The sequence below is a fragment of the Marinobacter salsuginis genome (assembly GCF_009617755.1).
GTDB lineage: Bacteria > Pseudomonadota > Gammaproteobacteria > Pseudomonadales > Oleiphilaceae > Marinobacter > Marinobacter salsuginis.
In genome coordinates this window covers 571,784-612,249 of sequence record NZ_BGZH01000002.1, presented here as the reverse complement: position 1 = coordinate 612,249, position 40,466 = coordinate 571,784, and the positions used below count along the sequence as shown (strand labels likewise).

Below are 40,466 nucleotides of genomic sequence, written 5' to 3'. Positions count from 1 at the left end.
AAAATCACGCCCTCACTCACCACAACCCGGTGATATACTTTCTCCACAAAGAACAAACTCTGACAATGGAGTCAGCCAATGCCTGCCACTGATCATCTGGTCATCTTTGATACAACGCTCCGCGATGGTGAGCAAAGCCCCGGTGCCACCATGAATAAAGCGGAGAAGCTCCGCATTGCGAAAGCGCTGGAAAAGCTCCGGGTCGACGTTATCGAGGCAGGATTCGCGATTGCGAGCCAGGGTGATTTCGAGGCGGTGAAAGGGATAGCAGAAACCATTAAGGATTCCACGATCTGCAGTCTTGCCAGGGCGCTTGATAAGGATATCGACCGCGCAGCGGAAGCTATCCGGCCGGCACACCGCGGTCGCATTCATACGTTCATCGCCACGTCGCCTATTCACATGAAGCACAAGTTGCAGATGCAGCCGGATGAAGTGATTGAGCAGGCGGTTCGCTCGGTCAAACGTGCTAGAAGCCATGTGGATGACGTTGAGTTTTCCTGTGAGGACGCCGGGCGCTCGGAGTTGGACTTCCTGTGCCGGATCATTGAGGCAGCCATTGATGCCGGCGCCACCACGATCAACATTCCCGATACCGTGGGCTACGCGATCCCAGAGCAGTTCGGTGAAACCATCCGTCAGCTCATGAACCGGATCCCCAACGCCGATAAAGCCATTTTTTCGGTACATTGCCATAACGATCTGGGTCTGGCTGTCTCAAATTCACTAGCGGCGGTCTCCCAGGGCGCTCGCCAGGTTGAGTGCACCATCAATGGGTTAGGTGAGCGAGCCGGTAATGCGGCGCTTGAGGAAATCGTGATGGCGGTCCGTACCCGCCAGGACCTGTTCAACATCGACACTCGCATTGATACCCAGCACATCGTGCCCGCGTCGCGGCTGGTTTCCACCATCACCGGGTTTCCTGTTCAGCCCAACAAGGCTATCGTGGGTGCCAATGCCTTCGCCCATGAATCGGGCATTCACCAGGATGGGGTGCTGAAGCACCGGGAAACCTACGAGATCATGCGTGCGCAGGATGTCGGCTGGCACACCAACAGTCTGGTGTTGGGTAAACATTCGGGGCGTAACGCGTTCCGTACCCGTTTGCTGGAACTCGGGATCCAGTTTGAGACCGAAACCGAACTGAATGAAGCGTTCACACGGTTCAAGGCACTCGCTGATCTCAAGCACGAAATTTTCGACGAGGATCTGCAGGCGATTGCCAGCGATACCCGCCAGAAAGAGGAAGACGGTCGGTATGGGCTGGTCTGCATGCAAGTATGCTCTGAGACCGGCGTCGTGCCCAAGGCCAATCTGACCCTGACAGTGGACGGCAAAGAACATAAGGTCGAGGCGGAAGGTAGCGGTCCGGTCGATGCGACCTTCAAGGCAATCGAATCTCTGGTGGATTCAGGCTGCAATCTCCAACTGTATTCCGTAAACAACATCACCAGCGGCACCGATGCCCAGGGCGAAGTGACTGTGCGCCTGGAACGCGGTGGTCGGATCGTTAACGGCGTGGGTGCGGATACTGATATCATCATTGCGTCCGCCAAAGCCTACATAGAGGCCCTGAACCTGATCAGCAAGGGCGGAATTCGACAGCATCCCCAGGTTGCTGATGTGTGAGCGTTTGAATTCGGTGAGTTCCGACAGGCGAAGTGAATGATTGGATCGGAAGCAGAGCGTCAGTTTTACCTGGGAGCGGCGGGGATACGGATGTGGTATGCCCGGCAGCCGCTCCCGGGTGCGGCGCCCAGTCCAGAGTTTGTGTATCCAGAGGAGGACGCAGCTCCTGAGACAGTTGCAAGGCACTCTGAGCCGGTAGCCCGTCGGGCAAGTGGTTCGGGCCAAGTTGGTACGGTGAAGCCGATTGCTCCGGATCGCACCGAAGGTGTTGCCCGAATAGCCGATCTGCAGGCATTGATGGGTGGTAAGGCTGGCGTTCCGGAAAAGGCGCCGCCTACGTCCCCCGCAACGCCCTCTTTGCCAGAGGTGCCAACCGAAGCTCCGAATTCAGGGTTTTCTGAGGAAGTGTCGGTGCGACCGTCCCGAATCCCAACCGTGAGTGCCAATCTCATGATCTGGGCGGGGAGCAATGTGGTTCTTATCGGAGGCATGTCCGAGGATGCCAGCGGTCGTCTGCAGGAGACCCTTGCGATGAATATTCTCAAGAGCTTGGGAGAGCATAAGCCCCGGGTTCTGGGCCGTGTGGTCTGGCCCATCTTCAACAATCTGCTGGTCCCCGGGAACTCCGGTCATGACCTTGTTGAGGTGATTCGCCACATTCTGTCGGGTCTGGAGCGTAAGCCTGTTGTTGTTCTGCAGGCCGGAGAAGATTCGGAGCAGGGCTGGGTGGAAGCAGCTCTCGGCCGTGATGCGGCAGTTCGGTTTCCGCACACCCTCGCGGAGATTGCCGGTAACCCGACGCTCAAGCGATCCCTGTGGCAACAAATACGGCCTATGGTCGCCCGTTAATGCCCTATCCGGAAGCCTACCAAAAAGTTCTCAACGCCGATCTGCTCATACGTCCTCTGGTGCCTGAGGATGTGCCGGCAGTGCTTGATGTAGAGCGCCAGGGGTATTCCCATCCCTGGAGTGAATCGGTGTTTCTGGATTGTTTCAAGGACAACTATCGGGTCTGGGGTGCCTGCCATGGCGGCGATCTTGTTGGCTACGCTGTCCTGGCTTACATCGTTGATGAAGCGCATTTGCTGAATATCTGCGTGCACCCGAGAGCCCGCGGCGAAGGCGTGGGACGCTATCTCCTGAGGTACGTTCTGGCAACCGCAGCCCATGAGGGTATGTCCCAGCTGTTGCTCGAGGTCAGGGTCAGCAATCATGCCGCTATCGGGTTGTACCAGGATGAGGGTTTTCGCGAAATCGGTCTGCGCCCCGGGTATTATCCGGCTGCCAATGGACGGGAGGATGCACGCGTTATGATGCGTGCTCTCGGCGAGTGAGTGCTCAAGTGCGAGTTAGCGTCACAGCGGCATAGGGCCTATAATGGCCGCCTTTTCCAGAACATCAGATTCAGGTTGCTTTTCGATTATGTCTAACCTTTCCAAGGAAGTGGCCAAGCGCCGCACCTTTGCCATTATTTCGCACCCGGATGCCGGTAAGACTACGATTACCGAGAAGGTGCTGTTATTCGGCCAGGCCATTCAGAAGGCTGGTACCGTCAAGGGAAAGAAATCCGGTCAGCACGCCAAGTCTGACTGGATGGAAATGGAAAAAGAGCGGGGTATCTCGGTTACCACCTCCGTAATGCAGTTCCCCTATGGTGGCAAGCTGGTGAACCTGCTGGATACGCCGGGCCACGAGGATTTCTCCGAGGATACCTACCGGACCCTGACAGCGGTCGACTCCTGCCTGATGGTGATTGACAGCGCCAAGGGTGTCGAGGAGCGAACCATCAAGCTGATGGAAGTTACCCGCTTGCGGGATACCCCCATTCTCACCTTCATGAACAAGCTGGACCGGGATACCCGGGATCCGGTGGAGCTGATGGATGAGGTTGAAGAGGTCCTGAAGATCGCCTGCGCGCCGATCACCTGGCCTATTGGTATGGGCAAGAGCTTCAAGGGTGTGTATCACCTGCTGCGGGATGAAGTCATCCTCTATCAGTCCGGTCAGGGACACATGATTCAGGACAAGCGAATTATCTCGGGGCTCGATAACCCGGAGCTGGATGAGGCGATTGGCGCCTATGCTGACGACCTGCGCGATGAGATTGAGCTTGTAAAGGGCGCTTCCCACGAATTCGATCAGGAAGCCTTTCTTGCTGGCGAGTTGACGCCGGTATTCTTTGGTACCGCACTGGGCAATTTCGGTGTCGACCACATGCTGGATGGCCTGGTGGAGTGGGCTCCGGCGCCACAGCCCCGAGAAACCGACCAGAGACTGGTCCAGCCTGCAGAGGACGCCTTTTCGGGTTTCGTCTTCAAGATCCAGGCAAACATGGACCCGCAACACCGCGATCGCGTTGCGTTCCTCCGGATCGTCTCCGGCAGTTACAACCAGGGCATGAAGGCCCGTCATGTTCGTATTGGCAAAGAGGTCCGCTTTTCAGACGCACTGACCTTTATGGCCGGGGACCGTGAGCACGCCGAGCAGGCCTTTGCTGGCGATATTATTGGCTTGCACAACCACGGGACCATTCAGTTGGGGGATACCTTCACTGCGGGTGAGGATATGAAATTCACCGGCATCCCTAACTTCGCTCCGGAACTCTTCCGCCGGATTCGCCTGAAAGACCCGCTTAAGGCCAAGCAGCTTCAGAAAGGCCTGATCCAGTTGTCAGAGGAAGGGGCTGTTCAGGTGTTCAGGCCTCTGCGTAACAACGACCTGATTGTCGGGGCCGTGGGTGTTCTGCAGTTCGACGTGGTGGTCAGTCGCCTGAAAAGTGAGTACAAGGTAGAGGCGATTTATGAGCCGATCAACGTAGCCACAGCTCGCTGGGTGACCTGCAGCGATGAGCGCAAGTTGGACGAGTTCCAGCGCAAGAACAACGACAACCTGGCTCTTGATGGCAGTGACCGGCTCGCCTACATCGCTCCGACCATGGTAAACCTGAATCTGGCTCAGGAAAGGTATCCGGACATCCAGTTCCACAAGACCCGGGAGCATTAAACGTTCCGGGCGGAGGTGACCGTGCAGCTGATCGACGCCCATTGCCATTTTGATTTCCCTCAGTTCGATGGCCGGCGCGAAGCGGAGCTCGAGCAGGCCCGATCGCTCGGACTCCGCCGACTGGTCATACCCGGTGTCCGGCGGCCAGACTGGGACAGGGTCCGTGACACAGCGCTTGCCCATAATGGCCTGTTCTACTGTCTCGGGATTCATCCCTGGTTTGTTGACGAGCATTCCGAAGAGGATCTGTCGGAGCTTCGCAGGCGACTTGCGGCTCGGCCCGAGCGCTGCGTCGCCATAGGGGAGTGTGGGCTCGATCGCCTCAAGGGCAGCCTTGAAGTGCAGTGGCCCTGGTTCAACAGCCAGGTGGCACTAGCCGACGAGTTCGACATGCCGCTGGTGATCCATTCCGTTAAGACTCATGACGAAGTACACAGCCTGCTCAACCGTCGGCAGTGGGCGGGACGGGCCCTGATTCACGGCTTCAGTGGCAGTTTTCAGCAGGCCGTAAAGCTGGTCGATCTGGGGTGCTTCATCGGCGTGGGAGGCGTGATCACTCACCCCCGGGCACGAAAGACCCGTGATGCAATCGCAAGGTTGCCACTGGAAGCGCTGGTGCTTGAAACGGATGCGCCGGACATGGCGCCGGAGGGTGTACCGCAGGGGCAGAATTCTCCCCGGTATTTGCCGGATATTCTGAAGGTGCTTGCAGAGATTCGTGGCGACACGCCAGAGCAGCTGGCGCCGGTGTTGCTGGATAATGTGTTCCGGCTTTACGGTTGGTCCGGCGCGGATATAGGGGAATAACGAAACGAGCCGACACAGGGTTGGCTTTCCCGGGTGGTTCGAGTATACTTCGCGCCCTGGCTTTTCAAGGCGATGTCATTATCTCAGCCCCGAATGATGGCAGCGCAACACAGGTATGGAACCTCCTCCGGATGCCTTGCATTTACCGGTGGTGGTTTTTAACGTTTCTTATATAGCGTTCAAGGCGGAATCAATGAAGACTCTGAGTGCGAAACCAGAAACAGTAAAACGTGACTGGTACGTTGTAGACGCAGCCGGCAAGACGCTGGGTCGTCTGTCAACCGAAATCGCCCTACGTCTGCGGGGCAAGCATAAGCCTGAGTACACCCCTCACGTAGACACTGGCGATTACATTGTTGTGATCAACGCGAGCCAGGTGCGGGTTACCGGCAAGAAGGCATCTGACAAGATGTACTACAGTCATACCGGCTTTCCGGGTGGAATCAAGTCCATCAACTTCGAGAAGCTGGTCGACAAGGCTCCCGAGCAAATCATTCAGAAGTCTGTCAAAGGCATGCTTCCGAAAGGCCCGCTCGGTCGCGCCATGTTCAAGAAGCTGAAAATCTATGCCGGCGCTGAGCATCCTCACGCAGCCCAGCAGCCCAAAGAACTCGACATTTAACGGAAGGCGGATATGTCTGTAGCACAAAATTACGGTACTGGTCGCCGCAAGACATCCACGGCTCGGGTTTTTATCAAGCCGGGAAGCGGTAACATCTCTATCAATGGTCGCTCAATCGAAGATTTCTTCGGTCGTGACACCCTGCGCATGATCGTTCGTCAGCCGCTGGTTGTTGCCGAGTCTACCGATCGTTTTGATATCCAAATCACCGTGAAGGGTGGTGGTATCAGTGGTCAGGCCGGCGCTATTCGCCACGGTCTGACTCGCGCCCTGATGGATTACGACGAAACTCTGCGTCCGGCGCTGCGTAAAGCGGGTTACGTTACCCGTGACGCGCGTGAAGTCGAGCGTAAGAAAGTGGGTCTGCGTAAGGCGCGTAAGCGTCCTCAGTACTCCAAGCGTTAATTTCGCTGGAACAGATCCTGGAAAACCCGGCCCTTTTTGGTCGGGTTTTTTTATGTTCGGACGATTTGTCAGCAAATTGATCTGGAACAGTGATGAGGCGCCAGCGCCGGCTTTCCGACTTGTAAGGCCAAGGTAATTTCATTACCATTTGGGCGCTTATATTTTTGGGTTGTGAAGTCCTTTAAGATGCACATCGCCGGCGGTTTTGCGGGCTGTGACATCGCCTGATGGGAGAAAACCATAATGAGTAATGGCGACGTGAGCCAAGGCCGGCGCCGGTTTCTGATCGGTGCCACGTCTGTGGTGGGTGGAGTCGGCGTCGTCGGTGCGGCCGTTCCTTTCGTGGCATCCTGGAATCCCAGTGCCAAAGCGGAAGCAGCGGGTGCACCGGTAACCGTCAATGTCAGCAAGATTGAACCGGGTCAGCAGATTACGGTCGAGTGGCGAGGTAAGCCGGTCTGGATCATTCGCCGTACCGAAGAGATGCAGGCGAATATCGAGAAGCTCAACGACCGGGTGAAAGATCCCCAGTCAGAAGCGCCTCAGCAGCCACCGTATATTGATGGCATCCTGCGTTCCCTGAAGCCGGAGTTTGCCGTGCTTGTAGGGTTGTGTACCCATCTTGGCTGTGTTCCGTCCTACCGTCCGGAAGTTGCGCCGGCGGATCTCGGTGATGAGTGGCTGGGTGGTCTTTTCTGCCCGTGTCACGGTTCCCGATATGACATGGCCGGAAGGGTCTATGAGGCGCAGCCTGCTCCCCTGAACCTTGAGGTGCCGCCTTATCGTTTTGACGACGATTCGACCCTCACGATTGGTCTTGATCCGGAGGCAGCGTAATGCAAAAGCTGATTAACTGGGTAGACGAGCGTCTGCCAATCGTAGATGCCTGGAACAAGCATCTTGGAAAGTATTACGCGCCGAAGAACTTCAACGTGTGGTACTTCTTTGGTTCCCTTGCCATGCTGGTCCTCGTGAACCAGCTGGTTACCGGGATCTGGCTGACCATGAGCTACAACCCGTCCGGCGAAGGCGCGTTTGCGTCTGTCGAGTACATCATGCGTGATGTCGAGTGGGGCTGGTTGCTCCGTTATCTGCATTCTACCGGTGCTTCGGCATTCTTTGTTGTGGTCTATCTCCACATGTTCCGGGGGCTGATGTATGGCTCCTATCAGAAGCCGCGTGAACTCATCTGGATCTTCGGTATGTTGATCTACCTGATCCTGATGGCTGAGGCGTTCATGGGTTATCTCCTGCCTTGGGGCCAGATGTCCTACTGGGGTGCCCAGGTTATCGTAAACCTCTTCGGTGCTATTCCGGTCATCGGTGAAGATCTGTCACTGTGGATCCGTGGCGATTACCTGATTTCCGGCATTACCCTGAACCGCTTCTTTGCGTTGCATGTGGTAGCCCTGCCGATCGTTCTCCTTGGTCTGGTTGTGCTTCACATTCTCGCACTGCACGAAGTGGGCTCAAACAACCCTGACGGCATCGATATCAAGAAGAACAAGGACGAAAACGGTATTCCGAAAGATGGTATCCCGTTCCACCCTTATTACACTGTGCATGACCTTCTGGGCGTCGGTGTATTCTTCTTTATCTTCTTTATCGTCGTGTTCTTCTTCCCGGAAGGCGGCGGGCTGTTCATTGAAAAGCCGAACTTCGAGCCAGCTAACCCGCTCAAGACGCCCGATCACATCGCGCCGGTCTGGTACTTCACGCCTTTCTACGCAATGCTGCGTGCGGTAACGATTGACCTGTTCGGTCTGGATGCCAAGTTCTGGGGTGTTGTCGTGATGGGCGCAGCGATCGCCATTCTGTTTGTGCTGCCATGGCTCGACAAGAGCCCCGTACGCTCAATGCGGTACAAGGGCTGGCTGAGTCGCATTGCCCTGGCCATTTTCGCAGTCAGTTTCGTGGTGCTTGGCTATCTCGGCCTGGTACCGGCGACTGAAGGCCGCACCATGGTTGCCCAGGTTCTGACGGTGCTGTACTTCCTCTACTTCATCCTTATGCCGTTCTATACGCGTATGGAGAAAACCAAGCCAGTTCCAGAGAGGGTGACAGGATAATGAGAAAGCTGATTTTTGGTCTTTTCATCGCGGTCCTGCCGGCACTCGGGCTGGCAGCGGGTTCAACCGTGCCGCTGGACAGCTTCGAGTCAGATCACTCTGACAAAGCCTCTCTGCAGCGTGGTGCAGCTCTGTTTACCAACTACTGCATGGGTTGCCATTCCATGGAGTACGCTCGATACAAGCGCGTGGCTGATGATCTGGAGATTCCCGATGAGCTGTACGAGGAAAACCTGATCTTCACTGGCGCCAAGATTGGCGAGTTGATGAAGAACTCCATGAGCAAGGACATGGCTGCCGATTGGTTTGGTGCGCCGCCACCGGACCTCACGCTGGAAACGCGTTTGCGGGGCGAAGCGTGGGTGTATTCCTACCTGCGTGGCTTCTACAAGGATGAGTCCCGACCTCTGGGCGTGAACAACGTGGTGTTCCCGGCCGTGGGTATGCCTCACGTTCTGGTGGGGATGCAGGGGCTGTGTGCCGTTGAGCCCAACATCGGGACTCCGGCCAGCGTTGAGCCCTTGAGTGGCAACATCAACAACGCCGACGTATGCCCGGAGTACGCCATCGAAGGCAGCATGTCTGGACCGGAATTCGACCAGGCCATGTACGATCTGACCAACTTCATGTCTTACATGGGGGATCCGGTCAAGCTTGAGCGTGAGCGTCTGGGGATCTTTGTCCTGATCTTCGTGGCCATCTTCTTCGTGTTCGCCTACATGCTCAATCGTGAGTACTGGAAGGACGTACACTGAGAAATAGGGTATAATCCCGTCCCCTGAGTTCCAGCGGGCATAACCGGCCCGCTGGATTTTTGCGTTTTTCAGGATCATTTCGGTTTGTTTACTCGTGAGGTAGTTCTATGGGCGTTGTGACCAAGCGGTCATCAATGACGTTTTTCTCGGATCCGGCCAGCCATTACAGCCACAGGGTGCGCATTGTTCTGGCAGAGAAGGGTGTTACCGTCGATATCGTTGATGTGGATCCGGACAATCCGCCGGCTGAACTGGCCGACCTGAATCCGTACAACGCCCTGCCGACACTGGTGGATCGTGATCTGGTTCTTTATGAGCCCAATATCATGATGGAGTACCTGGACGAGCGTTTCCCGCACCCGCCCTTGTTGCCGGTGTATCCGGTTGCCCGTGCCAATAGTCGCCTGATGATTCATCGGATTCAGAAGGACTGGTGTGGCCTGGTGGACCAGATCCTGGCGCAGCCGAACGCCAAAGCGTCTGAAACGGCGCGCAAAGAGCTGAAAGAAAGCCTGTTGGCGACGGCGCCGCTATTCGGGGAGATGCCATTCTTCCTGTCTGAAGAGTTCACCATCGTGGACTGCTGTATTGCTCCGATCCTGTGGCGCCTTCCGGCCCTGGGTATCGAGCTGAACGAAAAGCAGGCCAAGCCACTGCAGAAGTACATGGAGAGCATCTTCAGTCGGGAAGGGTTCAAGGCAAGCCTGTCCGATCTGGAAGAAGACATTCGCAGCTGATTTGGTAACGTTCCGCTGGCCGGAGCAGGAGAGTGGCAGTGGCTGAGAGTAAAAACACTATGACGTCCAGCCGCCCGTACCTGGTACGAGCATTCAATGAATGGATTCTGGACAATGACTGCACTCCATACATCGTGGTGGATGCAGGCATTCAGGGTGTACAGGTGCCGACCGAGCATGTCGCCAATGGGCAGATTGTTCTGAATATCAGTCCGGGAGCGGTCCGTGGTCTGGTTATCGGTAACGGTGCACTCGAGTTCAGTGCCCGTTTCGGTGGCGTCCCCATGCAGGTTTTCATTCCGCTGCAGGCGGTTATGGCAATCTACGCCAAGGAGAACGGTGAGGGCATGGTGTTCGGCAGTGAGCCAGGCTCTCCGGATCCGGATGGCACTTCCCGTGAGCGTGAGGGCGAGCAGTCTGCATCCGGGCAGGAGGATCGCCCTTCGGGCAGGCCAACCCTCAAAGTGGTGAAATAGACCGCACCCCGTAGTCTTGAAAAAGCCAGCTTATGCTGGCTTTTTTTATCCGCCAAAAATCTTGGCGTCGATCAGCCCGCAGAGGGCAGTGATGATGAGGAGAAGTAACGGCGTTGCCTCTGTGGGGCTGAGGTTATTCAGCGCAATTTCGTGATCTTCCGGATGCAGGAGCGATGTTATGTCGGATTTCTCCCTGGCGCTAAGGACCACAACGCTCATCTCCCGGTCATGGGCGACCTGGATCGCCTGGATCAGGTTTGCCTTGTGGCCATCGTCCACGATTACGAAAAGAAGATCTCCGGGTTTGCCAATGGCCCTGACCTGGCGGGAAAAAGTGTCGTTGAAGCGATTATCCCGGCAGATCGCGGAATAGGTTGTCGCATCGGCGCCAAGATTGATGGCCGGTAGTGCAGGGCGGTCCTGGTCGAACCGGTTAAGAAGGGCGGTGCAGAAGTACTGGGCCAGAATATTGGCATTGCCGTTGGCGCAGGTAATGATTTTCCCATCCTGGAGCAGCGTTCCCACAAAGGCATTGGCAGCCTCTTCAATGTCGGGGCCAACGGTGCTAGCGGTCTGTGCGGTATGCTCCATATGGCTCGCGAACCACTGATTGATCTGGTGTTCGGTATCGGTCATTTTCAGTATCACTATCCTGCCAGAATTGCGTTCCTGATCCATTGTACCCGGTATTTTTTAACGGTACCCGGGCTGATGGCAACCACATCAATCCGCGAGACGCTGTTCCAGAGCCCATGGCGGTGCAAATAAAAGGAAACGGCACGGATCAGACGTTTCTGTTTGGGGTAATTGATCGAACTTGCTGGGTCAACAAGACTGCCCGTCCCCCGATACCGGACCTCAAAGAACACGAGGGTCTCGCCATCCTGGCCGACGATGTCGATTTCGCCGCCTCGATTGTAGACATTGCGCTCTAGAATCCGGACGCCTCGACTGGCGAGGTATCGGGCTGCGACGCCTTCAAAATGGTTGCCCGTGGTTTTGGTGCCATCCATGGCAGCTGGTCTGCTCCTGTGGTGTTACTCGCTAATGGGGGCCGTTTCCTGGTTCGTGGCTTCTGGCTCGCTCTCTTCAGTCACCGGGTCGGGGATGAGCTCAGGAACCCCATTGCGGAACTGCGCCCAGAGCTGTTCCCGGTGGATGCTGCCTTCGGCTGTCATGGTCAGGATGCCCGTCTGCCCGGAGATCGAGGCGCTTTCAACCTGTTTCAACAGGGGCAGGCGTTTGCTCAGGTGCCACGCATCGGCGCCCATGGCGAACAGGCGCCCGGGTTGGCCACGGGTACCGGAAAGGTTCTCTGTAGCACGGGTTCGAAGTTCGTTGTCGTCTCCCAGCACCCAGGGAATGTCGGTGAAAATAACCCCGTTCAGGTCACGGTCCCGGGAGGGTGCGGGGGTGCCCTCGTAGATAATGGATGGCGAATAAACGGGGAGGTCACCACCGAAATAAAAGGCGAACAGAGGCTTGAACTGCCGCGCAACGGTGGGCTCTGCCACCATGACGATGGCGTCGGCGTCCTGCCGGCGCCTCGGCTCGAACTCGACATCCATGCCGATGGTCCGCTCAACCTGAATGGCCCTGTCCCGGGAAACGGTGATGCCCAGAAGGTCGGCCGTTACCGACCGAAGATTGTCCTCCCGGTAGAAGCGCTCGATATCCAGTGCAACTCCTTCGTTGGAGGCCATTCGCTTCAGCAACGCGGCCTCGACCCGATCGCCCCATTCGCCACCGGGGATAAGGACCAGAACCTGGCGCAGTTGTTCTGCGGCGAGTCGGTCGGCAATCTGTCGGGCCTCATCTTCGGCGGAAAGCCCGAATTGATACAGCCCGTCCGCAGGCCGGGTATCGGCTGGCAGATAGTTTAGCCCGAGCGCAGACACCGGCAGCGTATTCATTGAGCCAAGCCCCGCAAGCGCTTCTTTTTCGAGGGGGCCGACAATCAGGTCGATATCCTGTTCGGACAGCTGCTTGTAAAGATCGGCGAACGCTGTGCCGGCGGTGTTGAAAATGCGAATGTCTGTTTCGCCCCGGTCGGCAGAGTCATCAAGGTAGTAGGCCGCCAGAAAGCCGTCGCGGATTGCCTTGCCAGCCGTTGCCAGCGGCCCCTCGAGTGGAAGGGCAAGTGCGATTTTTTCGGGGCGACTTTCGGCCAGTGTCGCGACCAGCCGCAATTCCGCAGGCAGAACCTGAGCGGCCGGATGACCCGGCCAATTGTTTTGCCAGTTGCGGATAATTCGTCCCTGCTCGTCAATGCCGGCGTCCGGTGTTCTGACAAGGCTGGCCAATTCCAGCCAGCCCTGGGCTTCATAGCCGATGGCCTCGGCAGAAGCCGAGCTCAGGTCGCTCTCAGATACCTGTTCCAACAGGGACCAGATCCGGTTGTGGATCTGCTGCGCGTCGGCCGTGTTATCCGTTTGCGCCAGCAGAATCAGGGTCATTGCCGCAGGTATGGGCTCGCCGGCGAGGCTGTATGTGTCCGTCTGCAGGTTGGCCGCCCGGGTGATCAGGTCAGCCGGGTAGTCGATAAAGGTAGAAGGAGCGAGTTCGCCGGCGATTGCTTTTGCCCAGGACTCATCCCTAAGGGCGGTGGCGCTCGCCATGGCCAGCAGCAGTTTTTGATTGCCAAGCCCGGAGGCGGGTTGCGCGAGCTGCCGACTTTGCAGTAGCGTTCTGGCCGCTTCGTGATTGCCCTGATCCTGGAACCTGCTGGCGATCCGAAGCAGATAGGCCTGTGCGGTTTCGGTGTTGTCCTCGTTGCTCGCCAGTTCCAGGGCCTGGTCGGCAGTTTGTGCAACGTGGGTTTCGAGGTTCACGGTGGCGCAACCAGCCGACAAAAGGGCGGCAGTAAATACGCTGGCCAGGGCTCGTTGATGAATGCGGATCTTTATCATGGCAGGCTCGACATACTCCGGATGATTGGGCTTGTAGCGCCAGATTAACGGTGGCAAGTTTAACAGCTCCGGGGTTAATTCACATGACGTAACTGTCACGGTCCCGGGCTCCCCATGAGAGAGGCAAAAGCTTTGAAAGATGAAGTTAGCGATTTCACATCGTCAGACAGCCGCAAGGGTGAATTGAAAGGAACGCTCTATGTTGTTGCCACACCCATCGGCAATCTCGACGATCTGTCTCCGCGGGCGGCCCGGACACTGGCCAGTGTGGATGTGGTGGCAGCAGAGGATACGCGCCACAGCGGGCGGTTGTTGAGCCATTTGGGTATCCAGAAGCGCATGGTCGCGTTGCACGATCATAATGAAAAGGATCGCGCCGCCGGGATCCTGACTGAGCTGCAGGCCGGACGTGATGTGGCTCTGATCTCCGATGCGGGTACGCCGCTGATTTCAGATCCCGGTTATGTGTTGGTGCGCGAGGCCCGGGCTGCAGGCCATCGAGTCAGCCCGATCCCCGGGCCCTGTGCTCTGGTGGCGGCATTGAGTGTCGCCGGTCTGCCGACGGATCGATTCCTGTACGTGGGATTTTTACCTGCAAAGCGCTCTGGCCGCAGGGCCAGTCTCGAGGTGCTGAGCAGTGAAGTGGCGACTCTGGTCTTCTATGAGTCGCCCCATCGGATTATGGAATCGGTACGCGATATTGCCGACGTGCTGGGGTCGGATCGTGAGATTGTGTTGGGTCGCGAAATAACCAAGACCTTCGAAACCTTCTACTCTGGCTCGGTGGCCGACGTTCTGGCTGAGTTGGAGCGGGACCCTCATGGAAACCGCGGTGAGTTCGTAGTGATGGTTCGCGGCGCAGCGGCTCAGGCCGGTAGTGAAGAGGCCGCTACCATGGATGTAGACCGTATGCTTCGTGTTTTGCTGGCGGAGCTGCCGGTCAAAAAGGTCGCCAAAATGGCTTCAGAGCTGACCGGGCTATCGAAAAACGAGCTTTATCAAAGGGCCTTGGCATTAAAGGATGGTTGAATTCAGGGGCAGTTTCTCTTGCAAGGCCATAGGTGCAGGAGTATTGTCTCGCCCGAGCTCGCCAGACAGTCGCCGCCGGTTTTCCGGGGGAGGAAAGTCCGGGCTCCACAGGGCAAGGTGCCAGGTAACGCCTGGGCGGCGCGAGCCGACGGAAAGTGCAACAGAAAGTATACCGCCTAAGCGCCTTCGGGCGCCGGTAAGGGTGAAATGGTGCGGTAAGAGCGCACCGCGTGGCTGGCAACAGTCCACGGCGATGGTAAACCCCACCTGGAGCAAGACCAAATAGGAATCCAATGGCGTGGCCCGCGCTGGATTCGGGTAGGTTGCTTGAGACCTGTGGTGACGCAGGCCCTAGATGAATGACTGTCCAAGACAGAACCCGGCTTATCGGCGAGCTCGTTTTTTTCCCTTCGTGTGACGTCTGTCATTCTCAGCAGGCGTTCTTTATAGCCAAAAAATCTTAAACCTCACTTGCAGTCTTCAGACTTTTTTGCAGGTATTTGATTTTACTTCTTTTCTTTTCCGTAATCTCACGATTTCATCGAATCCAGCCCTGTAACCTCCTGTCGTTAAAGGAAGTTTTCCAAGAGTGGCGCTGTTTGCGGCGCTTGCATTGTGTATTGCGTGTTTCTATAGTGTGCAGAAGTGGGAAAAAGTGGATTCTAGTGGTTTTTTGTGGATATCAGGCACCCAGAGACAGCGTAAATGAGCAATTTTCTTGGCAGTCATGCCATCAATATGGATGCGAAGGGTCGCCTGGCGATCCCCGCCAAGGTGCGCGAAGAGCTCGCGCAGGCCTGTGGTGGGCGCATTGTATTGACGGCAAACGCTGACGAGGAGCGGTGCCTGTTGCTTTATCCCGAGCCCGAATGGGAGGTTTTACGGCCCAAAATCGAGGCGCTCCCGAACATGAACAAAGCGGCCCGGCGTCTCCAGCGCCTGATCCTGGGTAACGCTGCGCCCATGGAGCTGGACTCTGCCGGCCGCATACTGATTCCGCCAACGCTGAGAAGCTATGCCCATCTGGAGAAGAAGCTGATGTTGATCGGGCAAGGCAAGAAACTTGAGCTCTGGAGCGAGGAGCGCTGGTTCGCCTGGCTGGATGAGTCCTCTGATGACGAAGAGATGCCGCCCGAGATGGAGGCGCTGTCCTTATGACCTCCGATCGCAATCAGGAGGCCGGGGCGGTGTACTCGCATCGCTCGGTACTCCTGGATTCGGCGGTCGACTATCTGGTTAACGACCCCGATGGCTATTACGTGGATGGCACCTTCGGACGGGGTGGCCACAGTCGCCTGATTCTGGGCCGTCTCGGAGAGTCGGGTCAGCTGCTTGGCATTGATAAGGATCCGGAAGCAATTCGCGCGGCGCGGGAGCTGGAAGCCCAGGATAGCCGCTTCCACTGTTTTCATGGTTCCTTTGCAGAGCTTGGCGCCGCGCTGGCCGGTCAGGGTTGGCAGACAGTCAATGGCGTTTTGCTGGATCTGGGCGTGTCATCGCCGCAGCTTGATGATGCCTCACGTGGCTTCAGTTTCATGCGGGATGGTCCGCTGGACATGCGCATGAACACCGAGCAATCGCCCAGTGCGGCGGAGTGGCTGGCAACGGCGGAAGAATCGGATATAGCGAATGTGATCTTCCGCTATGGCGAGGAACGGTTCTCCAGGCGCATTGCGCGGCTCCTGGTCGAGCGTCGGCAAGAGGCGCCGGTCGAGACTACTCGTCAGTTGGCGGAGCTGGTCAGCGAGGCCGTGCCCAAGAAAGAAAAGCACAAGCATCCGGCCACCCGGACGTTTCAGGCTATCCGGATTTTTATCAACCGGGAACTGGAGGATCTGGAAATCGGCCTTCAGTCTGCTGTTGACCACCTGGCACCCGGCGGGCGCCTGGTGGTGATCAGTTTTCATTCGCTGGAAGACCGGCTGGTCAAGCGATTCATGAGGGATCTGGCCCGGGGGCCGCAGCTGCCCAAGGGTGTTCCGGTAACCGCGGAACAGGAAGCGTCGGACTTCCGGCTTGTTGGCAAGGCCAGCAAGGCTGGCGCTGACGAAGTAAGTGACAACGTACGTGCCCGCAGCGCAGTCATGCGGGTTCTGGAACGCACAGATACCAGAAAAAACTCGCAGGGGAGCGCGTGACCATGGGCGCGGTAGCCATTGAAGAGCCGGTAAAAACGGCAAAACTGAACAAACAGAAGGTCCGGGACGGCGTTGCAACTGCAGTCCGGATTTCAAGGCAGGTGTTTGCTGCGACGAAGCAAGGCAGAGTGCTGGTCTCGCTCGGGCTGGTCGCCGTGTTGCTGGCCTCCTCCATCGGCGTGGTGGTCAGTGCTCACGAGAACCGGGAGCTCTTTAATACCCTGTCCCAGCTTCAGTCCGAGCGCGATCGCTACCAGAGCGAGTGGAGCCAGTTGCTGCTGGAGCAAAGCGCACTGAGCGCCCACGGGCGAGTGGAGAAACTGGCGGCCGAGCGTTTCGGCATGGTGGTGCCGGGGCGTCAGGACATTGTTCTGGTACCGCTGATGTCGCCGGTTGCTGACCGATAGTCAACGAAAACAACAACGATTCAGGGTGATCGACGTGTCCGATCAGGGAAAGAAGACAACATGGGGGCAGCGTCTGGCGTCCGGGCTGGCAGCCTGGCGTTTTGGCTCCGTCGTGGGCGTCTTTCTCCTGGTCGTAGGTGTGCTTGGCTGGCGCCTGGTTGACCTTCATGTAGTCGACAACGAGTTTCTGCGCAAGCAGGGAGATGTCCGGACCATCCGGGTTGAGAGTATTGATGCCCATCGCGGTGTGATCACTGATCGTTACGACGAACCGCTGGCCGTCAGCACCCCGGTGCAGACCATCTGGGCCAATCCTTCGGAGGCCGATCCCGCCGAGGCGCGACTGACTAACCTCGCGCGGCTTCTGGACATTAATGAGGCTTCCCTCCGGCAGCGTCTCGAAGAGTACTCCGGACGGGAGTTTATCTACCTGCGCCGAAAGGTTCAGCCGGATCTGGCCAAGAAGGTCCTGGATCTGGAGGTTGATGGTATCTACGCCCGCCAGGAGTACCGCCGCTATTACCCTGCGGGCGAAGTGACCGCTCACGTCGTCGGCTTCACAGATATTGATGAGCGTGGCCAGGAAGGGATCGAACTTGCCTACAACCAGTGGTTGTCCGGCGAAACCGGCCGCAAGCGTGTTCTGAAAGACAACCGGGGTCGAGTCATCAAGGATCTGACCCTGATTCGCGATGCCAGTCCGGGCCAGAATCTCGCGCTCAGCATTGATCTGCGCCTCCAGTACCTGGCTTACCGGGAACTCAAGGCGGTAGTGGCTGCTCATAATGCCAGAGGGGGCACGCTGGTCATGCTCGACGTGGATACCGGTGAGGTCCTGGCAATGGTCAACCAGGGGTCCTACAACCCCAACGATCGCAGCCAGCTTGCCGCCGAGAATCTCCGGAACAAGGCCATCACCGATCTGTTCGAGCCCGGCTCAACCATGAAGCCGATTACCATGGCGGCCGCCCTGGAGTCCGGCACTTACTCGGTTAACAGCACCATTGATACCAATCCGGGCTTTCGCCGGTTTGGCCGTTTTACCATTCGGGACCACCGCAACTATGGCGTGATGGATATGGCCGAGATCATCGTCAAATCCAGCAACGTTGGAATCAGCCGGATTGCCACCGATCTTGGTGGTGATGTGATTCGCGATCTTTACGCCAGGCTTGGGCTTGGCCAGCCAACGGGTATCGGTTTTCCGGGCGAAGCGGTGGGGGTCTTGCCATCGCCGCCCAAGTGGCGTCCAGTGGAAGAAGCAACGCTGTCTTATGGTTATGGCATGAGTGTGAATGCTCTTCAGCTGGCCCAGGCCTATATGGTGATTGCCAACGGTGGTGTGCGGTATCCACTGAGCCTGGTTCGGCAGGATAAAAAGCCGGAGGGGCAACGGGTGCTGTCGGAGCAGGTAACCCATCAGGTTCGCGCTATGTTGCGCGAGGCAGTGTCGAGGGGAACAGGTAAACGTGCACAGCCGGGATTCTACTCGGCCGGCGGCAAGACCGGGACGGTTCATCTTGTTGGTGCCCAGGGATACGAAGACAGCCAGTACAAGGCGATTTTTGCCGGTATGGCGCCCATTGATAATCCAAGACTGGTTACGGTTGTGGCCGTTGATGCGCCGCAGTCCGGAGAGTACTACGGTGGCGAAGTGGCGGCGCCGGTATTCTCACGGGTAATGAGTGACGCACTGCGACTGTTGAATGTGAAGCCTGAACTGGAAGTGGGAGAGGCCGAAATCGGTTCTTCTGCTACCGGAGAGCGAGGGTAAGCCTATGTGCATCACATCTCTCAGCACGTTATTGCAAGGTATTGTGGCGGTTCCATCGGTCTTCGACGTGACCATTCACGGTCTGAAAACCGACAGCCGGGAAGTCGCCTCCGGCGATGCGTTTATAGCTCTGGCGGGTGCCAAAACGCCCGCTGATTTTTACGTGGACAAGGCGATCACCGCTGGCGCGACGGTCATCCTTTTGGAAACCGAACAGGCCGGCGAGTGCGCAGAGCACCACGGCGCCCTGATCGTGCCTGTTGCCGGCCTGCGCGGTTTGGTGGGTCGAATTGCAGATCGGTTCTTTGAGCACCCCTCCCAACGTCTTCGCCTGATCGGTGTAACCGGAACCAATGGCAAGACGTCGGTCTGCCAGTATGTGGCGCAGTTGCTCAGGGAAACTGGTACCCCGTGCGGCATCCTCGGCACTCTGGGCTACGGCATGCCTGGCTCGCTTCAACCAGCAACTCACACCACGCCGGATGCGGTTCAGGTCAATCGTGTCCTGTCCCGGATCGTGAAGCAGGAAGGTCGCGCTGCCGTGATGGAGGTGTCCTCCCACGCGCTGGATCAGGGTCGGGTGGACAACATCTCCATGACCGGGGCCGTGTTTACCAATCTCACCCGGGATCATCTCGATTATCACGGTTCCATGGAAGCCTATGGTGCGGCCAAGGCGCGCCTCTTCGAACGAGAGGAGCTGCACTTTTCGGTGATCAACTTTGACGATCCTTTCGGTCGGCAGCTGTTTGAACAGCTTGAAGGCAAATGTGATCGCGTGCGCTACAGCCTTCACGAGGCCCAGACAGAGCTATGGTTGCGCGAGTTCCGGCCAACCGACGACGGTTTTGAAGCGGAAGTGGATGGCGAGTGGGGACGGTTTGTTATCGCGGTTCCCCTGATGGGCAGCTTCAACGCAAGTAATGTCCTGGCGGCGATGGCGACAGTCCTCACGCTCGGGGTTCCGGTCGATCGTGTACAGCAGGCCGTCGGCCGACTCGCGCCGCCCCCTGGCAGGCTTGAGAGATTCGATGGTGCCAATGGGGTCAGAGTGGTGGTTGATTACGCCCACACTGCCGATGCCTTGGCCAATGCCCTGGCTGCACTGCGACCTCATGTGGACGGCGAACTGATTTGTGTTTTCGGTTGCGGCGGTGACCGTGATACCGGCAAACGTCCGGACATGGCCCGGGAAGCCGAGAAGCTGGCGGACCGTGTAGTGGTAACGGACGACAATCCCCGTAGTGAACATCCTGAAGCAATTGCGCGGGATATCCTTGCCGGATTCTCGGATTCAGCACAGGTGACTGTCATTCATGACCGGGCCGAGGCCATCCAGTCGGCGATCCGTTCTGCTACTCCGAACGACCTCGTTTTGATCGCAGGAAAAGGGCATGAGGCTTACCAGGAAATCGCCGGCCAGAAATACCCATTCAGCGATGCTGAGCAGGTTCGCCACAACTTGAAACTCAATGGGGGTGTGGCATGATGCGCGCCTTTTCGCTGGCCGAAGCCAAGGGCTGGCTCGACGCCGGGTGCGCCTCGGGCGACCTCGAGTCAGTGGCGTTCACTGGGGTTTCTACCGACACTCGTACCCTGGAACAAGGGCAGCTGTTCGTGGCGCTTCGCGGCGAAAACTTTGATGGCCACCGGTTCCTGCAACAGGCGTTGGCCAAGGGCGCGGTTGGGCTGGTAGTCGATACGCCGGACAACAGTGTCGAACTGCCCCAGTTAGTGGTAGACGACACGTTGGATGCCCTGGCCAGGCTTGCTTTGGGCAACCGCGGAGAAAGCAAAGCCAGCATTCTTGCCATCACCGGTAGCAGCGGCAAGACCACGGTCAAGGAGATGTGTGCCGCCATTCTCTCGCAGATGGGCAAGACGCTTTCCACAAAAGGCAACCTGAATAATCACATCGGTGTTCCGCTTACCCTGTTTGGTCTTTCGCCAGAACATCAGTATGGCGTGATCGAGCTGGGTGCCAGCGGGCTGGGTGAAATTGCCCATACGGTTGCCCTTGCGAAGCCCCGCGTTGCCATCCTCACCAATGCGGGCGAGGCCCATCTGGAAGGGTTTGGCAGCTACGAGAATATTGTGCTGGCCAAGGGTGAAATCATTGATGGCGTGGCGGCAGACGGGCTGATGGTGCTGAACCGCGACGATCCGGCTTTCGAGCAGTGGCGAACGCGTGCTGGAGCCCGTCGTGTTGCCGGAGTGAGCCGTCTCGGTGCCGAAGCCGACTATCACGCGGTCCTCGTGAGCCAGGACGCTGGAACCAGAATCCTTCAGGTGAGCGGTCCGGACGGCTGGCAGTGCCGGGTCACCCTGGGACTTGAGGGTGACCACAACATCACCAATATGCTGCTTGCCATCGCAGCCACCCGCGAGCTGGGCGCCAGTGATCGGGCGATTGTAGAAGGGCTGGCCAGTGTTGCTCCGGTAAAGGGGCGGCTCCAGGTTCTGATGCTGTCACCGGAGCTGACGCTGATTGACGACAGTTACAACGCCAACCCGTCCTCCATGAAGGCCGCGCTTGGAGTTCTGGCCGGGCGCGAGGGTCGGAAAGTGGCTGTGCTTGGTGCCATGGCAGAGCTTGGCGCCGAGGCCAGGACCCTGCACCGTGAGGTTGGGGAATGCGCCCGGGAGCGCGGTATTGATCGACTGATTACCGTGGGGCCGGGTTGCGAGGGTTATGCCGACGGGTTTGGAGAGTCCACGGAACTTGGGCTGAGCCACGAGCAGGCCGTCGAATCGGCCATTGGGGACAAAAACACACCATTGACAGTGCTGGTCAAGGGTTCTCGCAGTTCCGCCATGGAGCGTGTGGTGGAGGGGATTAAAGAAAAGGTGAATAACTCATGCTGCTCTGGCTGACAGAGGTTCTATCACAGTATTTCTCGGCACTGACGGTGTTTCAGTATCTGACCCTGCGGGGAATTCTGGGCACACTCACGGCGCTGCTGATTTCGCTGATCATCGGCCCGGTGATGATCCGCAAGCTGAGCCAGTACCAGATTGGCCAGGCGGTGAGGGATGACGGTCCCCAGACCCACCTCAGCAAAGCCGGCACGCCGACCATGGGGGGCGCGTTGATCCTGGTGGCCATTGGCATCAGCACGCTGCTTTGGGCCGATCTTGGTAATCGCTATGTCTGGGTTACGCTCCTGGTGACGCTTCTGTTCGGCGCCATCGGCTGGGTTGATGACTATCGCAAGGTGGTGGAGCGCAATCCGAGAGGTCTGCCGGGTCGCTGGAAATACTTCTGGCAGTCGGTCATTGGTGCCACGGCGGCCGTGGTTCTGTTCTTCAGCTCGGCGTTGCCGCAGGAGACCTCTCTGTACGTGCCGTTCGTCAAACAGGTGTCCCTCACTCTTGGTCCGGTATTGTTCATCCTGCTGAGCTACTTCGTCATTGTCGGCAGCAGCAACGCGGTCAACCTGACTGACGGTCTGGACGGGCTGGCCATTATGCCAACGGTCATGGTCGCAGGCGCTCTCGGCATCTTCGCCTACCTGTCCGGGCACGCCCAGTTCGCCAACTACCTGCTGATCCCGCACCTTCCGGGCACTGGTGAGCTTATCGTTTTCTGTGGCGCCCTGGTCGGAGCCGGGCTTGGTTTCCTCTGGTTCAACACCTATCCGGCCCAGGTATTCATGGGTGATGTGGGCGCTCTCGCGCTTGGGGCAGCCCTGGGTGTGGTTGCGGTTATTGTTCGCCAGGAAATCGTCCTGTTCATCATGGGCGGTGTGTTCGTGATGGAGACCATATCGGTGATCCTGCAGGTTGCGTCGTTCCGTCTGACCGGCCGGCGGATCTTCCGCATGGCGCCGCTGCATCACCATTTTGAATTGAAAGGCTGGCCGGAGCCGAGGGTGATTGTCCGGTTCTGGGTAATCACCGTTGTTCTGGTCCTGATTGGCATTGCCAGTCTGAAACTGAGATAGGAAAGCACTGCAACTATGAGTGTCATTGTTTCGGATCGTCGCACACTGGTCGTAGGGCTCGGTAAAACCGGGCTTTCCTGCGTGCGCTATCTGTCCGAACAGGGACGGGACGTCACTGTGGCCGACAGCCGTGAGGCCCCGCCCGGTCTTGAGCAGCTGAGAGCAGGCTGGCCGGATGTTCCTGTGCACCTGGGGACCTTTGACAAAGAACTGTTTGCCGGCTTCAACGAGCTGGTGGTAAGCCCGGGCATCGCCATTTCGGAGCCTGCCATTGCCGCTGCTGCGGGCCAGGGCGCCAGAATCCGCGGCGACATTGATCTGTTTGCCGAGGCTGCCGATGCGCCCATTGTGGCCATTACCGGTTCCAATGGTAAAACCACGGTCACCACCCTGGTGGGTGAAATGGCAAAGGCTGCGGGCCGGAAGGTCGCTGTCGGCGGTAACATTGGCACCCCGGCCCTCGATCTACTGGGGCAGGGCGCAGACCTGTACGTACTCGAGCTGTCGAGTTTCCAGCTCGAGACTACGGACGAACTGAACGCCCTGGCGGCGACGGTATTGAACGTCAGCGACGATCACATGGATCGTTACCCGAACAAGATGGCTTATTTTCAGGCCAAACAGCGGATTTTCCGGGGCTGCAAGAACGCCGTTGTCAATCTGGACGATGCGCTGAGCACTCCCATGGCGAGGGACAACCTCAGGTTCCTGTGTTTCGGCTTCCACCGGGTGAATCCCGAGACCTTCAGTACCCGGGATGATGACCAGGGTACCTGGATTACCTTTGGTTTCGACAACCTTCTGTTGGCCAGCGAGCTGAAGCTGATGGGGCATCACAATATAAGCAATGTGATGGCTGCGCTGGCGTTGGGCCATGCCGCTGGTCTGCCCATGGATGTCATGCTGAAGGTTGCCCGGGAATTCCCGGGCCTGCCGCATCGATGCGAGTTTGTGCGCCGTGTGAACGATGTGGATTTCATCAACGATTCCAAGGGCACCAATGTCGGCGCCACGGTAGCCGCCATTGAAAGCCTTGCACCCGCCAATGGCAAAGTCGTTTTGATTGCTGGCGGTGATGGCAAAGGGGCCGATTTCACTGCACTGGAAGCCCCCATTGCGCTCTATTGTCGGGCGGTGCTGCTGATTGGTCGTGATGCATCGGCGATCGCCGATGTGCTGGGAAGCGGCATTCCGGTTCATCGGATAGACAGCCTCGCCGAGGCGGTCTCTCGCTCCGCGGAGCTGGCGGCGCCCGGGGATCGGGTCCTGCTTTCGCCGGCCTGCGCGAGCTTTGATATGTTCCGTGATTATCTTGATCGCGGTGACCAGTTCCGATCTCTGGTGGAGGGCCTGTGATGCACGCAGATCTTTCCCTGCAGAACCGGAATCAATGGCTGGGCGAGGTCCAACCGCTGCCGATGCTGGTGATCAGTTCGGTCGCTTTGCTGGTGCTCGGGGTTGTCATGATTTCCTCGGCGTCCATGGATATGGCCGCTGAGACCATGGGCAACAGTTACCACTATGTAATTCGCCAACTGATGTTTGCCGGTCTTGGCTGCCTGCTGGCGCTGGTCGCCGTGAACGTTCCGGTGGCCTGGTGGGAGCGCAGTGGCTGGTTGCTCTTGGGTATCGGTCTGCTGGCCCTTGTTCTGGTCCTTACGCCGCTGGGGCGTACCGTTAACGGCTCCACTCGCTGGATTCCGTTTGGGCTGTTTAATGTCCAGGTTTCGGAAGTGGCGAAGCTCTGCCTGATTGCCTATCTGGCCGGCTACGTGGTCCGTCGCCGGGATGAATTGCTCAATACCTGGCCTGGCTTCCTCAAACCGCTGGTGGTTCTTGGTCTGGCATCGGTGCTGCTGGTTATTCAGCCGGATTTCGGTGCCACGGTGGTGTTGGTGACGGCCGCGGCGGGCATGATTTTCCTGAGCGGCGTGCGGCTTAGCCGGTTTGTACCTCTGATCGGTACGCTGGTGGTTCTGGGTGCCATTCTGATTGTTACCCAGCCCTATCGGCTGAAACGGGTGGTCAGTTATCTCGACCCCTGGAAAGACCAGTTCGACAGCGGATACCAGTTGACCCAGTCGCTGATTGCCTTCGGTCGGGGAGACTGGGGCGGTGTCGGCCTCGGCAATTCCATCCAGAAGCTGTTCTACCTGCCAGAGGCACACACCGACTTCATCTTTGCCATTATCGCGGAAGAGTTCGGACTCCTCGGATCGCTGCTGGTACTCGGCCTGTTCACCCTGCTGGTAGTGACCGGTTTTGTCATTGCCCGCCGGGCAGAGAAAGCGGATATGCCGTTCGGCGCCTGTTTTGCCTATGGTCTGACCCTGCTGATCGGCCTGCAGGCGGGCATCAACATGGCGGTCAGTACCGGCCTGTTGCCGACGAAGGGACTGACTCTTCCGCTGGTCAGTTACGGCGGATCCAGCCTGATGATCACCTGTATCTGCATTGGCATTCTGGCCCGGGTGGAAATGGAACGGCTTGATCAGGAAAAACTGGCCCGGGAAAAGACCGGCCCGAAGACGCGGGGAGGTGCGGTGTATGACTGAGCAGCGCCGCTTCCTGATGATGGCCGGTGGCACCGGAGGCCATGTGTTCCCGGCCCTCGCAACGGCGAGGGCACTTGAAGCCCGTGGTCACCAGGTGTACTGGCTCGGTGCCAGTGGTGGCATGGAACAGAGGCTGATCGGCGAAACCGATATTCCGCTGTCACTGATTCACATTTCCGGTTTGCGCGGCAAGGGCAAATTGGCCCTGGTGCTGGCCCCGTTCCGCCTGATGCGCGCACTCGGTGAGGCCTTCACCATCTTGCGCCGGATTCGCCCGGACTGTGTCGTCGGTATGGGAGGGTTTGTCACCGGGCCAGGTGGTGTGGCCGCCTGGTTGAACCGCACACCCCTGGTGATTCATGAACAGAACGCCATTGCCGGCATGACCAACCGGATTCTGGTGCGATTTGCTGAAACCGTCCTGGAAGCGTTTCCCGGCAGCTTTGGGCCAAAAGTCGTTACCCGCTGTACCGGCAATCCCGTCCGGGAGGATCTCGCGAACCTGCCGGTACCCGAGCAGCGGATGGCAGGGCGGGAAGGTGCCCTCAGGTTGCTGGTGGTTGGTGGCAGCCTGGGCGCCCAGGTGTTCAACGAGCAACTGCCCGAAGCCCTGGCCATGTTGCCGGAGGCCGATCGGCCGGTGGTTCGTCACCAATGTGGTGAGCGCCATGCAGATGCAGCCCGGCAGACCTATGAGCAACACGGGGTTGAGGCCAGTGTGGAGCCGTTTATCAAGGATATGGCAGAGGCCTATCAATGGGCCGACCTGGTACTTTGCCGGGCCGGCGCACTCACGGTTTCCGAACTGTGTGCTGCCGGTATCGGCGCAGTACTGGTGCCATTTCCCCACGCGGTGGATGACCACCAGACGAAAAATGGCCAACAGATGGTGGCGGCGAAAGCAGCCATCCTCATCCCCCAATCGAAGATGACCCCGGCGGTGCTGGCGGAAACTCTGGGCGATCTTGCCCGGGATCGCAGCCGGGCAACAGATATGGCAAAGGCCGCTCGAACGCTGGCCCGCCCCGATGCAACGGAGAGAGTCGTGAATTACTGTCTGGAGGCCGCCAATGGCTGATGCAACCAATCCGCCCCTGGTCTATCAGGTGCCTGAAATGCGCCGGATCCGTCACATCCACTTCGTGGGGATTGGTGGTGCAGGGATGAGCGGCATCGCCGAGGTGCTCAAGAACCAGGGCTACGACGTTTCCGGGTCGGATCTGAAAGAAGGTGCGGTGACCGATCGCCTGAAAGCCATGGGCGTTGAAGTCCAGATCGGCCACCGGGAAGAAAACAGCGCCAGTGCTGATGTGGTTGTGGTTTCTTCGGCGGTATCCGCGGAAAACCCGGAAGTTGTGGCCGCACGCAGTCGTCGGGTGCCGATCGTACCCAGGGCAGAAATGCTGGCGGAAATCATGCGCTACCGTCATGGCATTGCCGTGGCCGGAACCCACGGCAAGACCACCACCACAAGCCTGATTGCATCCATTCTGGGCGAGGCGGGTCTGGACCCCACGTTTGTCATTGGCGGCAAGTTGAACAGCGCCGGTACCAACGCCCAGCTGGGCGGATCCCGTTATCTGGTGGCGGAAGCCGATGAGAGCGATGCCTCCTTCCTGCATTTGACGCCGGTGATTTCGGTGGTGACCAACATCGAAGCCGACCACATGGATACCTATGGCGGCGATGTTGAAAAACTGAAGCAGACCTTTGTGGATTTCCTGCACAACCTTCCTTTCTATGGCATCGCGGTGATGTGCGTAGACGATGGGTACGTTCAGGAAATCATTCCCCGGATTTCCCGGGCGATCATTACTTACGGCATTGACAACCCGGACGCGGACTACCGTGCCGAAGGCATCCACTCTGACGGTCTGCGCACCCACTTTGTGGTGAAGCGTCCGGCCGGGAGAAGTGATCTGACCGTCGAGCTGAAAATGCCGGGCCGACACAACGTACTGAACGCTCTGGCGGCCATTGCCGTGGCCACGGACGAAGGCGTTGACGATGACGCCATCTGCCGCGGGCTGGCCGGTTTTGCCGGTGTCGGGCGCCGGTTCCAGGTTTACGGCGATTACAAGACACCCAAGGGTACAGTAACGCTGGTAGACGATTACGGTCATCACCCCACGGAAGTGGAGGCAGTAATCCGCGCGGCACACGATGCCTGGCCGGACCGTCGCCTGGTCATGCTTTACCAGCCGCATCGGTTTACCCGGACACGAGACCTTTACGAAGACTTCGTTCGGGTCCTCTCCGAAGTGGACGCGTTGCTGTTGATGGACGTGTATTCCGCCGGCGAACCGGCGATTCCGGGTGCCGATGGTCGGGCCCTGTGTCGCAGTATTCGCCAGCGTGGGCAGGTGGAGCCGGTCTTCGTCGAGGATAACCGGGAGATCGAAGCCCTGTTGGCCAATGTTCTGAAGGATGGTGACCTGCTGATAACCCAGGGAGCAGGCGATATTGGCGGTGTGGCTTCGCGGCTGGCGGCCGCGGGAGTGATTGCGGGTGAGTGATATGCATCATAACGAAACGCAGGCCTATCAGGCAGGTCCCGAGCTCGTAAGGGCCCTCGGACGAGTCGCTGTCTTCATGGGCGGCGATTCCGCAGAGCGGGAAGTGTCCCTGAAAAGCGGCAAGGCGGTACTGGCAGCACTGATATCTGCGGGCGTGGATGCCTACGCGGAGGACGTTCAAGGCTGTCTTCTGAAAACGGTCGATAATCCGCAATTTGATCGTGTCTTTATTGCCCTGCATGGCAGGGGCGGCGAGGACGGTACCTTGCAGGCCATCCTTTCGCAGGCCGGGATTCCGTATACCGGCAGTGAGGTTCTGGCCTCCGCCCTGGCCATGGACAAGCTCAGAACGAAGTACGTCTTCGAAGGTTGCGGCCTGCCGACGCCGAAGTTCCGGACCATGACCAGCGTCGACCAGGCGGACCAGATTATCGGTGAATTGCGCGCGCCACTGAGCGTGAAGCCTTCCCGGGAAGGTTCCAGTATCGGTATCCGGAAGGTGCATACCGCCGCCGAGCTGGCCGATGCATACGAAGCTGCGGCCGCGCTGGACAACCTGGTACTGGTGGAGGAATGGATCGAGGGGCCCGAGTTCACCGTCAGTCTGTTGCAGGATCAGGCGCTTCCGGCCATCGGTCTGAGTGCCAGTACTGAGCACGTTTTTTACGATTATGACGCCAAGTACCTGGCGGACGACACCCGATACCAGATTCCCTGTGGATTGGCACCCGAGGACGAAGTTCGCCTCCAGCACCTGGCTCTGGATGCGTTTCGGGTTGTTGGCTGCCGGACCTGGGGGCGGGTGGACATCATGCAGGACAGCGACGGTCAGTTCTGGCTGTTGGAAGTCAACACGGTGCCCGGAATGACCGACCACAGCTTGGTGCCCATGGCAGCGAAGGCGGCAGGCATCAGTTTCGAAGAGCTGGTGGTCCGGATACTGAAGGACACCCTGGAGGGCGCCGATGCTTGAAACACTGCTGATCCGGAGCCGGGCGACACCGTCCGAGCCCCCGCGACGCCGGGGGGCAACGTCCCTTGGTCCTGAGCGGGACCGGTTTGGAGTGTTGAAAGGTGTGCTGGCGGCCGTGCCCTGGCTTCAGGTGGGCATGGGCGCCGTGATTGTATTGTTGGCCGCGCTGGTGCCCTGGGGCACCGGAAAGGTGCTGGGGGCCATGGATCAGCAGATCCTGGCGGTGGATGTAAAAGGGGATTTCGTGGGCGACAGCCGGGTGGCTATTGAACGTGCGGCTGGCGACTGGATCGGCAAGAGCTATTTCGCCACGGACCTCTCAGAAATCAAGGAAAGCCTGGAGCGCCGGCCCTGGGTTGAGTCCGCTGCCGTGCGCCGGGTCTGGCCGGATCGGCTGGTGATCGATATCCGGGAAAAAAAGCCCCTGGCTTACTGGACCGACGGGCGCCTGGTCAGCCGGACTGGAGAATTGTTCGCGCCGTCCAACCCGGAAGTGGCGGGGCGGTTACCGAGACTCGCGGGGCCGGATGAAAGGGTGCGGGATGTGATCAATATGGCGCGGACCATGAGTGACAAGCTGGTCGCCCGGGGACTGGGATTTTCTGGCCTGGCCCTGGAGCACCGGGGCGCCTGGACCCTGCAGCTGGCCAATGGCATCGAAGTGGTGCTTGGCCGGGATCAGGTGGAGCAGCGATTCGAGCGGTTTATCACGGTTTATGAAAACCGGCTGGCAGCACGGTCGGACGAAGTCAGTCGGGTGGATGCCCGTTACACCAATGGTGTGGCGGTCAAATGGAAAGCTGTCGAGACAGCCTCCAGCCCAAAATCATAGCAACGGTTAATTCAGACCTACGGTTTGGTGGAACACATGTCATCGGTTGAAACGGAAAACATGATTGTCGGCCTCGATATCGGAACCTCCAAGGTGGTTGCGATTGTCGGCAAGCGCAAGATGGACGGCACCATCGAAGTGGTGGGCATTGGCTCTCACCCTTCCCGGGGCCTCAAGCGTGGAGTGGTGGTGAACATCGAAACCACCGTCCAGGCCATTCAGCGCGCTGTGGAAGAGGCAGAGTTGATGGCCGGTTGCCGCATTCACTCGGTGTATGCGGGCATTGCGGGCAGCCATATCAAGAGCCTGAACTCCCACGGGATCGTTGCCATCCGTGACCGTGAAGTCACCCAGGCCGACATTGACCGGGTGATTGATGCCGCCCAGGCGGTCGCGATTCCGGCAGACCAGAAGATCCTTCACATTCTGCCCCAGGAGTTCGTGATCGACAGTCAGGAAGGCATCAAGGAGCCCATGGGGATGTCCGGTGTGCGCCTGGAGGCAAAGGTTCACCTGGTGACCTGCGCGGTGAATGCCGCCCAGAACATCGAGAAATGCGTCAAGCGGTGTGGCCTCGAGGTGGATGACATCATCCTGGAGCAGCTGGCTTCCAGTCACGCCATCCTCACCGAAGACGAAAAGGAACTTGGGGTCTGCGTTGTCGATATCGGTGGCGGCACCACCGACATTGCCGTGTTTACCGGCGGTGCGATTCGACACACGGCGGTGATTCCGATCGCCGGCGACCAGGTCACCAACGACATTGCCATGGCACTGCGCACACCTACGCAGAATGCCGAAGAGATCAAGATCAAGTATGCCTGCGCCCTGACCCAGCTGGCCGGCGCGGATGAAACCATCAAGGTGCCCAGTGTGGGCGATCGCGCTCCGCGGGATCTTTCCAGGCAGGCCCTGGCTGAGGTGGTGGAGCCGCGTTACGAGGAGCTGTTCACCCTGGTGCAGTCGGAATTGCGCCGGTCCGGGTTCGAGGATCTGATTCCGGCAGGCATCGTGATAACCGGCGGTTCGTCCACCATGGAAGGGGTGGTGGAACTGGCCGAAGAGATCTTCCACATGCCGGTAAGGCTGGCCTGTCCGCAGGCAGTTTCCGGCATGACGGAGGTAGTCAATAACCCCATCTACGCCACCGGCGTCGGGTTGTTGATTCATGGTTTCCGCCAGATGGACCTGGGGCGGGCACCGGTGCTCAAGGGTGAAGATGCACCCTCGCTGTTTGAGCGCATGAAAGCCTGGTTTACCGGTCATTTCTGACGGAACCGGGTGGGTAGTACACGAAGGTATCTCGAAAACACAATCTCGAACAAACAGCCCGGAACAAGGGCTGAAAACAGCACGAAGGAGTAGGGGAAATGTTTGAACTCGTCGATAATGTCCAGCAAAACGCTGTCATTAAAGTCGTCGGTGTAGGCGGTGGTGGCGGTAACGCCGTTCGCCATATGCTTAACAGCGACATCGAAGGTGTGGAATTTATCTGCGCCAACACAGATGCGCAGGCGCTGACCGATATGGACGCGCGCCAGATCATTCAGCTCGGTGGCAACATCACCAAGGGTCTGGGTGCCGGCGCCAATCCGGAGGTTGGTCGTCAGTCCGCCCTGGAAGATCGTGATCGCATCGCCGAGGCCATCAAGGGCGCGGACATGGTTTTCATCACCGCAGGTATGGGCGGTGGCACCGGTACCGGCGCTGCGCCGATCGTGGCGGAAGTGGCCCGTGAGCTCGGCATTCTGACCGTTGCCGTGGTCACCAAGCCGTTCATGTTCGAAGGTGGCAAGCGCATGAGCGTTGCCGAATCCGGTCTGAAAGAGCTGGAAGAAAGCGTCGACTCCCTGATCACCATCCCCAACGAGAAGTTGCTGGCCGTGATGGGCAAGAAAACCAGCCTGCTGGACGCCTTTGCCGCCGCCAATGACGTGCTTCTGGGTGCGGTTCAGGGCATCGCCGACCTGATTACCCGCAACGGTATGATCAACGTCGACTTTGCCGACGTGAAGACCGTCATGTCCGAAATGGGTATGGCGATGATGGGCACAGCTCGCGCGACCGGCGAAAACCGTGCGCGGGAAGCCGCCGAAGCGGCCGTTCGCAGCCCGCTGCTGGAAGACATCAACCTGCAGGGTGCCAAAGGTATTCTGGTCAACATCACCGCCGGCATGGACCTCAACCTGGGCGAATTCTCCGAGGTTGGCGACATTGTGCGTGAGTTTGCGTCTGATTCTGCCACGGTGGTTGTTGGTACCGTCATTGATCCGGAGATGACCGACGAACTCAAGGTAACGGTTGTTGCGACCGGTCTGGGCGGTGATCGCGAGAAGCCGACCAAGGTGGTGGACAACACCCGCACCCTGGACGGCAAAACCGATTACAACCAGCTGGATCGTCCTGCTGTTCTGCGTCGCCGGGCCGTTTCCCACGGGAACGTAGCTATCGACCAGAGCAAGGACAGCGAGGAACAGGGTGTCGACTATCTCGATATTCCCGCATTCCTCCGTCGTCAGGCTGACTGATAATGTGGTGCAATTGTGATCCGGTTCCGGTTTGTCATCGAAATATGGAACCCGAAAACCGGTGAATACGTGCACCGATTGCCAATAGTTGCGCGCTGAATGAACATTCGGCAACAGCGGATTGGTTAAATGGTATTCAGTCTTATTTTCTGATATTCTCCGGGCAGATTTTTGCCTAGAATATCGCCTTTTTGTGACGGAATTATGTACCGATGATCAGACAACGGACACTTAAAAACACCATCCGTGCCACCGGTGTTGGCTTGCACTCGGGTGAGAAGGTCTATCTGACCCTCAAGCCCGCCCCGGTGGACTCCGGTATCATCTTCCGCCGTACCGATCTGGACCCGATGGTTGAGATTCGTGCTTCTGCGGAAAATGTGGGTGAGACCATGCTGTCCACGACGCTGGTAAAAGACGGTGTCCGTGTGGCGACTGTTGAGCATTTGCTCTCGGCCATGGCTGGTCTCGGGATTGACAACTGTTTCGTCGAGCTTAGCGCCGCGGAAGTGCCCATCATGGACGGCTCTGCCGGTCCGTTTGTGTTTCTTCTGCAATCCGCCGGTATTGCCGAGCAGGATGCGGCCAAGCGTTTTATCCGCATCAAGCGTGAGGTTACGGTTGAAGAAGGCGACAAGAAAGCGACCCTGCTGCCTTTCGAGGGCTTCAAGGTCAGCTTCGGAATCGACTTTGATCACCCGGTGTTCAAAGGCCGCGCCCAGACCGCAACCGTTGATTTTTCCAGCACTTCCTTTGTCAAGGAAGTGAGCCGCGCACGGACCTTCGGGTTCATGCGTGACATCGAAAAATTGCGTGCCATGAACCTCGCCCTTGGTGGCAGTGTGGACAACGCTATCGTTGTGGATGACTACAAGATCCTCAACGAAGACGGTCTGCGCTATGACGATGAATTCGTGAAGCACAAGCTGCTTGATGCCATCGGTGACCTTTACCAGTTGGGTAACAGCCTGATTGGTGAGTTCCGCGGTATCAAATCCGGTCACGATCTGAACAACAAGCTGTTGCGCAAGCTCAGGGCAGAAGAGGATGCCTGGGAAGTGGTTACCTTTGATGATGAGGCCACTGCCCCGATTTCCTACATGAAGCCCGTGCTGGCGGCGGGTTAAAGCCGGACGCTTTAATCCCGGACGTGGCTAGCGAGTTTTTCGAGAACCTCGCGTAATGCTTTATCCTTCGTGTGCCCGGCTTCCTCTTTGAGAAGCCGGGCATTTTCTTTACTCAAGGGCTCTTTCTTGAACACCGGTTTTTCCCGGAATCGTGGCGGCGCAACCTTGACCCTCAGTTTCCAGACGAACCGGAAGAGTTCGTTCTCTCTAAGCTTTTCCATGATCTCGTGCTGGCGGAACCGGATCTGACTGGCCTTCCCGGCGGTTTCGGCTGTCAGAGCCAGTTCGCCGTCTTTGCAGCTGACAAAGCGTGTGCCCTTAACCAGATCCTGCGGTAGGGCTGCGAGAACTTCTGCCTCTGCCTGTCGGTGAAGTTCGGCCTTTGCCACTAGATCCTTGAGCACCGGGGTCTTGCCCAGCTTGTCGAAGGTCATTTTTTGCTCGCTTTTGCGTTTCATGGCGGCGTTTTTACTCGACGGCTCCGTTTACGATTGGTTACACTTCGGCACGGTTTATGCGTAGTGCCTGTATTACACTCGTTTTACATTGTGATAAATGAGTATGTCTACCGGGCGCTGCAATTTTTTCAGTATGTAGCTGTTGCCAAAGGATGGCAGACCCCCTTCGGATTTTTCCGGGGCGCAACACTACAGGATGCGGTTGCGGCTCAACGATGAAACCTGATGATGATATGAACATTATTTTCGTTGGCAAACACCACGGAAAATCCCGGGTGTTGTCTATCAACAGTACGCTTGCTGTTGCTCTGGTGTTTCTGGTGCTTTCCCTGCTGGTTGCCGCGGGTTGGGCCGGTTACCAGACGGCGATTGAGCAGGTAGAGGCCAGGGAGCCCACCAACGCCGAACTGGTGGCCGAGTGGCAGCTGAAGCTGGCAGAGCAGAAGGCGGAGTTGGCCAACATTGAAGAGAACGTCCAGCAACAGGTAGATGCATTGACTCTGCGCCTGGGCGAGATTCAGGGCCGGTTATTGCGCCTGGATGCCCTGGGCCAGCGTTTTGTGGAATCCGGCCTGGTGGCCAGCGATGAATTCAACTTCGATCAGCCTGCTGCGGTGGGTGGCCCGGAGGATGCCTTGTCCGGCGATTCCTTCTCCGCGCCCGAGCTGACCCGCATGATCGAGGAGATGGAATGGCGAATCGAAGACCGTGAACAGCAACTTCGTTTGCTCGACCAGTTGGCATCCAGCAAACGGCTTGAGGACGAACTGTACCTTGAAGGTCGCCCGATAACCTGGGGTTGGCTGTCCTCCAAGTACGGCTACCGTTCCGATCCGTTTACCGGCAAGCGTACCTGGCATGCCGGGGTTGATCTGGCCGGTAAGGATGGCAGCGATATTATCTCGGTTGCGGGCGGTGTGGTGACCTATGCCGGCGAGCGCTATGGCTACGGTAACCTTGTTGAAGTCGATCATGGCGATGGTCTGATCACCCGCTATGCTCATTGCAAGACGATCAAAGTGGAAGTGGGTGATGTTGTTCAGAAGGGCCAGGTAGTCGCGCTGATGGGCAGTACCGGGCGTTCCACCGGTCCCCATGTGCATTTTGAAGTCATTCGGAATGGCAAGTCTGAAAACCCGGAAACCTACATCAAGCGTGCCAGCCGCTGATCCGGTCCCGGCGCCACAGCTTTCACAATCTCTCCGTCAACCGGCTCCGGGCCGGTTTTTATCTGTGAATCCGGTGCCTCACCGGCGACTTCTTGCGCCTGTGTGAGGCCTGCCTTTTGTCCTGTTACAAAATAAGGTTAGAATGCCGGCTTCCTCCGTTTAATCAAAGAAGCAGTGGTCTATGTTCACAAAGCTTGCAACTAAGATGTTCGGCAGTAAAAACGCCAGAGAAATCAAGAGAATGCGTAAATCTTTCATGCGCATCAATGAGCTTGAAGAGCAGTATGGCAATCTGTCCGACTCCGAGTTGCAAGGTAAGACCGCGGAGTTCCGTCGCCGGCTTGATGAAGGCGAATCCCTCGACGCCCTGCTGCCTGAAGCCTTCGCGACCGTGCGTGAAGCAGGCCGTCGCGTTATGGGAATGCGCCATTACGACGTCCAGCTGATCGGTGGTATCACCCTGCACGAAGGCCGTATCGCGGAAATGAAAACCGGTGAGGGTAAAACTCTGGTTGCCACTGCTGCGGTGTATCTGAACGCGCTGCCCGGCAAAGGCGTCCACGTGGTTACCGTGAACGATTACCTGGCCCGCCGTGATGCCGAGTGGATGGGTAAGCTCTACCGGTTCCTGGGCATGCAGGTGGGTGTAGTGGCCTCGGGCCAGCCGGCGGAAGAAAAGCGCGCGGCGTATCAGGCGGATATTACCTACGGTACCAACAACGAATTTGGCTTCGACTATCTGCGTGACAACATGGCGTTCAGTACCGAGGACAAGGTCCAGCGCGGGCTGAACTACGCGATCGTGGACGAAGTGGACTCGATCCTGATCGATGAGGCCAGAACGCCGCTGATCATCTCGGGTGCGGCTGAGGACAGTTCAAAACTGTACCAGGCCATCAATGAGCTGATTCCGGGCCTGGAAAAAGGTGAGGTGCCTGAAGAGGGTGAGCCTACCGGCGACTTCACCATCGACGAAAAATCCCGCCAGGTGGAATTGACCGAGGGCGGTCACGAGAAAGTTGAAGAATTGCTGCTTGAGCGTGGCCTTCTGAAGGAAGGAGAGAGCCTGTATTCAGCGGCCAACCTCAGCCTGCTGCACCACGTGCACTCGGCGCTGCGGGCCCACCATCTGTTCCAGAAAGACGTGGATTACATTGTTCAGGGCGGCCAGGTGGTCATCGTGGACGAGCATACCGGCCGTACCATGCCGGGGCGCCGCTGGAGCGAAGGCCTGCATCAGGCGGTTGAGGCCAAAGAAGGCGTCAAGATCCAGGCCGAAAGTCAGACTCTCGCGTCCACGACGTTCCAGAATTATTTCCGGCTCTACGACAAGCTGGCCGGCATGACCGGTACCGCAGACACCGAAGCTTTCGAATTCCGTCAGATCTACGGCCTCGACGTGGTGGTCATTCCGCCCAACAAGCCGATTCAGCGGACTGACTACAACGATCTGGTGTATCTGACTCAGGAAGAGAAATTCCACGCGATCATTGATGAGATCAAGGATGTCACCGCCGAAGGGCGCCCGATCCTCGTGGGTACCGCGTCTATCGAGGCTTCCGAGCTTCTTTCTGTGCTGCTCAAGAAGGCGCGGATCGAACACAAGATCCTGAACGCCAAGCAGCACGAATCCGAAGCCCATATCATTGCCCAGGCGGGCCGGCCGGGCGCAGTCACCATCGCCACCAACATGGCCGGTCGTGGTACCGATATCGTACTCGGCGGTAACTGGGAGCACGAAGTCGCCGCCATGGAGAATCCCTCGGAAGAGGAGGTTGCCCGGGTCAAGGCGGAATGGACCGAGCGCCACAATCAGGTTCTTGAGGCCGGTGGCCTGCACATCATTGGTACCGAGCGTCACGAATCCCGCCGGATTGATAACCAGCTTCGTGGCCGTGCCGGTCGCCAGGGCGATCCCGGTTCCTCACGGTTCTTCCTGTCCCTGGAAGACAACCTCATGCGTATCTTCGCACCTGACCGGGTCAAGAGCCTGATGCAGGCAATGGGCATGAAAAAGGGTGAGGCCATTGAACACCGTATGGTGACCAATGCGATCGAGAAATCCCAGCGCAAGGTCGAAGGCCGCAACTTCGATATGCGGAAGACGCTGCTGGAATACGACGACGTGGCCAACGATCAGCGGACGGTCATCTACGACCAGCGTAATGAGGTCATGTCCTCAAACGATATCTCGGACATGGTCAAGACCATCCGGGAGGACGTTGTCGATTCGCTGATCAGTGAATACATCCCGCCCCAGAGCATGCCCGAACAGTGGGACATCACTGGTCTGGAAGCACAGCTCCAGTCCGAGATGGCCATTGATCTTCCAGTACAGAAGTGGCTGGAAGAAGATAACAAGCTGTATGAGGAAAACCTGCGCCAGAAGATTCTGGACGAGATTGTCGCCGCCTACGAAGCCAAGGAAGAAATCGCCGGCTCAGAGGCCATGCGCAAGTTCGAAAAGCAGGTCTTCCTGCAGGTGTTGGATACCCTCTGGAAAGAGCATCTTTCCAACATGGACCATCTGCGCCGGGGCATCCATCTGCGGGGTTATGCCCAGAAGAACCCCAAGCAGGAGTACAAGCGCGAGGCGTTCAACCTGTTTGAAACCATGCTTGATACCATGAAGCGGGACGTCACCAGGGTGCTCTGTCATGTTCGTGTCCAGAGCCGTGAAGAAATGGAAGAAGTCGAGCGCCGTCGCAAGCAGGAACTCGAAGAAGAGCTTGCCAAGGCTCGCCTGCGCCACGATGAGACCAGCGCCACGGCCCAGAGTCAGGGCGAGGGCAACGCCGACGATTCCCGCCAGTCGACCCCCGAAACCTTCGTTCGACAGGAGCGCAAGGTGGGTCGAAATGAACCCTGCCCCTGCGGGTCCGGCAAGAAGTACAAGCAGTGTCATGGCAAGGTCAGCTAATACAGAATACTGACTGCACCATCGGAACCCGCAATCTGCCAGCCACGACTGGTGGGCTGCGGGTTTTTTCTTTTCCAGCGGGTTGGGCGGTACTTCGAGCGCAATCCCAGACAAGAGGAGTGGCAGAATGGCGGTAGGTCCGGGAACCTTACCTGAGTTTCACCCGGTGGCGGGAGTCAAGATCGGTATAGCCAGTGCAGGCATCAAGAAGCCGGGACGGAAGGACGTGGTTGTATTTGAGCTGGCCCCGGAAAGCCGGGTTGCCGGGATTTTCACGAAAAACCAGTTCTGCGCGGCACCGGTTACTCTCAGCCGCCGACATCTGGCCGAGACCTCGCCCCGGTATCTGCTGATCAATACCGGTAACGCCAATGCCGGCACCGGTGAGCAGGGCATGCGGGATGCCGTGGCCTGCTGCCAGGCTCTGGCAAACCAGGCGGGCGTTGCCGAAGCGGAGATCCTGCCGTTTTCCACGGGCGTGATTGGCGAGCCGCTGCCGGTGCAGAAGATTGTCGGCGCCCTTCCGGACGCCCTGGCGAACACCGCCGAGAACCGCTGGGCAGAGGCCGCCAGCGGCATCATGACCACGGACACCCGCCCAAAAGGCGCCTCCTGTCAGGTGGAGCTGGACGGTCACACGGTCACCATCTCTGGCATCAGCAAGGGTGCGGGGATGATTCGCCCGAACATGGCGACCATGCTCGGGTTTATTGCCACCGATGCCCGGATTGCGCCAGAGCTGCTGCAGACTCTGGCCTCCGAGCTGGGAGAGAAATCCTTCAACCGGATTACCATTGATGGCGATACCTCCACCAATGATGCCTGCATGCTGATGGCCAGTGGCCAGTATTCCGGCCCCGAGATTACCGCCTCCAGTCCGGCGCTGCCAAAGCTGCGGGAGGCGTTGCAAAAGGTCTACCTGGAACTGGCTCACGCCATCGTCCGTGACGGTGAAGGCGCTACCAAGTTTGTCACCATTGATGTGAGCGGCGCTGCCAGCCAGCAGGAAGCGCTGGATGTGGCATACACCGTGGCACATTCGCCGCTGGTCAAGACGGCGCTGTTCGCCTCGGACCCGAACTGGGGAAGGATCCTCGCGGCAGTCGGGCGCGCCGGTGTCGACGGACTGGACCTTGAGGCCCTGGAAATCTACCTGGGGGATGTCTGCCTGGTCCGCAACGGTGGTCGCGCTGACGACTATTCCGAGGCCCGTGGCCAGGCCGTGATGGATCGGGAAGAGATCACCATTGCCATTGACCTCAAGCGGGGAGAGGTAAGGGAGACGGTGTGGACCTGCGACTTCTCCCATGATTACGTCACCATCAACGCCGAGTACCGTACCTGACCATGTCTGACTCTGCGTCTGCGTCGGAAGCCGGGGTGAAAGAAGTTCACGTTGCCGTTGCGGTTATTGTCCGGGATGGACGGGTGCTGATTGCGCGGCGGCCAGACCATGTCCACCAGGGCGGTTTGCTGGAGTTTCCCGGCGGCAAGGTTGAGCCGGGGGAGAGTGTCCAGGCTGCACTGGTGCGTGAGATTGCCGAAGAAACCGGTCTTCGTGTGCCTGAGGATTCCCTGGAGCCGGTCATCGGAATTCGCCACGACTACGGTGACAAGCGAGTTTTTCTGGACGTATGGGAAACCAGGGCGGCGGAAGGCGAAGCAACAGGGTGCGAGGGGCAACCCGTTGAATGGCTCACCCCGGATCAGCTACGGGACGAGGATTTCCCGGCCGCCAACCGGCCAATCATTCGTGCTCTGCGGTTACCCCGGCAGCTTGCGATCACTGGCGAAACCGGTGACCTGGAGCCGACGGTTAAACGCCTTGAGATGGGGCTTGAAGTTGCGAGGCCGCCCCTGGTGGTGCTCCGGGCCCCGGCCTTGAGCGAGCGGGCGTACCGGCAGCTGGCTGAGGAAGCGGTGTCGGTTTGTGACCGGGCCGGAGTCGCCCTCATGGTTCACGGTGGTCCCGAGATATTCCGTGCGATCCCCGGTGCCCGGGGGCTGCATTTGCCCTGGCGCGAGGCTGCGGCGCTCTCGGCCCGGCCGGTTCCGCAAGAGGTGTGGTTGGGAGTTTCCTGTCATAGCCGGCAGGAAATCGATCATGCAGAGGCTATTGGCGCGGACTACGTGACCCTGGGGCCTGTCCAGCCCACGGAAAGTCACCCGGGTGCGCCCACCCTCGGTTGGCGGGCCTTTGCCGAGCTGGTGTCGGAAGCTGCGCTGCCGGTCTTTGCGCTTGGCGGGCTGTCGTCCGGCGATATTCAGGCAGCCCGTCAATGTGGCGGCCAGGGAATAGCCGGCATCGGCTTCTGGTGGCCCCGGAACTGACGCTTGTCAGCGACGCCGGGCCCATCTCTGTTATGCTGTCGTTCCTGCATTTTTCACTATCTTGCACAACCGATTCCGGGGGATTCCGTGAGCAAACTGACCCATCTCGATGACAAGGGCGAAGCCCGCATGGTGGACGTAACCGACAAGGCGGCCACTGAGCGGGAGGCGCGCGCTGAAGCCACCATACGCATGGCGCCGGAAACCCTGAATATGATTATTGAGGGTGAGCACCCCAAGGGTGATGTGCTGGCCGTTGCCCGAATTGCCGGCATCATGGCGGCCAAGAAAACCCATGACCTGATTCCCCTGTGTCACGCACTGAACCTGACCTCCGTGAAAGTCGAACTGAA

The 40,466-nt window shown here is 58.4% G+C and carries 38 protein-coding genes and 1 other RNA gene (1 of these 39 cut by a window edge); 35 read left to right on the top strand and 4 right to left on the bottom strand.

Annotated elements, in window-relative coordinates:
• Positions 1-78 precede the first annotated feature (78 nt).
• The 12 genes from GJU83_RS14145 to GJU83_RS14090 all read left to right on the top strand — a co-directional run bounded on the left by GJU83_RS14145 (position 79) and on the right by GJU83_RS14090 (position 10,503).
• Positions 79-1,629 carry a 2-isopropylmalate synthase gene (locus GJU83_RS14145; protein ID WP_153634616.1) on the top strand — a complete coding sequence of 517 codons (1,551 nt, stop codon included), beginning with the start codon at positions 79-81 and terminating at the stop codon, positions 1,627-1,629.
• 36 nt (positions 1,630-1,665) lie between these two features.
• Entirely contained in the window at positions 1,666-2,478 is an 813-nt protein-coding gene (locus tag GJU83_RS14140) for a 2-isopropylmalate synthase (protein ID WP_153634615.1), read from the top strand.
• Positions 2,445-2,963 carry a ribosomal protein S18-alanine N-acetyltransferase gene (gene rimI, locus GJU83_RS14135; RefSeq protein ID WP_370686083.1) on the top strand — a complete coding sequence of 173 codons (519 nt, stop codon included), beginning with the start codon at positions 2,445-2,447 and terminating at the stop codon, positions 2,961-2,963. Before GJU83_RS14140 ends, rimI begins: the two co-directional genes overlap by 34 nt.
• Before the next feature lie 88 nt (positions 2,964-3,051).
• The gene (gene prfC, locus GJU83_RS14130) at positions 3,052-4,632 is read left to right on the top strand and encodes a peptide chain release factor 3 (RefSeq protein ID WP_153634614.1); all 1,581 of its coding nucleotides are present in this window, start codon (positions 3,052-3,054) and stop codon (positions 4,630-4,632) included.
• A 21-nt stretch (positions 4,633-4,653) separates the two neighbouring features.
• Positions 4,654-5,439, top strand: coding sequence for a TatD family hydrolase (locus GJU83_RS14125; protein WP_153634613.1), 786 nt, complete (start codon positions 4,654-4,656; stop codon positions 5,437-5,439).
• A 193-nt stretch (positions 5,440-5,632) separates the two neighbouring features.
• Entirely contained in the window at positions 5,633-6,061 is a 429-nt protein-coding gene (gene rplM, locus GJU83_RS14120) for a 50S ribosomal protein L13 (protein WP_008176556.1), read from the top strand.
• Positions 6,062-6,073: 12 nt separating this feature from the next.
• Entirely contained in the window at positions 6,074-6,466 is a 393-nt protein-coding gene (gene rpsI / locus GJU83_RS14115) for a 30S ribosomal protein S9 (protein WP_069184011.1), read from the top strand.
• 243 nt (positions 6,467-6,709) lie between these two features.
• Complete coding sequence (petA, locus tag GJU83_RS14110; protein ID WP_069184010.1) at positions 6,710-7,303, top strand: ubiquinol-cytochrome c reductase iron-sulfur subunit; 594 nt, start codon at positions 6,710-6,712, stop codon at positions 7,301-7,303.
• Complete coding sequence (locus GJU83_RS14105; RefSeq protein WP_069184009.1) at positions 7,303-8,535, top strand: cytochrome b; 1,233 nt, start codon at positions 7,303-7,305, stop codon at positions 8,533-8,535. Before petA ends, GJU83_RS14105 begins: the two co-directional genes overlap by 1 nt.
• Positions 8,535-9,290, top strand: coding sequence for a cytochrome c1 (locus GJU83_RS14100; protein WP_136630355.1), 756 nt, complete (start codon positions 8,535-8,537; stop codon positions 9,288-9,290). The genes GJU83_RS14105 and GJU83_RS14100 overlap by 1 nt, the downstream gene beginning before the upstream one ends.
• A gap of 107 nt (positions 9,291-9,397) precedes the next feature.
• Positions 9,398-10,027, top strand: coding sequence for a glutathione S-transferase N-terminal domain-containing protein (locus GJU83_RS14095; protein WP_069184007.1), 630 nt, complete (start codon positions 9,398-9,400; stop codon positions 10,025-10,027).
• A gap of 59 nt (positions 10,028-10,086) precedes the next feature.
• On the top strand, positions 10,087-10,503 hold the full coding sequence (locus tag GJU83_RS14090; protein ID WP_174805052.1) for a ClpXP protease specificity-enhancing factor: 417 nt from the start codon (positions 10,087-10,089) through the stop codon (positions 10,501-10,503).
• Positions 10,504-10,548: 45 nt separating this feature from the next.
• On the opposite strand, the gene GJU83_RS14085 is transcribed toward GJU83_RS14090, so the two are convergent.
• The 3 genes from GJU83_RS14085 to GJU83_RS14075 are packed head-to-tail and all read right to left on the bottom strand — an operon-like array spanning position 10,549 to position 13,469.
• A complete protein-coding gene (locus GJU83_RS14085) occupies positions 10,549-11,139 on the bottom strand; it encodes a D-sedoheptulose-7-phosphate isomerase (RefSeq protein ID WP_153634612.1) in 591 nt (196 codons plus the stop codon).
• Between the two features lie 11 nt (positions 11,140-11,150).
• On the bottom strand, positions 11,151-11,516 hold the full coding sequence (locus GJU83_RS14080) for a YraN family protein (RefSeq protein WP_136630356.1): 366 nt from the start codon (positions 11,514-11,516) through the stop codon (positions 11,151-11,153).
• A gap of 24 nt (positions 11,517-11,540) precedes the next feature.
• Positions 11,541-13,469, bottom strand: coding sequence for a penicillin-binding protein activator (locus GJU83_RS14075; protein WP_228715190.1), 1,929 nt, complete (start codon positions 13,467-13,469; stop codon positions 11,541-11,543).
• A gap of 75 nt (positions 13,470-13,544) precedes the next feature.
• Between GJU83_RS14075 and rsmI the strand changes: the two genes are divergently transcribed.
• From rsmI to lpxC, 18 genes are all read left to right on the top strand, one after another.
• Complete coding sequence (gene rsmI, locus GJU83_RS14070; RefSeq protein WP_153634611.1) at positions 13,545-14,441, top strand: 16S rRNA (cytidine(1402)-2'-O)-methyltransferase; 897 nt, start codon at positions 13,545-13,547, stop codon at positions 14,439-14,441.
• Positions 14,442-14,494: 53 nt separating this feature from the next.
• Positions 14,495-14,844: RNase P RNA component class A (rnpB, locus tag GJU83_RS14065), an RNA gene on the top strand.
• 302 nt (positions 14,845-15,146) lie between these two features.
• Positions 15,147-15,599: a division/cell wall cluster transcriptional repressor MraZ gene (gene mraZ / locus GJU83_RS14060; protein WP_064227001.1), complete on the top strand. Its 453-nt coding sequence runs from the start codon at positions 15,147-15,149 to the stop codon at positions 15,597-15,599.
• A complete protein-coding gene (rsmH, locus tag GJU83_RS14055) occupies positions 15,596-16,579 on the top strand; it encodes a 16S rRNA (cytosine(1402)-N(4))-methyltransferase RsmH (RefSeq protein WP_136631474.1) in 984 nt (327 codons plus the stop codon). Before mraZ ends, rsmH begins: the two co-directional genes overlap by 4 nt.
• Positions 16,580-16,581: 2 nt before the next feature.
• A complete protein-coding gene (gene ftsL, locus GJU83_RS14050) occupies positions 16,582-16,986 on the top strand; it encodes a cell division protein FtsL (protein ID WP_153634610.1) in 405 nt (134 codons plus the stop codon).
• A 34-nt stretch (positions 16,987-17,020) separates the two neighbouring features.
• Positions 17,021-18,760, top strand: a complete 1,740-nt coding sequence (locus GJU83_RS14045; RefSeq protein ID WP_153634609.1) for a peptidoglycan D,D-transpeptidase FtsI family protein — start codon at positions 17,021-17,023, stop codon at positions 18,758-18,760.
• 4 nt (positions 18,761-18,764) lie between these two features.
• Positions 18,765-20,249 (top strand): UDP-N-acetylmuramoyl-L-alanyl-D-glutamate--2,6-diaminopimelate ligase, encoded by a 1,485-nt coding sequence (locus GJU83_RS14040; RefSeq protein WP_153634608.1) that lies wholly within the window; start codon positions 18,765-18,767, stop codon positions 20,247-20,249.
• Positions 20,246-21,634: a UDP-N-acetylmuramoyl-tripeptide--D-alanyl-D-alanine ligase gene (locus GJU83_RS14035; protein ID WP_069183999.1), complete on the top strand. Its 1,389-nt coding sequence runs from the start codon at positions 20,246-20,248 to the stop codon at positions 21,632-21,634. Before GJU83_RS14040 ends, GJU83_RS14035 begins: the two co-directional genes overlap by 4 nt.
• A complete protein-coding gene (gene mraY, locus GJU83_RS14030) occupies positions 21,619-22,704 on the top strand; it encodes a phospho-N-acetylmuramoyl-pentapeptide-transferase (RefSeq protein WP_064227007.1) in 1,086 nt (361 codons plus the stop codon). Before GJU83_RS14035 ends, mraY begins: the two co-directional genes overlap by 16 nt.
• Positions 22,705-22,719: 15 nt before the next feature.
• Complete coding sequence (murD, locus tag GJU83_RS14025) at positions 22,720-24,060, top strand: UDP-N-acetylmuramoyl-L-alanine--D-glutamate ligase (protein ID WP_153634607.1); 1,341 nt, start codon at positions 22,720-22,722, stop codon at positions 24,058-24,060.
• Positions 24,060-25,259, top strand: a complete 1,200-nt coding sequence (gene ftsW, locus GJU83_RS14020; RefSeq protein WP_153634606.1) for a putative lipid II flippase FtsW — start codon at positions 24,060-24,062, stop codon at positions 25,257-25,259. Before murD ends, ftsW begins: the two co-directional genes overlap by 1 nt.
• Positions 25,252-26,337, top strand: coding sequence for an undecaprenyldiphospho-muramoylpentapeptide beta-N-acetylglucosaminyltransferase (gene murG, locus GJU83_RS14015; RefSeq protein ID WP_153634605.1), 1,086 nt, complete (start codon positions 25,252-25,254; stop codon positions 26,335-26,337). Before ftsW ends, murG begins: the two co-directional genes overlap by 8 nt.
• Positions 26,330-27,775 (top strand): UDP-N-acetylmuramate--L-alanine ligase, encoded by a 1,446-nt coding sequence (gene murC, locus GJU83_RS14010; protein WP_136631479.1) that lies wholly within the window; start codon positions 26,330-26,332, stop codon positions 27,773-27,775. The genes murG and murC overlap by 8 nt, the downstream gene beginning before the upstream one ends.
• 1 nt (position 27,776) lies before the next feature.
• Positions 27,777-28,748: a D-alanine--D-alanine ligase gene (locus GJU83_RS14005; protein WP_153634604.1), complete on the top strand. Its 972-nt coding sequence runs from the start codon at positions 27,777-27,779 to the stop codon at positions 28,746-28,748.
• The gene (locus GJU83_RS14000) at positions 28,741-29,580 is read left to right on the top strand and encodes a cell division protein FtsQ/DivIB (RefSeq protein WP_064227013.1); all 840 of its coding nucleotides are present in this window, start codon (positions 28,741-28,743) and stop codon (positions 29,578-29,580) included. The genes GJU83_RS14005 and GJU83_RS14000 overlap by 8 nt, the downstream gene beginning before the upstream one ends.
• A 36-nt stretch (positions 29,581-29,616) precedes the next feature.
• Entirely contained in the window at positions 29,617-30,852 is a 1,236-nt protein-coding gene (gene ftsA, locus GJU83_RS13995) for a cell division protein FtsA (RefSeq protein WP_008176504.1), read from the top strand.
• 98 nt (positions 30,853-30,950) lie between these two features.
• The gene (ftsZ, locus tag GJU83_RS13990) at positions 30,951-32,108 is read left to right on the top strand and encodes a cell division protein FtsZ (protein WP_008176500.1); all 1,158 of its coding nucleotides are present in this window, start codon (positions 30,951-30,953) and stop codon (positions 32,106-32,108) included.
• Positions 32,109-32,320: 212 nt separating this feature from the next.
• On the top strand, positions 32,321-33,235 hold the full coding sequence (gene lpxC, locus GJU83_RS13985) for a UDP-3-O-acyl-N-acetylglucosamine deacetylase (RefSeq protein ID WP_136631481.1): 915 nt from the start codon (positions 32,321-32,323) through the stop codon (positions 33,233-33,235).
• Positions 33,236-33,246: 11 nt separating this feature from the next.
• Here lpxC and GJU83_RS13980 read toward each other — a convergent pair whose 3' ends face one another.
• A complete protein-coding gene (locus GJU83_RS13980; protein ID WP_069183992.1) occupies positions 33,247-33,693 on the bottom strand; it encodes a DciA family protein in 447 nt (148 codons plus the stop codon).
• Positions 33,694-33,908: 215 nt separating this feature from the next.
• Here GJU83_RS13980 and GJU83_RS13975 point away from each other — a divergent pair, with 215 nt between their 5' ends.
• From GJU83_RS13975 to moaC, 5 genes are all read left to right on the top strand, one after another.
• The gene (locus tag GJU83_RS13975) at positions 33,909-34,862 is read left to right on the top strand and encodes a M23 family metallopeptidase (RefSeq protein WP_153634603.1); all 954 of its coding nucleotides are present in this window, start codon (positions 33,909-33,911) and stop codon (positions 34,860-34,862) included.
• Between the two features lie 181 nt (positions 34,863-35,043).
• On the top strand, positions 35,044-37,782 hold the full coding sequence (secA, locus tag GJU83_RS13970; protein WP_153634602.1) for a preprotein translocase subunit SecA: 2,739 nt from the start codon (positions 35,044-35,046) through the stop codon (positions 37,780-37,782).
• Positions 37,783-37,909: 127 nt separating this feature from the next.
• The gene (argJ, locus tag GJU83_RS13965) at positions 37,910-39,127 is read left to right on the top strand and encodes a bifunctional glutamate N-acetyltransferase/amino-acid acetyltransferase ArgJ (protein WP_153634601.1); all 1,218 of its coding nucleotides are present in this window, start codon (positions 37,910-37,912) and stop codon (positions 39,125-39,127) included.
• A 2-nt stretch (positions 39,128-39,129) separates the two neighbouring features.
• On the top strand, positions 39,130-40,113 hold the full coding sequence (locus GJU83_RS13960; RefSeq protein ID WP_153634600.1) for a Nudix family hydrolase: 984 nt from the start codon (positions 39,130-39,132) through the stop codon (positions 40,111-40,113).
• 87 nt (positions 40,114-40,200) lie between these two features.
• On the top strand, positions 40,201-40,466 hold the 5' portion of the coding sequence (gene moaC / locus GJU83_RS13955; RefSeq protein ID WP_153634599.1) for a cyclic pyranopterin monophosphate synthase MoaC. 217 nt of this gene lie beyond the right edge of the window; only the first 266 of its 483 coding nucleotides appear in the window; the start codon lies at positions 40,201-40,203; the stop codon falls past the right edge of the window.

Coding starts and splice junctions, on each gene's coding strand:
- secA (WP_153634602.1), top strand. CDS start 35,044: ATGTTCACAAAGCTTGCAACTAAGATGTTCGGCAGTAAAAACGCCAGA.
- GJU83_RS14140 (WP_153634615.1), top strand. CDS start 1,666: ATGATTGGATCGGAAGCAGAGCGTCAGTTTTACCTGGGAGCGGCGGGG.
- mraZ (WP_064227001.1), top strand. CDS start 15,147: ATGAGCAATTTTCTTGGCAGTCATGCCATCAATATGGATGCGAAGGGT.
- lpxC (WP_136631481.1), top strand. CDS start 32,321: ATGATCAGACAACGGACACTTAAAAACACCATCCGTGCCACCGGTGTT.
- murD (WP_153634607.1), top strand. CDS start 22,720: ATGAGTGTCATTGTTTCGGATCGTCGCACACTGGTCGTAGGGCTCGGT.
- ftsL (WP_153634610.1), top strand. CDS start 16,582: ATGGGCGCGGTAGCCATTGAAGAGCCGGTAAAAACGGCAAAACTGAAC.
- rsmH (WP_136631474.1), top strand. CDS start 15,596: ATGACCTCCGATCGCAATCAGGAGGCCGGGGCGGTGTACTCGCATCGC.
- petA (WP_069184010.1), top strand. CDS start 6,710: ATGAGTAATGGCGACGTGAGCCAAGGCCGGCGCCGGTTTCTGATCGGT.
- GJU83_RS14005 (WP_153634604.1), top strand. CDS start 27,777: ATGCATCATAACGAAACGCAGGCCTATCAGGCAGGTCCCGAGCTCGTA.
- mraY (WP_064227007.1), top strand. CDS start 21,619: ATGCTGCTCTGGCTGACAGAGGTTCTATCACAGTATTTCTCGGCACTG.
- GJU83_RS14095 (WP_069184007.1), top strand. CDS start 9,398: ATGGGCGTTGTGACCAAGCGGTCATCAATGACGTTTTTCTCGGATCCG.
- prfC (WP_153634614.1), top strand. CDS start 3,052: ATGTCTAACCTTTCCAAGGAAGTGGCCAAGCGCCGCACCTTTGCCATT.
- murG (WP_153634605.1), top strand. CDS start 25,252: ATGACTGAGCAGCGCCGCTTCCTGATGATGGCCGGTGGCACCGGAGGC.
- argJ (WP_153634601.1), top strand. CDS start 37,910: ATGGCGGTAGGTCCGGGAACCTTACCTGAGTTTCACCCGGTGGCGGGA.
- GJU83_RS14040 (WP_153634608.1), top strand. CDS start 18,765: ATGTGCATCACATCTCTCAGCACGTTATTGCAAGGTATTGTGGCGGTT.
- GJU83_RS13960 (WP_153634600.1), top strand. CDS start 39,130: ATGTCTGACTCTGCGTCTGCGTCGGAAGCCGGGGTGAAAGAAGTTCAC.
- rplM (WP_008176556.1), top strand. CDS start 5,633: ATGAAGACTCTGAGTGCGAAACCAGAAACAGTAAAACGTGACTGGTAC.
- ftsZ (WP_008176500.1), top strand. CDS start 30,951: ATGTTTGAACTCGTCGATAATGTCCAGCAAAACGCTGTCATTAAAGTC.
- GJU83_RS13980 (WP_069183992.1), bottom strand. CDS start 33,693: ATGAAACGCAAAAGCGAGCAAAAAATGACCTTCGACAAGCTGGGCAAG.
- rpsI (WP_069184011.1), top strand. CDS start 6,074: ATGTCTGTAGCACAAAATTACGGTACTGGTCGCCGCAAGACATCCACG.
- ftsA (WP_008176504.1), top strand. CDS start 29,617: ATGTCATCGGTTGAAACGGAAAACATGATTGTCGGCCTCGATATCGGA.
- GJU83_RS14145 (WP_153634616.1), top strand. CDS start 79: ATGCCTGCCACTGATCATCTGGTCATCTTTGATACAACGCTCCGCGAT.
- GJU83_RS14000 (WP_064227013.1), top strand. CDS start 28,741: ATGCTTGAAACACTGCTGATCCGGAGCCGGGCGACACCGTCCGAGCCC.
- GJU83_RS14100 (WP_136630355.1), top strand. CDS start 8,535: ATGAGAAAGCTGATTTTTGGTCTTTTCATCGCGGTCCTGCCGGCACTC.
- GJU83_RS14035 (WP_069183999.1), top strand. CDS start 20,246: ATGATGCGCGCCTTTTCGCTGGCCGAAGCCAAGGGCTGGCTCGACGCC.
- GJU83_RS14080 (WP_136630356.1), bottom strand. CDS start 11,516: ATGGATGGCACCAAAACCACGGGCAACCATTTTGAAGGCGTCGCAGCC.
- GJU83_RS14105 (WP_069184009.1), top strand. CDS start 7,303: ATGCAAAAGCTGATTAACTGGGTAGACGAGCGTCTGCCAATCGTAGAT.
- GJU83_RS14090 (WP_174805052.1), top strand. CDS start 10,087: ATGACGTCCAGCCGCCCGTACCTGGTACGAGCATTCAATGAATGGATT.
- murC (WP_136631479.1), top strand. CDS start 26,330: ATGGCTGATGCAACCAATCCGCCCCTGGTCTATCAGGTGCCTGAAATG.
- GJU83_RS14085 (WP_153634612.1), bottom strand. CDS start 11,139: ATGACCGATACCGAACACCAGATCAATCAGTGGTTCGCGAGCCATATG.
- ftsW (WP_153634606.1), top strand. CDS start 24,060: ATGCACGCAGATCTTTCCCTGCAGAACCGGAATCAATGGCTGGGCGAG.
- GJU83_RS13975 (WP_153634603.1), top strand. CDS start 33,909: ATGAAACCTGATGATGATATGAACATTATTTTCGTTGGCAAACACCAC.